Origin of the sequence: Allobosea sp. BE125 (genome assembly GCF_031456075.1) — a bacterium.
In the GTDB taxonomy this organism is placed as follows: Bacteria; Pseudomonadota; Alphaproteobacteria; order Rhizobiales; family Beijerinckiaceae; genus Allobosea.
The window spans coordinates 618196-673837 of the sequence record NZ_JAVDTY010000002.1 but is presented as its reverse complement, the minus strand read 5'-3'; the positions used below and the strand labels follow the sequence as shown (position 1 = coordinate 673837).

The following is a 55642-nucleotide window of genomic DNA, read 5'->3' as shown; positions in this document are numbered from 1 at the left end:
TCGGGCGGTACGGGCTTCCTGTCGGTGATCGCGACCTATCTGGCCCATGGCCGGCCGCTGTTCATGTTCCTCTATGCGGCGCTGATCATCTTCTTCTGCTTCTTCTACACCGCTATCGTGTTCAATCCGGTGGAGACGGCCGACAATCTCAAGAAGCATGGCGGCTTCATGCCCGGCATCCGCCCGGGCGAGCGCACCGCCGAGCATATCGACCGCGTGCTGACGCGCATCACCGTGCTCGGAGCCGGCTATTTGACTATCGTCTGCCTTATCCCCGAGTTCATGATCACCTATGCCCAGATACCGATCATTCTCCTGGGCGGCACGTCGCTGCTGATTGTGGTGACGACGACAATGGATACCGTGGCGCAGGTTCACGGACATTTGCTGGCCCATCAGTATGAGGGGCTGGTCAAGAAGGCCAAGCTGCGAGGGGCGAAGCGCTGATGCGATTGATTTTCTTGGGGCCGCCGGGGGCGGGTAAGGGCACTCAAGCGGCGCGTATCGTCGAAGCGCACGGCATTCCTCAGCTTTCCACAGGCGACATGCTGCGTGCGGCGGTCGCGGCCGGTACGCCGATCGGCATCAAGGCGAAGTCGGTGATGGATTCCGGCGCGCTGGTTTCGGACGATATCGTCATCGGCATCGTCGCCGAGCGAATCGAGCATGCGGACGCCAAGAAGGGCTTCATCCTCGACGGCTTCCCGCGCACGCTGGCGCAGGCCGAGGCGCTCGATGCGATGCTGGCGTCCAAGGGGCTCAAGCTCGACAAGGTACTGGAACTCAAGGTTGACCAGACCAAGCTCGTCGACCGCATCGTCAAGCGTGCCGAGGAGGCGAGGGCGGCCGGGCAGCCGGTGCGCAAGGATGACGATCCGGAGGTCTTCAAGACCCGGCTCGAGGCCTATAATCGCGATACCGCGGTCGTCGCGCCCTATTACGCCAAGCGCGGGCAACTGACCGATATCGACGGCATGCAGCCGATCGACGCCGTGACTGCGGCGATCGAGAAGGCCTTGGCGGGATACTGATTTTTGCTTTGGCACGATTCTTGGTCGCGGCGGGTTGACTCGTTGCGCCCAAGCGACTAACGACCCCACTTCCGGTTTCATGCAGCGATGCCGACACCTTCGTAAGAGGGGACGGCGTCGCGTTTACGCATGTGACCGTTTCAACGCCTCGCAGAGGCCGGCCTCCACCGGCGCGAGGTTATTTTTCACCGCCGGCGCGCCATCGGGCGCCTCGGCCGACATGGAGAAGAGACCATGGCTCGTATCGCGGGCGTTAACATTCCTACCGGCAAGCGCGTCGTCATCGGCTTGCAGTACATCCACGGCATCGGCGCCCAGAAGGCCAAGGAGATCTGCTCCAAGGTCGGCATCGCCGATGAGCGCCGGGTCAACCAGCTGACCGACGCCGAAGTCCTGCAGATCCGCGAGACGATCGACCGCGACTACCTCGTCGAGGGCGATCTGCGCCGTGAAGTCTCGATGAACATCAAGCGCCTGATGGATCTCGGCTGCTATCGCGGCCTGCGCCATCGCCGCTCGCTGCCGGTTCGCGGCCAGCGTACCCATACCAACGCCCGCACCCGCAAGGGCAAGGCGAAGCCGATCGCCGGCAAGAAGAAGTGACGATTGCCTGAGGCAATCGTCGTCCTCGGGCTTGTCCCGAGGATCTCGTGACGAGGGCGCCTCTGGCGCCTTCTCCTGCAAGAGATGTCCGGGGCAAAGCCCGGGCATGACGGCAGGGACCTCTCCCCAGCGCCTGGCATGACGGGCGCGCTCGAAGGATGAAAGACCTATGGCCAAGGAAGCCCAACGCGTTCGTCGCCGCGAACGTAAGAACATCGTCTCCGGCGTCGCCCATGTGAACGCCTCGTTCAACAACACCATGATCACCATCACCGACGCGCAGGGCAACACGATCTCGTGGTCGTCCGCCGGCACGATGGGCTTCAAGGGCTCGCGTAAGTCGACCCCCTATGCCGCCCAGGTTGCCGCCGAGGACGCCGCCCGCAAGGCTGCCGAGCACGGCATGCGCACGCTGGAAGTCGAAGTCACCGGTCCGGGTTCGGGCCGTGAGTCGGCGCTGCGCGCCCTGCAGGCTGCCGGCTTCACCGTGACCTCGATCCGCGACGTGACGCCGATCCCGCATAACGGTTGCCGTCCGCGCAAGCGCCGTCGCGTCTGATACCTGATCCTCGAGGCGCCCGCACCGGCGGGCGCCTGTCCGGGGCGGCCCGCCGCCGCCATTGAATTCAAGCACCAGGAGTGCGGTCGTGATCAGCAAGAACTGGCAGGATCTGTCAAAGCCCAACAAGCTCGAAATCAAGGTCGGCGACGACCCGAAGCGCCACGCCACCGTGATCGCGCGCCCGCTGGAGCGCGGCTTCGGTATGACGCTCGGCAATGCGCTGCGTCGCGTGCTGCTCTCCTCGCTCCAGGGCGCGGCCGTCACCGCCGTCCAGATCGACGGCGTGCTGCATGAATTCTCGTCGATCCCCGGCGTGCGCGAGGACGTCACCGACATCGTCCTCAACATCAAGGCCGTCGCGGTCAAGATGCAGGGCGAAGGCCCCAAGCGCATGACCCTGCGCAAGACGGGCCCAGGCACCGTCACCGCCGGCGACATCAACACCATCGGCGACGTCTCGATCCTGAACCCCGACCTCGTGCTCTGCACGCTGGACGAGGGCTCCGAGATCCGCATGGAGTTCACCGTCAACACCGGCAAGGGCTATGTTCCCTCCGAGCAGAACCGCCCGGAAGACGCGCCGATCGGCCTGATCCCGGTCGACAGCCTGTATTCGCCGGTCAAGAAGGTCTCCTACCGCGTCGAGAACACCCGCGAGGGCCAGAACCTCGACCGCGACATGCTGACCCTGCAGATCGAGACCAACGGTTCGGTCACCCCCGAGGACGCGCTGGCGCTCGCCGCCCGCATCCTGCAGGACCAGCTCGCCGTCTTCATCACCTTCGAGGAGCCGCGCAAGGAAGAGGCCGTCTCGACCGCACCGCAGCTGCCCTTCAACCCGGCGCTGCTCAAGAAGGTCGACGAGCTCGAGCTTTCCGTGCGTTCGGCGAACTGCCTGAAGAACGACAACATCGTCTATATCGGCGACCTGATCCAGAAGTCGGAGGGCGAGATGCTGCGCACCCCGAACTTCGGCCGCAAGTCGCTGAACGAGATCAAGGAAGTGCTCGCTACCATGGGCCTCCATCTCGGCATGGACGTCACCGGCTGGCCGCCGGAGAACATCGAAGAGCTCGCGAAGCGCTTCGAGGAGCATTACTGAGCAATACGGCGCAGGCAGTCGCCTGCGCCTTTCGCACGGCGCATAAGCGCCGGAGCATAAAGAACGGCCGTACCGTGGCACGGCGGCCGTAACTGATAGGAGAGCCAAATGCGTCACGGTTTCCGCGGTCGTCGTTTCAACCGCTCGGTCGAGCATCGCAAGGCGATGTTCGCCAACATGTCCCAGGCCCTGATCAAGCACGAGCAGATCACCACCACGCTGCCGAAGGCAAAGGATCTGCGTCCGGTCGTCGAAAAGCTGATCACGCTCGCCAAGCGCGGCGACCTGCATGCCCGCCGCCAGGCGATCGCGCAGATCAAGGACGTCGCTCTGGTCGGCAAGCTCTTCGCCGTGCTGGGCCCGCGCTACAAGGAGCGCAATGGTGGCTATCTGCGCATCATGAAGGCGGGCTTCCGCTTCGGCGACAATGCTCCGCTCGCCGTGATCGAGTTCGTCGATCGCGATGTCGAGGCCAAGGGCAAGGATTCCGGCCCGGTCTTCACGGCGGAAGACGAGGCGGCCTGAGCCGTCTCTCTATCGCAGGCAATTTTGAAAGGGCGGTCTTCGGGCCGCCCTTTTTCGTTTCCATAGGCTTCGTCCGATCCCGCAGCGCGGCGCAATGAGAAGGACAGCGAGCCCATGGAGCGAAGCGAGAAAGACAAGATGCTGGCCGGCGAGCTTTACGACGCCGGCGACGCCGAGCTGCAGGCCGCGCTTGCGGCCACCCGGGACTGGCTGGTGCGCTACAACGGGGCGCTCGCGATGCCGACGCGGGAGCGCCGTATGCTGCTGGCGGAGCGCCTGGCCGCCGTAGGCGAGGGCAGTACCATCCGCCCACCCTTTCATTGCGATTATGGCTTCAACATCAGTGTGGGCGCAGGCGTCTTCCTGAATTTCAACTGCGTGATTCTCGATGTCGTCGCCGTGATGATCGGCGACCGGACGCAGATCGGGCCTGGTGTCCAGATCCTGACCGCGGATCATCCGCGCGATCCTGCGCAGCGGGAGGCGGGGCTGGAGTTCGGGCGCCCCGTCACGATCGGCCGCAATGTCTGGATCGGAGGCGGCGCGCTGATTCTGCCCGGCGTCACGATCGGCGACGACGCGATCATCGGCGCGGGCAGCGTGGTCACGCGCGATGTCGCGACAGGCGCGACCGTGGTGGGCAATCCGGCGCGGCCGCTGCGTTGAGCGGTTGACTCGCCAAGGACCCGGCGGGGGAAACGGGAAACGCGTTTCGCTCCATCGAGGGGTGCGCTAGCCTGCATGAAGGCCTGCCTGACAAGGCTGCGCGCCGGGAGAGAAACATGCTGAAGTCGATTGCCTCCATCTCTGCCCTGGCTGCCGTGTTGTCGGTGTCGGCACCAACCTTGGCTCAGGACACTTACCCCTCCAAGCCGATCACCATGATCGTGCCCTTCGCGGCGGGCGGGTCTTCGGACGTCATCGCGCGCCTTGTCGGTGACGAGATGGGCCGCGCGCTCGGGCAGCGCATCGTGATGGAGAATATGGGCGGGGCAGGCGGGGCGACGGCCTTGACGCGTGCCTCTCGCGCCGAGCCGGACGGCTATACGATCGTGATCGGCAATAGCGGCACCAATGCCGCCTCCTATACGATCTATCCCGACCTCAAATACACCAATGCCGATTTCGCGCCGATCGGCCTCGTCGCCAAGACTTCGCCGATGATCGCGCTGAAGCTCGATTTCCCGGCCAAGGACCTGATGGAGTTCGTCGCCTATGCCAAGGCCAATCCGGGCAAGGTCAGCCTCGGCCATGCCGGCGTCGGCTCGTCGAATTATCTGATCTGCCGCAATTTCGTGAAGGCGGCCGGCGTCGATGTGGCACTGGTCAGCTATCGCGGCGCAGGGCCGGCGCTGAACGACCTGATGGGCGGGCAGATCGACGGTGTCTGCGATGCCGCGACATCGCTGTATGGCGCGGTCGAAAGCAAGAAGGTGAAGGCCCTGGCGGTGGCGACGCCGGGACGGCTTGCGAGCCTGCCCGATGTTCCGACCTCGAAGGAGGCCGGTCTGCCGGCCTTCGAGGCGCAGGGCTGGAATGCGCTGTTTGCCCCGAAGAACACGCCGCAGCCGATCATCGCCAAGCTGAATGAGGCTTTGAAAACAGCGCTCTCAAGCCAGACGCTGCAAGGTCGATTCAAGGAGCTCTCCTCGGTTCCGCCCTCGGCCGAGGAGGTGACGCCTGCCTTCGTCGCAGGCTTCGTACCCGGCGAGATCGAGCGCTACCGCTTGCTGCTGCAGGACAAGTGAGCAGGGCATCTGCGCCTCATTGCGTCGTGAGACGCTGGAAAAGCTGAGCCGGCCGGCCTATTTCTCGGCCAGCGCTGTCGAGGCGCTGCAGAGGAGGCGTTGATGCCAGGCCGTTCGAGACCCATCCACCTTGCCGTACCGCTCGCCTTGCTGATGGCGGTCGCGATGGAGAGCGCCGTCCAGGCCCAGCCGAAACAGGCCCCCGAGACCCGCCAGCAGATCACGCTCTCCTTCGCGCCGATCGTGCGCCAGAGCGTGGCGAGCGTCGTCAACGTCTATGGCGCGCGCGTCGAGAAGCAGCCGCGCAACCCCTTCATGGACGATCCGTTCTTCCGCCGCTTCTTCGGCGATCGCGGTTTCGGCGTGCCGCAGGAGCGCGTGCAGCGCTCGCTTGGCTCCGGCGTCGTCGTCGACGCCTCCGGCCTCGTCGTCACCAACAACCACGTCATCGAGGGCATGAGCGAGGTCAAGGTCGCCTTCGCCGACAAGCGCGAGGTCGAGGCGACGATCCTGCTGCGCGATCCGCGCACCGATCTCGCCGTGCTCAAGCTCAAGGGCGTCAAGGATCTCGCCGCGATCGAGTTGGCCGATTCCGACAAGGTCGAGATCGGCGATCTGGTGCTGGCGATCGGCAACCCCTTCGGCGTCGGCCAGACGGTGACGCAAGGCATCGTCTCGGCGCTGGCGCGCACGCAGATCGGCGTCGGCGACGCGCAGTCCTTCATCCAGACGGACGCCGCGATCAATCCCGGCAATTCCGGTGGCGCATTGGTCGACATGCAAGGCCGCGTCGTCGGCATCAACACCGCGATCTTCTCGCGCTCGGGCGGCAGTATCGGCATCGGGTTCGCCATTCCCTCCGCCATGGTGCGCGTCGTGGTCGAGAGCGCACGGTCGGGTGCGACGACGGTGCGCAGACCCTGGTTCGGAGCCCGGCTCCAGGCCTTGACGGCCGATGTCGCCGACGGGCTCGGTCTCGACCGGCCGGCAGGTTCCGTCGTCGCCAGCGTGGTCGAGAAGGGGCCTGCCGCTGAAGCAGGCCTGCGCCGCTCCGACGTGATCCTGGCGATCGACGGGGTCGGGGTCGATGATCCAGAAGCCTTCGGCTATCGCTTCGCCACCCGCCCGCTCAACGGCACGACCGGGCTGACCGTACTGCGCGGCGGCAAGCGATTGACGCTTCCGGTCAAGCTGATCCCGGCGCCGGAAACCCGACCCCGCGACGCCGTCGTGCTGGCGGGGCGCTCGCCTTTGACCGGGCTCACGGTGATGAACCTGTCGCCGGCCGTCTCCGAGGAGCTTTCGATCGATGCCGCGACCGAGGGCGTCGCCGTCAGCGAGATCGAGGAGGGCAGCGTGGCGGCGCGCGTCGGCTTCCAGAAGGGCGACATCATCCAGGCGCTCAACGGCGAGCGCATGGCGACGTCGCGGGATATCGAGAACGCCACCAAGGAGCGCAAGCGCGCCTGGGAGGTGACGATCTCGCGCGGCGGCCAGACCGTGACCTCGGTCTTCCCGGGGTGAGTGATCTCTTCGCCGCCTCCGGGCTGGACAAGTCCGGACCGCGCCCGCTCGCCGACCGCCTGCGCCCGACGACGCTGGCGGAGGTCGCAGGGCAGGAGCACCTGACCGGGCATGACGGGGCGCTGACGCGGCTCGTCGCCTCCGGCTCGCTCGGCAGCCTGATCTTCTGGGGGCCGCCCGGCACCGGCAAGACCACCGTCGCGCGCCTGCTCGCGGGGCAGGTCGATCTCGGCTTCGAGCAGATCAGCGCGATCTTCTCCGGCATCGCCGACCTGAAGAAGGTGTTCGAGCTGGCGCGCGGGCGCCGATTCGGCGGCAAGGGCACCTTGCTCTTCGTCGACGAGATCCATCGCTTCAACCGCGCCCAGCTCGACGCCTTCCTGCCGGTGATGGAGGACGGCACGATCACGCTGGTCGGGGCGACCACCGAGAACCCGTCCTTCGCGCTCAACGCCGCGCTTTTGTCGCGCGCCCGGGTGCTGACCTTCAAGTCGCTCGATGAAGGCTCGCTGCTCTTCCTGCTCGGCCGGGCCGAGCTTCTGGAAAACCGGTCCTTGCCGCTGACGCCGGAGGCGCGTCTTGCGCTTGCCCGCTTCGCCGATGGCGACGGGCGCGCCGTGCTGACGCTGGCCGAGGAGCTCTGGCGCGCCGCCAAGCCCGATGAGGTCTTCGACGAGGCGGGGCTGGCCGAGGTCATCCAGCGCCGCGCGCCGATCTATGACAAGGCGCAGGACGGTCACTACAATCTGATCTCGGCCCTGCACAAGACGATCCGCGGCTCCGATCCCGATGCGGCATTGTACTACTTCGCCCGCATGCTCGACGCCGGCGAGGATCCACGCTTTCTGGCGCGGCGGCTGGTGCGGATGGCGGTCGAGGATATCGGGATGGCCGATCCGCAGGCGCTGCTGCATGCGCGTGCCGCCGCCGAGACCTATGAGCAGCTCGGCTCGCCCGAGGGAGAGCTCGCGCTCGCCAATTCGGTGATCTATCTCGCCACCGCGCCAAAATCGAACGCGGCCTATATGGCCTACAAGGCTGCAGTCCGGGCGGCCAAGCAGGGCGGTTCCCTGATGCCGCCCAAGACGATCCTCAACGCGCCGACCAAGCTGATGAAGGAAGAAGGCTATGGCGCGGACTACGCTTACGACCACGATGCGCCCGATGCCTTCTCCGGCCAGAACTACTGGCCCGACGCACTCGGCCGGCAGCGCTTCTACGATCCGCCCGAGCGCGGCTTCGAGCGCGAGATCCGCAAGCGGCTGGAGTATTGGGAGAAGCTGCGGCGAGAGCGGGGGGAGTAGCGGGAGCGCGCTCTTTCCTTCTCCCCTCGAGGGAGAAGGTGCCGAACGCAGTGAGGCAGATGAGGGAAGGATCGCACAAGCCGCATTTTGAGTGGCTGAGGGTCTGCCCTCATCCGTCTCCGCTGCGCGGAGCCACCTTCTCCCCCGAGGGGAGAAGGAAAGAGAGCGATTTCGTTTGTGCGCTGCCGCCTCGCGCTCTATGCGAAACGGATGATCTCCACCTTCCTCGTCTTTCTCGGCGCCGGCATCGGCGGCGTGCTGCGGCACGGCGTCAACCTCGCTTCGCTCAAATGGGCCGGGCCCGGCTTTCCCTATGGCACGCTCGCGATCAACATCGTCGGCTCCGGCCTGATGGGCCTGGTCGCGGGCTGGTTCGCCTTCAAGGCCGGCGAGGGCGCGCCGCAGGATCTGCGGCTGTTCCTGACTACGGGCATCCTGGGCGGCTTCACCACCTTTTCTGCCTTCTCGCTCGACGCGATCCTGCTCTGGGAGCGGGGCGAGGCGATGCTGGCTGCGGCCTATGTCCTCGGCTCTGTCGTGGTGTCGCTTGCGGCGCTGGTCGGCGGCCTTGCGATCATGCGGGGACTGACATGAGAACCGGAAACAGGGGGCCCGGCGGTCCCAAGAGCGGCGGCCCCAGGGGCAGCGGACCGAAGCGCGGCGGCAGGCCGCCGGCCTCGGGTGCGCCCAGGGATCCTGCAACAAAGGGCAAGCGCCCGAGCCATGATGCGCGCCGCTCGGCGCGTGCTTCGGCCAGGCCTCGGCCGGAGCGGGAAGAGGACGTCGTGCGCACCGAGCCGACGCGCAATCCGGCTCCGCACCATCCCGTGCCGCGCGCGGCTGGCCCACGCAAGCCTGCGGCGCCACGCAAAGCGCCGGTGACGGATGCGCCGACGCGCGCCGAGGTCAAGGCCGAGACCGCGCAGGTGCTCGCCACCGGCGTGCAGCAACTTGTGGTGACGGCGGACGAGAACGAGATGCGGATCGACCGTTTTCTGGAAAACCGGTTTCCGCAGCTCTCCTTCAGCCATATCCAGCGTATCGTCCGGAAGGGCGAATTGCGCGTCAACGGCAAGCGCGCCGACAGCAAGGACCGGCTCGAAGAGGGCCAGACCGTGCGCATTCCGCCGCTCAAGCTCGAACCGCAGGAGCAGCGGCCGCGCTCGCTCAAGGCCGATGACGACACGCTCGGCTTCCTGCGCTCGATCACGCTCTACGAGGATGACGACGTCATCGTCTTGAACAAGCCGGCGGGGCTTGCCGTGCAGGGCGGCTCAGGCACCACGCGCCATGTCGACCAGATGCTCGACGCGATGATGGGCAAGGACGGCCAGAAGCCGCGCCTGGTGCACCGGCTCGACAAGGACACCGCCGGCTGCCTCGTCATCGCGAAATCGCGCTTTGCGGCGGCGACCTTGGCCAAGACCTTCCGTTCGCGTTCGGCGCGCAAAGTCTATTGGGCGCTGGTCGCCGGCGTGCCGCGCGTACGCCAGGGCCGGATCTCGACCTATCTCGCCCGCGAGGAGGCCTATGACGGCGATCAGCGCATGGCGGTCGCCAAGCATGGCGACGACGGCGCGATGCATGCCGTGACCTACTACGCCGTGGTCGAGACCGCGGCGCAGAAGCTCGGCTGGCTCTCGCTCAAGCCGGTAACTGGCCGCACCCACCAATTGCGTGCGCACGCCGCCCATATCGGCCACCCGATCGTCGGCGACCCGAAATACTTCAACATCAAGAACTGGGAACTGCCCGGCGGCATCCAGAACAAGCTGCATCTGCTGGCACGCCGCATCGTGCTGCCGCATCCGCGCGGCAAGGGTACGATCGATGTCAGTGCGCCGCTGCCGCCGCATATGCGCCAGTCCTGGAACCTGCTCGGCTTCGAGGATGAGCGCTACGATCCGATCGTCGACGCGCCCGACGAGTAGAGCCGGCAGGTCTCGTTTCGTTCGAGATGCTGACGAAGCGTAAGAGAACAGTTGCAGAACAAACTGGATTATGTTCTAGTTCTGTTCCCATCGCTCTTACGCAGGTGCTCCGATGATGCGTTTCGCCGTTCTCTTCACTGGCCTGTCTCTGTCCCTTTGCGTTGCGGCTCCGGCTGTCGCGCAGGCGCCCGCGCCGCGCCAGGCGGCTTCGGCCGCAGCCACCCCTGATGACCCCGTGCCGCGCGAGGCCCGGGCCAAGGCGCGCCAGGAATGCCTTGCCGACAATGTCGCGCTCTCGGGCGATGATTTGCGTGCGGCGATGCGCGACTGTCTCCAGGCCAAGTTTCCCGGCGTGCAGCTTTACGCTCGCGACGGGGTGACGCGTGACGGCAAGCCGACCGCGGCTGCGGCCCGAGCCTCCTGCAAGGAGGAGATCGACGGCCGCAAGCTCGAAGGCTCCACCCGCACGGCTGCGCTCGTCGCCTGCTTCAACGAAAAGCGTCCCGATCTCGCCCAGCGTGCTGTCTGCCGCAAGGAGGCGCGCGGAAAGGGATTAGACGGCGATGATCTGCGCAAGGCGGTCGACAGCTGCGCCCGCGAGGCCAAGTCCGGCGCGCCGCAGACCCCGGCTGCGACGAGATCCTGAAGCGGCGGCGTTGTCCGCGTAGGACAAGGGCATGACGCCGATTGAAACTGGTTGCCAGTTTTCGGCGTCATGTTCTTAGAGGTCGTTATGGACTCTGGGGATGATTTGACGTTGGCGATTTTGCGCGAATGCCGGGAGTTCGAGAACACTAAAGCGTTCGAGGGCGCAAACCTTCCGGTTTGCCAGGAAGAACAACGCCGCAGTCGCGCAAAAGCGCCGCGCCCGGCGGGTGAGGTGAAAACGGCGGAGCTGCTGCGTCGCATCGCTTGCCGATACTGACGTATCGGCGGCGCAATGCTCCTCCTATCTCCGCCGTTTTGACCTCATCAAATCCTTCCCATAGTCCATAACAACCTCTAAAGCCGCGCCATGGATCTCGTCATCTTCGACCTCGACGGCACGCTGATCGATTCGGAAGCGATCATTCTCGGCGCCCAATACGAAACCTTTGCCAAGCATGGGCTCGCCCATCCCGGTCGCGAAGCCGGGCTCGGGATCGTTGGATTGACGCTCGATATCGCGCTGATGCGATTGGCGAGCCTCGACAGGCCCGATGATGCGCTGACCCAGACCTATCGAGAGGTGTTCGGCGCGATGCGCCATCAGGCCGAGACCGATCCGGCGCTGGCCGAGCCGCTTTATCCCGGCGTCGCCGGGATGCTCTCGGTTCTCTCGGCCCGGCCCGGCTTGAAGCTCGGCATCGCCACCGGCAAATCGCGCCGGGGCGCGGAGTACATCATCGAGCGCTATGGCTGGAACGCGTTGTTCACAACGATCCAGACCGCCGACGACGCGCCGTCCAAGCCGCATCCCGGCATGATCCTGCGGGCGCTGGCCGAGACCGGTGCGACGCCAGAGCGTTGCGCGATGGTCGGGGATAGTTCCTTCGACATCGAAATGGCGGTTGCCGCCGGCGTCACCCCGATCGCGGTGTCCTGGGGTTTCCAGCCGGCCACGAGCCTCGTCGCGTTGGGCGCCCGGCATGTGCTGGGCGAGATGTCCGAGCTGCCGGGGCTGCTCGACGCCTTGGCAACGGAGCCTGCCTGAGCTCGCCCCTCCTGTCTTGCCCGCTCCTGTCTTGCCAGCGCATGCGATAACGCTACGTTAGGTTGAGGGCGGGGGCGGCGATGACGAGGGTGGCGGTCCGGGGCGGGAAGCTGGCGACGGTGTTTGTCGTGGCGTGTATCCTGGCGCTCGCCCTTGCTGCGTGCGGCACGATCGAGATCGTCCAGGACAAGAACTATGCGCGCGTGCGTGTCGGCGCCGAGGATGCGAAGGCGCTGCCGGCCAGAGATGTCGCCCCTTATGTTGTCGGCTATGCGCTGCTCTCGCTGGCTGCTTATGACGACGTGCGCTACGGCATCGCCAAGCCGTTGGCGGCCGGGTCGAGAGAGGCGGAGGCACAGCGCGACGACGATCAGGCCTTCGGGACATTGGCGCGGCCCTGGCTTGCTCCCTGGGCCCTGGCGGAGACGCTGATCAATGACTGCCGTGGCGCGCCGCGCCCGCGCCGTGATTTCGGCTTCGGCGGGCGCAAGGGCGATTGCGCCTCGGACGAGTCGCCGAGGGGCCGCGTTCTCGACGGGCTGGGCTTGCAGGTCTGGACGCATGGCCACCAGGGATCGCGGTTCTGCCGCGAAGTGATCCTCGCCTTTCGCGGCACCGACCGGAGCCAGCGCGACGACTGGCTCTCGAATTTCCGGTCTCTGACACGGGTTTTGCCGCTCTACGATCAATACGAGCAGGTGCAGGACCATGTCGGCCCGATCCTCGACCGTGTCGAACGCTATCCCTGTTATCGCCGGGGCCGCACCGAAATCGTCGCCATCGGTCACTCGCTCGGTGGCGGGCTGGCGCAGCAGGCGGCCTATCGCGACGGCCGCGTCCGGCGCGTCTTCGCCTTCGATCCGAGTTTCGTCACCGGCTATTACGATCTCGATCCAAAGAAGCGTGTCGACAATTCCAGGGGGCTCAAGATCGAGCGCGTCTACGAGCATGGCGAGATCCTGGCCTATCCGCGCCTGCTGTTGCGCAATGTCTATCCTCCCTCGGCCTGCGATCCGCAGATCAGGCATATCCGCTTCAACCTGATCGATGGCGGCTCGATCTTTGCGCAGCACTCGCTGGCCACGCTGACGGCAGGGCTCCTGGAACTGGCGAAGGGCAAGGCCGGCCCGCCTGACAATGACGGCTTTCTGCCGGTCTCGCCCTATGCGTTCGAGCGGACGGGCAAATGCCTGCCGGCCGATGCCATCGCCCGTGCGGGTCCGTGAGCCGGCGCTGATCGTAACATCTGCGCAACCACGTCGGATCAGCTCTGTTTAACCTGAATAACCGTTCAGATTTGGGTGTTAACCACCTGCTGGGGGGTGGAGATCCATGGTGTTCCTGCAACAGGAACATACCGGCATAAAACAAAGCCGGACGAGGATTGAACAATGATTGGTCATGAGCTTCGTGAATTCGTCGATCGCGTGATGGATAATCACGTGATCGACGATGAAGACGTCAAGATGCTTCAGCGTGAGATCTTGGCTGATGTCGTGATGACACGCGATATCATCGATGTGCTGGTCGCGCTCGATCGGGCGGTGCCTGAGGCTTGTGCGGCTTTCGCCGATTACCTGGTCACGCTCACCGTCGACTACGCCGTCTGGGAAAGCCGCCCGACGGGGATCATCGACCGCGACAAGGCGCATTGGCTGGTGACGACGCTGAGCGCCGGAGACGGGCCGAGCGCCACGGCCCAGCGCATCGCTTTCGAGATCGTGCGCGAGGCAGAACGCTGCGACGAGGCCCTGATCGGCTTTGCGCTGCGCAAGGGCTCGGAGAAGCTTCGCGGCCTCGGCGCCGAGCGTATGCTGCTGGCGAGCTGAGCCCATCTGCGCACAACCGCTTGCCAGCGGCTGAACTTTTGCATCAATGGACGCCGGCTGCGGCGTTCACTAAACCCCGGCGGCCAATGATTTGGTGAGACGGCCGGGAGACGCCATCGATGTTCACGAAGATCCTGATCGCGAACCGTGGCGAGATCGCCTGCCGTGTCATCAAGACGGCCCGCCGCATGGGCATCAAGACGGTCGCGGTCTATTCCGATGCCGATCGTGATGCGCTCCATGTCGAGATGGCCGACGAGGCCGTGCATATCGGCCCGGCCGCTGCCGCCCAATCCTATCTTCTGATCGACAAGATCGTCGCCGCCTGCAAGGCGACCGGCGCGCAGGCCGTCCATCCCGGCTACGGTTTCCTCTCCGAGCGCGAGGCTTTCGCCCAGGCGCTGAAGGATAACGGCATCGTCTTCATCGGCCCCAATCCCGGCGCCATCGCCGCGATGGGCGACAAGATCGAATCGAAGAAGGCCGCGGCCGCCGCCAAGGTCTCGACCGTCCCGGGCCATCTCGGCATCATCGAGGATCCGGCGCACGCGGTGACGATCGCTGACGAGATCGGCTATCCCGTCATGATCAAGGCCTCGGCTGGCGGCGGCGGCAAGGGCATGCGCATCGCCTATTCCGCCGGTGAGGTGGCGGAAGGCTTCGCCCGCGCCAAATCCGAGGCTGCATCCTCCTTCGGCGACGACCGCGTCTTCGTCGAGAAATTCATCGTCGATCCCCGCCATATCGAAATCCAGGTGCTTGGCGACAAGCACGGCAACGTCATCTACCTCGGCGAGCGCGAATGCTCGATCCAGCGCCGCAACCAGAAGGTCGTCGAGGAGGCGCCGTCGCCGCTGCTCGACGAGGCGACGCGCCGCAAGATGGGCGAGCAGGCGGTCGCGCTGGCCAAGGCGGTGAACTACGATTCCGCCGGCACGGTCGAGTTCGTCGCAGGCCAGGACAAATCGTTCTACTTCCTCGAAATGAATACGCGCCTCCAGGTCGAGCATCCCGTCACCGAGATGATCACCGGCGTCGATCTCGTCGAGGAGATGATCCGCGTCGCCTTCGGCGAGAAGCTGCGCCTGACTCAAGACCAGGTGAAGCTGAACGGCTGGGCAGTGGAATCCAGGGTCTATGCCGAGGATCCGACCCGCAACTTCCTGCCTTCGACCGGCCGGCTCGTGACCTATCGCCCGCCGGCGGAAGGGCAGGATGGCGATGCCATAGTGCGCAACGATACCGGCGTCTTCGAGGGCGGCGAGATCTCGATCTATTACGACCCGATGATCGCCAAGCTCGTCACCCATGCGCCGACGCGGCTGGCTGCGATCGAGGCGCAAGGCCGCGCGCTCGACGCCTTCGCCATCGACGGCATCCGCCACAACATCCCCTTCGTCTCGGCCTTGATGCACCACCCGCGCTGGATCGCGGGCAATCTCTCGACCGGCTTCATCGCAGAGGAGTTCCCGGACGGTTTCGCGCTGCCGCAGCCCAAGGGCGAGGTTGCGCTGCGGATGGCGGCGATCGCGATCGCCTGCGACCATCGCCTGAACCAGCGCAAGCGCAATGTCTCGGCGCAGATGGAAGGCTGGCGCAAAGTCTCCTTCGACCGCACGCGCATCGTCCAGCTCGGAGCCGAGCGCTTCGAGGGCGAGGTCTCGGAGCAGGCCGGCGCGGTCGTCATCGCCTTCGGCGGGCGCAGCATCACGGTCGTCAGCGATTGGCGACCGGGCGAGCCGGTCTGGCGCGGCACGCTCGACGGGGTGAGCGTGGCGGCGCAGGTGAGGGCGATCCTCAACGGCGTCGCGCTCGGCCATGCCGGCGCTTATGCGAACGCCCATGTCTATACGGTGCGCGAGGCCGAGCTCGCGGCGCTTATGCCGGAGAAGGTCGCGGCCGACACCGGCAAGTTCCTGCTCTGCCCGATGCCGGGGCTGGTCAAGGCGGTCTCCGTCACGGTCGGCCAGGAGGTCAAGGCGGGCGAGGCGCTCTGCATGGTCGAAGCCATGAAGATGGAGAACGTGCTGCGCGCGGAGAAGGACGTCACCATCGCCAAGATCCTGGCGAAGGAGGGCGATTCACTCGCGGTCGATGCGGTCATCATGGAATTCGCCTGAGGGCAGGGGCGGGCTTTCGCCTCTTCCTTGCCAATTGCGGACGCTGGCCCGAAAGTCGGCCGGCAAGACGAGAGAACAGGGCTGGTAGTCATGCTGACGATCTGGGGGCGCATCAGCTCCATCAATGTGCAGAAGGTGGTCTGGGCTGCAGGCGAGGTTGGTCAAACCTTCGAGCGCATCGACCTCGGCGGCGCATTCGGCGGTACGCGCGAGCCGAGTTTTCTCGCCAAGAACCCCAACGCCCAGATTCCCGTGCTGGAAGACGGCGATGTCTGCATCTGGGAATCCAACAGCATCGTGCGCTATCTGGCGGCGCGCTATGGCGCCGGCTGGATCTGGGAGGAGGATCCGGCGCTGCGCACGGAGGCCGATCGCTGGATGGATTGGATGATCTCCGAATTGCAGCCCTCGATGACGCCGGCCTTCTGGGGGGTGGTGCGGAAAATGCCTGGGCATACCGGCCCCGACGTGATCGCAGCCTCCATCGCCAAGACCGAGGCCAAGATGGATATCCTGGAGGCGCATCTGGCGACGCGGAGCTTTCTCGCGGGCGAGCGTTTCGGCATGGCCGACATCACGGTCGGTTGCGGCGCGCATCGCTGGCTGAACATGCCGGTCGAGCGTGCGGCGCGGCCGCATCTGCAGCGCTGGTACGAGACCCTCTTCGCGCGCCCGGCCGCCAAGCCGGCCTTGCCGTTGCCGATTTCGTGAGATGACGCCTGGAGCCGGATGATTTCAGATGGAATCACGAAGTGATCCCATCTGAAATCTGAAACCGTCTCTCTTCAAGGAGTTAGAGCAGGATCAATGCGAAAACCGTTTCCCACTTTTTCGCATCCTGCTCCAGCTCCTTGTTTTATCGCATTGTCTTCACGCGAACCGGTGTCCACTTCGCTCGAAAATGCTCTAGCGGCCTTGATCTGGCCGCCTCGGCGCGGATGATGAACCGATGATCCCGTTGAAGGCGCTCCCTCTCCTGCTGTTGATGGCCAGCGCCACGCCGCTCTGGGCGCAGGCTCCATCGCCGCCGCCGGGCAGCGCGGTGCTCCCGAGCGACCGGGCGCAATTGGCGACCTGTCTGCGCGAGGGCCGCATCGCCGCGCCGTCCTGCATCGGCATGATCGCGGTCGCTTGCGTGCGTGCCGTCGGCGTCGATCAGCGCGCGGCCGAACCCGGCTGCGCACGCCGGGAGGAGGCGGTCTGGCGCGAGCGGCTGCTGCTGGCGCTGCGCTTGAAGGGGCGTTCGCTCGACGCAGGACAGCGCAACCGGGTCGTCGCCCTGCAGGTCGCCTGGGAGAGTTTCGTCGCGCAGAAATGTGCCTTCTACGGAACGACGCAGCGGGAAGGCTGGCAGCTCGGCCGGCAGGCGGGCTGCGAATTGCGCGAGGTCGCCAACCGCGCGATCGAACTCGAATGGTCGCTACCACAGGCCCCGCCGCGACAGCCGCAAGCGCCGCCGCGTATCATCCGCTAAGGCGGCGGACGCTCCGCGTTAGCAAGCCGTCAGCATGAAGGCTCTATATTCGGCTGAGTTGCGCCGGGGGCCGTCGATGTTCTTCACTCTCTCCAAGCTCGTCTGGTTCGTCTTCTCGCCGGTGAATCTGGCGATCCTGCTGGCCGGGCTTGCCGCGCTGCTGGCCTTCACGCGCTTTGCCCGGTTCGGGCGCGGGCTCGGCGTTCTCGCCTTGCTCGCCCTGTCCTTGATGGCATTCAGCCCGCTGCCGCGCATCGTCATCCGGCCGCTCGAGAACCGCTTTCCACAGCAGGACGCCGCGAAAGGGCCGGTTGCCGGCATCGTCGTGCTGGGCGGTGCCATCGGGGTTGCGCGCGGCGATGTGGTGCTGACCTCCGCTGCCGCACGCATGACCAAGGCGGTCGAGCTCGCGCGGCTTCATCCCGAGGCGAAGATCGTCTTCACCGGTGGCGCCGCCAATCTGGTCACGCCGGTCACCGAGACCGAAGCCGATGGCGCGCGCTTGCTGTTCGAGGGGCTCGGCCTGCCACCGGAGCGGCTCGTGCTGGAGGACAGGTCGCGCAATACGCGCGAGAACGCCGTCTTCACCCGCCGGCTGGTCGAGCCGAAGCCTGGCGAGCGCTGGCTGCTGGTGACCTCGGCCTGGCACATGCCGCGCGCCATGGGCGTGTTCCGCAAGGCGGGCTTTACGGTCGAGGCCTTCCCGGTCGACTACTGGTCGGAGAACGAGCCGGCCGATTTCATCAGGCCCTATGGCCGGGCGCCGCGCGGCCTGAGCATCGCCGATGACGGCTTCAAGGAATGGGTCGGGCTGCTGGCCTACTGGCTGGCGGGGTATACCGAGGCGCTGTTTCCGGGGCCGTGACAGGCGAATGGGGCGTAGCGAATGGCGAGTGGATAAGAAATCCGCCTCCTGTTCGCCATTCGCTACTCGCCTTTCGGTAGCGAAAGCCTGTAGACGCCGCGAAAATCGTCGGGATCCACCGGCTTGCCCTTCCGCGTGATGACGAGGCGGCCTTCCTTCATCAACCTGACCGCGATCTTGCGCGCCGGCTGCATCAATGGCCCCCAGCCATCGGGGTGATCGCCGCCGACGGCGCGGGCAGCGTCGGTCGGGCTGATCGTGCCGCCAGGACCACGCTCAGTGACGAGGCGCAGCATTGCTGCTTCGAGGGCGTCCAGCGGGTCAGTCATCATTAGCCTTGCGCGCTGCGGCCTGGTCGATCAGGGCGTTGGCATAGCTGAAGACGCGGGCGGCGTCCGAGGCGAATTGGCGGCGATACATTGCGATCAGGACCGCGGCGGTGAAGACCATGAAGGTCAAGGGTCCGAGGAACCAGCCCATATAGGCGAGCGCGAAGAAGAAGGCGCGCTGGCCGCGGTTGAAGTGCCGGCCCGCAGCGATATTCATCTCGGTCATCTCATGAACGGCGCGGGCGGCGTCGCGCTCGTCATGACTCTTAGCCGGGGGCAGGGCGCCGATCAGAATGACGCAGTAGTTGAACAGCCGGTAGGCCCAGGCGAATTTGAAGAAGGCGTAGCCGAAGATCACCGCGAGCCCGATCACCTTCATTTCCCAGGCCGCGCGGGTGGTCGGCGTGCCGAAGGGCAGGTCGGCGAAGAGGGCAACGACGCGGTCGGTCGATTGCAGCAGGGAGAGCGAGCCGCCGATCGCGATCAGCGAAGTCGAGGCGAAGAAGGCGGTGCCGTTCTGCAGCCCGTTCATCACTTGCGTGTCGACGATGCGGTTGTCGCGGCCCATGGCTTCGCGCACCCAGCGCGCGCGGCGCAGGTTCATCCGCATGTTCAGGCTCTTCGCCGCGTGCGGGCCGAGCTCCACCGCGAAGTGATAGCCGATCCACGATGCCACGAAGAAGGCGAAGCCGACGATGTCGAAGGTGCCGAATCCGATCATTCCATCTCCTGGAGCATCTCCGCGTTTCTCCGAATCGCCGAAACGCTCTAGCTCCTTGTTTTATCGCATTTTCTTCACGCGAACCGATGTCCACTTCGCTCGAAAATACTCAAGACTCCCACACTGCTCGGTGCGGGCCGGCTTGCCAAGATCGCGCTCGCAGGGCAGGGCGCAAGGCAGGACGATTGACCGCGACGTCCCGAGCCGACACGGTGCCGCGACAACGGAGGCCTGCCATGCCGCAGATCATCACCAAGGGCTACAAGGCGTTGCTGGCTGAGGCCGAGGCAGCTGTGGAAACGCTCTCGGTCGAGCAGGCCAGGGCGCTGCATGGCCGCGACGACGTCGTCTTCGTCGATCTGCGCGATCCGCGTGAACTGGAGCGGGAAGGCCGCATGCCCGAGGCCTTCCATTGCCCGCGCGGCATGCTGGAATTCTGGATCGATCCCGAGAGCCCCTACGCCAAGCCGGTCTTCAGCCAGGACAAGCGCTTCGTCTTCTTCTGCGCCGGCGGCTGGCGTTCGGCGCTGGCGGCGCTTGCCGCGCAGGAGATGGGGCTGAAGCCGGTCGCCCATATCGCCGGCGGTTTCGGCGCCTGGAAGAAGGCCGGCGCGCCCTTCGACGCTGCTGAGCCGAAAGAGCCCGGTGGCAAGAACTGAGCTGCTGACTTGTCCCATATCCTGATCGTCTTCCTCGTCGTCGCCTTCCTGTTCCGCAAGCCGTTGGGGCGCATCCTGGCGCGGCAATTCCCCGACCGCGAGAATCGCCATCGCGTGGTGGGAACGATCATCCTGGCCTTCGTGCTGGTGATCGCGGTGCGATTGCTGGCATTATTCTGGAAGTGAGGTGCGCTCTACCGCGCCTGCGCCGCATGAACCGAGAGTGAGATGTTTCGTCGGACCAAGTTGATCCTAGCCCTGCTGGCCGCTTCGATCGGGAGCGGGGCCACGCTTGCCTTCGCGCAGGACAGCCAGCCACAAAGCTGGTCCGAGGTGAAATGCGCCCGTTACAAGAAGGCCTGGTCGGAGGCCTTGGCGCGCCGGGGCACGCAGGGCCTGGGGCCGGAGTTCCTCGACAACCACGACGCTTTCCTCGCATCGGGCTGCATGGCGCAAGCCAATGTCTGCCCGAAATCCGCTGAGGAGCTCGAGCTCGCGAACATCATGGTCATCCTGGCGATGAATGCGGGAACGGCGAGCACCTTCCTGCCCTTCTCCTGTCGCAAGTGAGGCTTGGCGAGTGAGGCTTGGCGAGTGAGGGACGAGTGAGGCTTGGGGCGGGCAAAGCCCGAGGCCAGCTTGTCCGGCGCTTTCCGCAAGCGCCCCATGCGAAAATTGCGACTTGCGCGATTCGCGCCTGCCCGTTTATCGTGCATATCCTGGCTCCAACTTCAGAAAGGGAGGGCTGAATGAGTTTCATCGTCATCGCCGCTCCCCGAATGCCGTCGTCCCGTTAAGTCGGACGACCGCGCGGCCCGCCTGATCCAGGGCGGCCTGAGCCAGCAATCCCATCGCGTTTTCAGAAGACCGAGGCAGCGCCCGGGCTTCGCTTGAATTGGAGTCGGCTGCCGTAGCGGCGCCGAATGAATCGATGTCCCGTCAAACTCAAACCGGACGGCCCGAGCCGTTCCGGGCCGTTCTCGGCTTCACTTTTCGCCATTGGGCGCGCGCGCCGAGCCGCGTCGCCTTCGTCGTCGCGACCGTCATGGTCGCCACCGCAGCCGATCTGTTCATGCCGCTCTATGCCGGCCGCCTCGTCGATGCGGTGGCGGGCGAGCGTACGGCCGGGCTCGGCATTGCCTTGCACGCGCTTGTCATGATGATTGCGCTCGGCGCGGTGACGGTGCTTGCCCGCCATTTCAGCTTCATCGGCATCACCGGCATGACGCTGCGGACGATGAGCGACGTCGCGCAGGAGGCTTTCGCGCGGCTGCAGCGCTTCTCGACCGACTGGCACGCCAACAACTTCGCCGGCTCGACCGTGCGCAAGATCACGCGCGGCATGTGGGCGCTCGACCTCTTGACCGATACGGTCCTGATCGCGCTCCTGCCTTCGCTGATCGTGCTCGTCGGCACGACGATGCTGCTGGGCTGGCACTGGCCGGTGATGGGCCTCGTCGTCCTGGCCGGCGCGTTGGTCTATGTCGGCGTCACGGTGGCGCTGTCGCTGAACTATGTCGCGCCGGCGGCCAGGCTCGCCAATAGCTGGGACACGCGCATCGGTGGCGCGCTGGCCGACGCGATCTCGTGCAATCCCGTGGTCAAGGCCTATGGCGCGGAATTGCGCGAGGATTCGCGCCTTACCGGCGTGCTGGCGAAGTGGTCGCTGCGCACGCGGCGGAACTGGGTGCGCGGCACGATCTCGGGCACGACGCAGCAACTCGTGCTGCTGGTCATGCGCGGCTCGGTGGTGGGGCTGGCGATCTGGCTCTGGGCGAGCGGGCAGGCGAGCCCGGGCGACATCGCTTTCGTGCTGACCTCCTATTCGGTCGTGCACGGCTATCTGCGCGATGTCGGCCAGCACGTCCACAACCTGCAGCGTTCGGTGAACGACATGGAGGAGCTCGTCGCCATGCATGACCAGCCCTATGGCGTGCCCGACGCCAAGGGCGCGGCCGAGATGGCGGTGACGGCGGGCGAGATCGCCTTCGAGAACGTGACCTTCCACTATGGGGGGCATGCCGAGCCGCTCTATCGCGATTTCTCGCTCACGATCCGTGCGGGCGAGAAGGTCGGCCTCGTCGGGCGCTCCGGCTCCGGCAAGACGACCTTCGTCAAGCTGGTGCAGCGGCTCTACGACGTCACGCAGGGCCGCATCGCGATCGACGGCGTCGACATCGCCTCGGCGACGCAAGCATCCCTGCGCGGGCAGATCGCGATCGTGCAGCAGGAGCCGGTGCTGTTCCACCGCTCGCTGGCCGAGAACATCGCCTATGGCCGGCCCGGCGCCTCGCTGGCGCAGATCGAGCAGGCAGCGGAGCTCGCCAACGCGCATGAGTTCATCATGCGCCTGCCCAAGGGCTACGCCACGCTGGTCGGCGAGCGCGGCGTCAAGCTTTCGGGCGGCGAGCGCCAGCGTGTCGCGCTGGCGCGCGCCTTCCTGGCGGATGCGCCGATCCTGATCCTGGACGAGGCGACCTCGAGCCTCGATTCGGAATCGGAGGCGCTGATCCAGCAGGCGATGGAGCGGCTGATGGAAGGCCGCACCACCATCGTCATCGCGCACCGGCTCTCGACCGTGCGCGCGATGGACCGCATCCTGGTCTTCGATCGCGGCCGCGTGGTCGAGGAAGGCCCGCATGAGGCGCTGCTCCTGCGCGAGAATGGCGCTTATCGCGCGCTGTTCGAGAAGCAGGTCAGCGAGATGGCCAAGGGTCTGGCGGTGTGATGCCGCCGGCTCCATCCCCGGACGGGGACATGCTCCAGAGCGATTTCCGATCCGGCTGGATCGTTCAATTGCTCTGGAGCGTTGTTTCAGCGCGTTTTCTCCGCGCAACCTCAGCTTCCTCGCTCGGGACCGGATGGACAACCTATTGAGAGCTCACATCTAGCTGTCCGGCTGGCAACAGCCGGACAGCAGGTCGCCCTTGTACCAGACCGAGATGGACAGCGGCTTGTCCTCGTCGCTGGCGGTCGCGGAGCAGGTCTCGCGGCCGATGACGGCGTGGATGTCGGCTTTCGGTCCGAAGTTCACGCCCGCGATCAGTGTCGTGTTGCGGCTCGGCTGCATGGTGAAGGCGGAGATGAAGGTCTCACCATCTCCATCGGAGAACCGGGCTTTGCCATCGATCCCGAGTTTCAGGTGCCAATAGGGTTCGTCGCCGCCACAGGTGAGGGGCGGAGCCGGCGTTTCCGGCGAGCCTGCGAGGGCCGCTTCGCCCGACGCGACGGCCAGGAAGAGCGAGATAGCTCCGGCATGGATGGGCTTCATCGGCGCTCCCCCCAAAAAGCGTTCAACCCGCCATGAACGATGCTGTGTACCGCTGTTTTGCAGGACAGCGGCACGACAGCAGGCGAGAGACCAGCTCAGGCCACCTGCTCGTCCTTGCGGCGGCGGCCTGACAGGAAGAACAGGGCGGAGCCGATGATGCCGACGACGCCGGCCCCGGCGCCGACATAGATCAGCTCCTGATCGGTATTGGCCTGGGCCTCGGCGTCATCGCGCAGGATGACGGCATCCTTGCCAGGCTCGTCCGGCAGGTACTTGATCCAGACGGTATCGGCCACGATCTTCTCGGCCCGGATGATTTGGTTGGCGAAGCCGAGCGAGACTGCGACCTTCTCGGCCTTGCGCTCCTCGCCCTTGGCATCCTTCCAGGCGAGATCGACGGCATAGCTCGTACCGCCACGGCGACGCTTGGTGCGGGTCGCGGATTCAATCGAGGCCTGGGTCTCGATGCCCTGGGCTGCGACGTGTTTGACGCGTTCGCCATCGGCCCAGCTCATATAAGCGATTACGGGGCCGCCGACGGCTGCGATCAACAGCAGCCATTTGATCTTGCCGATGGCCCAACCAATGATTCCACTCATTGTCGCCTCCTTGAAATTATTCTGAATAATGTCGTGATGAAGAGGGATGATCGATGGAGAGTTCCGTGCTCATCCATCGATTCACGATCAGGCGATCTGCCTGATCGTTAAATTTTCCGACAATCTCATCTGCGTCAAGGGTTGGCGGTGCCCTGAAAAGCTTGGCTAGTATTCTCAAATTCGATGACGTAGCGGCATATATATCGATCATGTGACGACTAATACGATGCCGACCCGGCTGGCAGCTTCAGGCAGGCATTCTGCTCGGGGTTCGTCCCGAAACGCCGGCCCGTGACGTCTGCGTCATTCTCGGGCTGCGCATCGCGCTGATCCGAGAATCGCATGACGAGAGGGGTCGTTTCGCTGGGAGCCACCTTGTCGGGAGATGCTCGGGTCAAGCCCGAGCATGACAGGGCTATCCTATTTCGGCGCGAACGCCCGCGGCCGCACGCCGGCGACCGGCCCGGGTGGCAGGGTTTCCTTCAGATCCTGATTCAAGGTCTTCACATCCAGATTCGGCCTGCTCAGGAAACGATTCATCGCGGCGAGGTAAGCCTCTGGCAACGCCCAATGTTTCGCGCTGGCGATGACGTCTTCGAGATAGCCTGGCTTGGGCCGCCCGACCTCACCGGAGCGCCCGATATAGACCAGCGCGCGCTTGGCTCCACCCGGCACGATCACCGGCTGGTTGATCTTCACATAGAGCCCGCTGGCGATGTCCTCGAACTTGTCGAGGGTGCGGATATCGCTGAGCGCACAATCCCAGAGCACGCCATGGACCTCCTCGCGCGGGTCGCGGATGACCGAGGCGTAGCCGTCGCGGGTGACGATGAAGCGATGGCGCGGCAGGCGGGCTAAGCCCAGCGGCTTCGAGCGCGGGCAGCGCGTCGCCATCGCGGCAACGTCCATATTGGCGCCATAGGCGAAGTAGAGGGGCATGGAGGGTTCCGGAACCGCGACATAGAACCCTCTCCTGTAAGGAGAGGGCAGGGTGAGGTGTAGGCCGTTTGACGCTTGGACTCAGGGTCGGTTCCAGCCTCCCGGCTCACCGCGAAGGGGCCGACCCCTCACCCTGCCCTCTCCCACCAATCTCGGGCTTGCCCGAGATTGGCATCCATTGTGATCCAAGTCGGAAACATCCGACTTGGATTGGAGAGGGTTCCCCGCGCCATGCTTCGCCGCATCGCGGCGGTTTCGTCATTTCGTCTTCTGGAACAATTCCCGCCCGATCAGCATGCGCCGGATCTCGCTCGTTCCCGCGCCGATCTCGTAGAGCTTGGCGTCGCGCAGCAGTCGCCCGGTCGGGTAGTCGTTGATGTAGCCGTTGCCGCCCAGAAGCTGGATCGCGTCGAGCGCGATCTGCGTCGCCTTCTCGGCCGAGATCAGGATCGCGCCGGCGGCGTCCTCGCGGGTGGTCTCGCCGCGGTCGCAGGCTTTTGCGACGGCATACACATAGGCCTTGCAGGCGTTCATCATCACATACATGTCGGCGAGCTTGCCCTGGACGAGCTGGAACTCGCCGATCGCCTGGCCGAACTGCTTGCGCTCATGGACATAGGGCATGACCACGTCGAGCGCCGCCTGCATGATGCCGAGCGGCCCGGCCGAGAGCACGACGCGCTCATAATCGAGGCCCGACATCAGCACGTTGACGCCGCGTCCGACTGAGCCGAGCACGTTCTCTTCGGGAACCTCGCACTCCTCGAAGACGAGCTCGCAGGTGTCGGAGCCGCGCATGCCGAGCTTGTCGAGCTTCTGGGCGGTCGAGAAACCCTTCATGCCCTTCTCAATCAGGAAGGCCGAGATGCCGCGCGAGCCGGCTTCCGGATCGGTCTTCGCGTAGACCACCAGTGTCTCGGCGATCGGGCCGTTGGTGATCCACATCTTGTTGCCGGTGAGCACATAGCGGTCGCCTTTCTTCACCGCCTTCGTCTTCATCGAGACGACGTCGGAGCCTGCTCCCGGCTCGGACATGGCGAGCGCGCCGACATGCTCGCCGGAGATCAGTTTTGGCAGGTATTTCGCCTTTTGCGCCGCGTTGCCGTTGCGGGCGATCTGGTTGATGCAGAGATTGGAATGAGCGCCGTAGCTCAGGCCGACGGACGCCGAGGCGCGCGAAACCTCCTCGATCGCCACGACATGCTCGAGATAGCCGAGCCCCGCGCCGCCATCCTCCTCCTTCACCGTGATGCCGTGCAGGCCGAGCGCGCCCATCTGCGGCCAGAGATCGCGCGGGAAGGTGTTGGTCTTGTCGATCTCCTCGGCGCGCGGCGCGATCTTCTCCTGCGCGAAGGCATGGACCGTGTCGCGGATCGCGTCGGCGGTCTCGCCGAGGTCGAAATTAAAGGGGCGCGGTGCGTTGGCGAGCATGGTCTGATCTCCCGGATTGGCTGGCGCGCTGTGATCGCTCTTAGCCTGCGTTATAGCCCGGAAACGGAGCCTGTCAGCGCGTAGAACCGTGCGGAACCGCCCAGGAGCGGAGTGCTTCGATGCCGCATCGGCCCTGTCATGAAAACCTGGTCCCGGTTTTCGACCCGATGCCTTACTCCCACACGGGCGCGCGCTTCTCCATGAAGGCGCCAATGCCTTCCTCGGCGTCGCGCGCGAGCATGTTCTCGACCATCACCGCCGAGGCATGGTCATAGGCAGCGCTCAAGCCCATCTCGCGCTGCTCGTAGAAGGCGCGCTTGCCGATCTTGATGGTGGCCGGGGATTTCGAGGCGATCACGCCGGCAAGGCGCTGCGCCTCCGCCAGGGCCTCGCCCGCCGGGACGACGCGGTTCACCAGCCCCATCCGCGCGGCTTCGGATGCGGGCACCATCTCGCCGAGCAGCAGCATCTCCAGCGCGTGCTTGGCCGCGAGATTGCGCGAGAGCGCCACCATCGGCGTCGAGCAGAACAGGCCGATATGGACGCCCGGGGTGCAGAACCTCGCCTGCGCACCCGCGACCGCGAGATCGCAGCTCGCCACGAGCTGGCAGCCGGCGGCGGTCGCGGTGCCTTCGATTGCGGCGATCACCGGCTGGGGCAGGCCGGTGATCTGCTGCATCATCGCCGAGCAGCGCCCGAGGATATCGGTGAAATAGGCGCGGCCGCGATCCGGGTCGGTGCGATGCGCGCTCATCTCCTTCAGATCATGGCCGGCGCAGAACACCGGTCCCGCGGCGTTGAGCACGACGGCGCGCACGCTGCGGTCGCCTGCGATCGTGGCGAAGGCCTGGCTCAGCGCCGCCAGCATCGCCTCGCTCAGCGGATTGCGCGATTGCGGGCGGTTCAGCGTCAGCGTCGCGACGCCGTCCGCATCGCTGCGTAGCAGCACCAGTGCGGCTTCGGGGCCGGTATGGGCATTCATGGCTTAGCCTTTCGCGATCGCGCCTATTGTCGGAGCGGGACCGCCATGCTGCAAGGGGAGGGATGTCCGATCCGCTTCCGGTTTCCCGCACCATGACGACGCGCATGACCGTCTCCGAACTGGAGGCTTTTCTCGACCAGGTGTTCCCGCAGCTCCATTATGGCGGGCGCACCTATTTCATCGAGGATGTCGGGCCGATGAGCGCGCGGATGCGCTGCGACTATCATGAGCGCCATTTGCGCCCTGGCGGTACGATCTCGGGGCCGACCATGATGGCATTGGCGGATCTGGCGCTCTATGCCGCGATCCTGGCCCAGATCGGCCCGGTCGCGCTCGCGGTGACGACGAGCCTCAACTACAATTTCCTGCGCAAGCCGGGGCAGGCGGCGCTGATCGCGGAGGCCAGGCTGCTCAAGCTCGGCAGGCGGCTGGCGGTCGGCGAAGTCTCGCTGTTCTCGCAAGGCGAGAGCGAGATGGTCTGCCATGCGACGGGGACCTATTCCATTCCGGCGCGGGCCTAGCTAAGAGCCGCGGCATGGCTGCGGATGTCACCCTGCTGCAATACGCGTTCGTCGCGCTGACCGCCTTCCTCGCCTCCGTGCTCGGCGGCGTCGCCGGTTACGGCACCGGGCTCCTGCTGCCGCCGGTGCTGATCCCGATCATCGGCGCCGAGGCCGTCGTGCCGGTGATCGGCCTGTCGGCGCTCGCCACCAATGGCAGCCGCCTCATCGCCTTTCGCCAGCATCTCGATTTCAGGCGCGCGGCGCTGGTCGGCGTCGCCGCGCTGCCGACGACGGCGCTCGGCGCCTATGGCTACACCTTGCTTTCGGGCGCGGGCGCGATGCTGCTGATCGGGGCGGTGCTGGTCGTGCTCGTGCCGGCCCGGCGGCTGCTCGCGCGCCGGCGCGGCCATCTCAGCGATGCCGGGCTCGCTCTCGCCAGCGGCGGCTATGGTCTGCTCGTCGGGGGCACCTCGGGCTCGGGCGTCTTCCTGATCTCGCTGCTGCTGTCGGCCGGGCTTTCCGGCATGGCGGTGATCGCGACCGATGCCGCGATCTCGCTGCCCGTCGGTGTCGTCAAATCGGCCGTCTTCCTCTGGCAGGGCGCGTTGCCGCTGTCCTCCTGGATCATGGCAGGGCTGATCGGGCTCTGCGCCATCCCCGGCGCCTTTCTCGCCAGGCGCTTGACCGCAGGTCTCTCGCTCGCCGCCCATGCCTGGATCCTCGACGCCGTCGTGCTGTTCGGCGGCGCGCTCCTGGTCGTGCAAGGGCTCTACGGCCTGATCTGATCGGCCGGCTGTTTCACCGGCCGCGGCTCCAGCCCGGTCTTCCCCGTCACTATTCTGGCAGCGCGAGAGTGAGATGGTCTGCCATGCGAGGGGGACTTATTCGATCCCGGCGTCGCCTCTGGCCGCAAAGACCTCCTTCGCGGCGAAGAGCCCGTTCACCGCGGCGGGAAAGCCAGCATAGACGGCCATCTGCATCAGGACCTCGACGATCTCCTCTCGGCTGACCCCGACATTCAGGCACGCCTCGATGTGCACCTTCAGTTGCGGCGCGGCATTCCCGAGTGCGGTCAGTGCCGCAATGGTTGCAATCTCGCGGCTCCGGAGATCGAGACCCGGGCGGGAATAGATGTCGCCGAAGGGGAACTCGATCACGTGGCGCGCGAAATCCGGAGCGATATCGGCGAGCTGATTGACAACGTTCTCGCCGGCATGGCCGTCAATCTCGGAGAGGGCGCGCAAGCCCCTATCGAACCGCTCGTTTGCGCCGTTCTGTTGCAGCATCATCATTCTTCTCCACCATGTCGGAGCCGGCATAGCCGGCGATTTTGGTGTCGAGGACGGCAAGGCAGGCCTGAAGCTCGGCGATATGGGTCCGGACCTTGGTCCGGTGCTCCTCCAGCAGGATCCGGCGATCCTGCTCGGTCTCCGGGCCGCGCTCGCGCAAACGCGCATAACGCAGCTTGTCGCGGATCGGCATGCCGGTCGTCTTGAGACGGCCGAGAAACTCGATCCAGACCAGGATGGAGGCATCGTATTCGCGCTGCTGCGAGGAGGCGCGCGATGCGTAGGGCAGCAACCCGATCCGCTCGTAATAGCGGATCGTGTGCGTCGATAATCCCGTGCGCCTCGCGAGGTCCCCGATCTTCATGGTTTGCCTTGTTCGTCGTGACGCTGATCTGGATACAAGTTCGAGCGCACTCTAAGTCAAGGGCCCGTTGCGCAGGCGGATTCGGCGCTCGATACGGCTTTCGTAACCCGCCGGGCGCTGATCTTGGCCGTCATGGTCGGGTTTGTCCCGACCATCCGCGTCTTCTTGCGGGCGGGCGTTCAAGACGTAGATGCTGGCCACAAGGGCGCGCATGACGGAGAGGGATCGCCATGGCCGCTCACTTCTGCGGCAGCGGCTCCAGCCCGGTCTTCTTGATCACCGGGGCGGCCTCCGGCGAACCCAGGCAGGCGATCAGCTGCTTTGCCGCTTCCGGCTCCTTCGATCCGGCCGCCAGCCCCGCCGAGAAGATCGTCACGCGCTGGACCTCCTCGGGCAGCGTGCCGACGAAATCCAGCCCGTCGATCGTGACCAGCTCGCTGACCTGCTGGAAGCCGAGCTCGGCCTCGCCGCGCACCACCACCGTGCCGACGCGTTCGCTGAAGATCTTCTTCGACTTGGCCATGACCTGGCCGCTGGGATCGAGCTTGGGGAACAGCTCCTCGGAGAGATAGGTTCCGCTGGCGCTGGCGGAATAGGCGATCGACTTCGCCTCCAGCAGCGTTTTCTTCAGCGCTTCGACCGTCGAGATATCGGGCTTGGGCGCGCCGGCCTTGACGGAGAGGCCGATCGCCGAGCGCACCAGATCGACCCTACTGCCGGGCATGCCCTTGCCGTCCTTGACCAGCTTGTCGAAGGCGTCGCTGGCCAGGATGACGATGTCGGCGGGTTCGCCGCGCGCCAGCCGGTTGGGAATGGCGTCGGGCGCGGCCCCCATCGATGCGCCATAGGCGCTGATGACTTTCTTGCCGATCTTCACCTCGCAGCCGGCGACGAGTTCCTTGTAGGCCGCGGTGAAACCGCCGGAACTAATGACGTGGACGTCTGCCGAGGCCGGCGAGGCGAGAACGAAGGGCGAGGCTGTGAGGCCGAGTGCGAGCAGGGTACAGGCAAGCGGTTTCTTGTTCATGGATGTTCCTCCTGCCGCATGATTGCGAAAGCTCGGCGCGATGCAACAGGGCCCGATTGCGATCTTTTGCGGTATCTGGATACCTTTTCCTGCATGTCGTTTGAAAATATGGGTTTTCTTGGCCAGTCGTGTCGATGGATTGCCTTGACATCGCCGTTGCGGCCCCTTAACCACCGCCTCACATCGCCGCCGGGTTCCCGGCGGCTTGTCCTTTTTTCAAGCTAACCGAAGGGGTGCTGCGATGAAGACCATGTCGCTGAAGCCCGCCGACGTCGAAAAAAAGTGGGTTGTGATCGATGCCTCCGGGCTGGTCGTCGGCCGTCTCGCCACCATCGTGGCGATGCGCCTGCGCGGCAAGCACAAGGCCAATTACACCCCGCATGTCGACTGCGGCGACAATATCGTGATCGTCAATGCCGATAAGGTGGTTCTGACCGGGCGCAAGCTCGACCAGAAGGTCTATTACCACCACACCGGCTTTGCCGGCGGCATCAAGGAGCGTTCGGCCAAGTTCATTCTTGAGGGCCGCTTCCCTGAGCGTATCGTCGAGAAGGCCGTGGAGCGCATGCTCCCGCGCGGCCCGCTCTTCCGCCAGATCCTCGGCAACCTGCGCGTCTACAAGGGCGCTGAGCATCCGCACGCCGCCCAGTCGCCGGAGACGCTCGACGTCGCTGCGCTCAACCGCAAGAATGCGAGGGTCTGATCATGGCCGAGGTTCTTCAGTCTCTCGAGCAGCTTGGCCAGGTCGCGAAGTCGACCCAGCCCGACGCCCCCGTCCACGTCAAGAAGATCGACGCCCAGGGCCGCGCCTATGCCACCGGCAAGCGCAAGAACGCCATCGCCCGCGTCTGGATCAAGCCCGGCTCGGGCAAGATCACGGTCAACACGCGTGACCAGGAGGTCTACTTCGCCCGCCCGGTGCTGCGCATGGTCCTGCAGCAGCCGCTGCAGCATGTCGATCGCCTGACCCAGTACGACGTCGTCGTCACGGTCAAGGGCGGCGGCCTCTCCGGCCAGGCCGGCGCGGTGCGCCACGGCATCTCCAAGGCCCTGACCTTCTATGAGCCCGAGCTTCGCGGCCCGCTCAAGAAGGAAGGCTTCCTGACCCGCGATTCGCGTGTCGTCGAGCGTAAGAAGTTCGGTAAGGCCAAGGCCCGCCGCAGCTTCCAGTTCTCGAAGCGCTGATCGTTTTACGACGGTCCGGTATGTGGAAGGGCGGCTCGCAAGAGCCGCCCTTTTCGTTTCTATTGCCCCTCCCGCAGCCCTCATCCTGAGGAGCGCCGTCAGGCGCACGTCTCGAAGGATGTTCCAGTGCGCTCTGAAGCATCCTTCGAGACGCGAGCCCCTGGCTCGCTCCTCAGGATGAGGGCTGAGGACGTTTCATTGAAAAGGAGCTGCCCATGACCCGCCCCGTCCTTCTCGTCACTGGCGGCAGCCGTGGCATCGGCGCTGCGACCGCGATCATGGCGGCCAAGCGCGGCTATGATGTCGCGGTGAACTATCAAAGCAACGCCGATGCCGCCGCCGGGGTCGTCGCGGCCTGCCAGGCCGCCGGGGCCAAGGCCGTGGCGCTCCAGGGCGACATGGCAAGCGCGACCGACATCATCCGCGTCTTTGCCGAGGCCAAGGCGGCGCTGGGGCCGCTCAGCCATGTCGTCAACAATGCCGGTATCACCGGCAAAGCGAGCTCGCTTGCCGAGGCCGACACCGCCGTGATCCGCTCCTGCATCGACATCAACGTCACCGGTGCGATCCTGGTCGCGCGCGAGGCGGCCCGCGCGCTCAGTGCCAACGCCGAGGCGAAGGGCAGGGCGATCGTCAACATCTCCTCGGCGGCGGTGACGCTCGGCTCGCCCGGCGAATTCGTCTGGTACGCCGCCTCCAAGGGCGCGATCGACTCCCTCACCATCGGGCTCGCCAAGGAACTGGCTCCGGCCGGCATCCGGGTCAACGCGGTCGCGCCGGGCATGACGGAGACCGATATCCACGCGATGTCCTCCGGCGAGCCCGGCCGCGTCGCGCGCATCGCGCCGACGATCCCGCTCAAGCGCGTCGCGACGCCCGACGAGATCGCCGAATCGATCCTGTTCCTGCTCTCGGAGGCCTCGGCCTATACGACGGGCGTGATCCTGCGCGTGGCGGGCGGGCGCTGAGGCGAACGGGCCTCAGCCGATCATGCCGCGGCGCTTCAGGAACAGCATCACCGCCCAGGCTGCCGCCAAGCACATCAGCGTGACATAGGTGAAGCCCGCGGCATCATCGGCCCAGGGCACGCCCTTGGCGTTGACGCCGAAGAGCCCGGTGATGAAGGTCGCGGGCAGGAAGACAGCGGTCAGGATCGAGAGCACATAGAGCTGCTGGTTCGTCCGGTTGGCCGAGCGGGCGGCGATCTCGTCCTGCAGCAAGCGGGCGCGCTCCTGCACGGAATGGACGTCGTGATGCAAGGTGTCGACCCGCTGCAGCAGGCGCCCGGCGCAGGCCTTCACGGTTTCCGGTGCGGCGCGGCCCGAGCCGGTCTCGGCGAAGCGGCGGAACAGCAGATGCAGGCCGTTGAGCTGCCGGTGCAATCGCACGGAGGTGCGCCGCACCGCGCCGACCCGCTGCGGGCCGTCGCGAAGGCGGTCGCTCAGGACATGGTCCTCGACGCTGTCGATCTCGTCGGTGAGGCGGATCACAGCGTCGGTCACGTCGTCGATGATGTATTCGATGATGTGCTCGAACAGGGAGACGGGCGAGGTGATGGTCTCGCCCTGGTCCATGGCCTCGACCGTCATGCGGATCGACTGCAGGGCGCCGCGCCGGCCGGTCAGCAGGAAGCGCTCACCGACGATCCAATGCAGCGCGCCGACGCTCTCGGATTTGTCGGCGATGTCGCGGATCAGATCATGCGAGATGCCCCAGGCGAGCTCGGGCGAATGGTCGAGGCGCTGATGGTTGTCATGCGACAGGAGCATCGCCTGCGCCGGCAGTGGCAAGGCGGGCTGCTCGGCGAGCCAGGCCGCTATGCGGGTGTGGACGAGATCGAGATGGATCCAGACGAAGCCGGCCGCTTGCGGGGCGAGGCCGGGGAGTTCGTCGCGCGGGATCAGGCTGGGCTTTCCCGCTTCGTCGAAGCGATAGGCCCAGACGATGCCGGAGCCGGATTGAAGGTCGGCATGGGTGGCCAGTGCAATGTTCATGCGGGGCTTACCCCATCCGTCTCAGCTTGAAATGCAAACCGGCGCCGCGGCGGCTATGCCTCGGCGCCGGCCTTACGCTTGGCCTCAGAACACCTGACGCAACACCAAGAACAGCGTGCCGGAGATCAGGATGGCGCAGGGCAGGGTCAGCACCCAGGCCATCAGCATGTTGCGCACGGTCGACATCTGCAGGCCCGACTTGTTGGCCGCCATCGTGCCGGCGACACCCGAGGACAGGATGTGCGTGGTCGAGACCGGCAGGCCGTAGACGTCGGCGGCCGCGATCGTGGCGGCGGCGACGAGTTCGGCGGAGGCTCCCTGGGCATAGGTCAGGTGCGACTTGCCGATCTTCTCGCCGACGGTGACGACGATGCGCTTCCAGCCGACCATGGTGCCGAGCCCGAGAGCCAGCGCCACCACGACCTTGACCCAGAACGGGATGAACCGGGTCGCGTCGTCGAGCGAGGCCTTGTAGGCGGTCATGACCTTGAGGTCCTCGGCCGTGAAGATCTTCTCTTCCTTCTTGTCGGCCTTGAAGATGTGCTTCATCGCCTCGGAGGCGAGATACATGTCGTTGCGGGCGTTGCCGACGATCGCGGCCGGGTATTTGGAGGGGTGGCCGAAGGTCTCGATCTGCTTGACGATCTCCTTGTTCAGCGCCGAGAGCGCCGGGAAGGTCGAGTCGTCGATCGTCCGGTCGGAGACATAGCGCGTCACGTTCTGGCGCGGATCGCCGATGATCGAATAGCCCAGCGCCTTCTGGTCGATCACGGCGCTGGCGGCGATGGCGGTCTTGCGGAAGGTGTCGATATCGCCGGCCGGGATGGCGCGGTTCAGCGCATAGGCCGTGGGCGCGCAGCCGATCAGGATCAGCATGATCAGGCCCATGCCCTTCTGGCCGTCATTCGAGCCATGGGCGAAGGAGACGCCGGTGCAGGTCGCGATCAGAACGGCGCGGATCCACAGCGGCGGCGGCTTGTTGCCCTTCGGCTCGGCATAGAGCTCGGGGCTTTTGACCAGGATCTTCAGCGTCAGGAAGACGAGCGCGGCGGCGATGAAGCCAAATACCGGCGAGATCAGCAGCGACTGGCCGATCTCGATGGCCTTGGACCAGTCGACGCCCGAGGTGCCGCTGTTCGAATTGTAGAGCTGGTTGGCGAGGCCGACGCCGATGATCGAGCCGATCAGCGTATGCGAGGACGAAGCCGGCAGGCCGAGCGCCCAGGTGCCGAGATTCCAGATGATCGCCGCGATGAGCAGCGCGAAGACCATGGCGAAGCCCGCCCCGGAGCCGACATTGAGAATGAGCTCGACCGGCAGCAGCGAGATGATGCCGAAGGCGACCGCGCCGCTCGCCATCATCACGCCGAGGAAGTTGAAGAAGCCGGACCAGACGACGGCGACATTGGCCGGCATCGCATGGGTGTAGATCACGGTCGCGACCGCGTTGGCGGTGTCGTGGAAGCCGTTGACGAACTCGAAGCCGAGCGCGATCAGCATGGCCACGCCGAGCAGGATGAAGGGCAGCCAGGTCGTGGCCGGCGTGCCGGCCGACGAGATGTCCTGATAGAGCGAATACGCCATATAGGCGAGGCCGGCGGTCATGATGCCGGCGAAAAAGGCGAGGGCACTGAGGCTCTTGGGAGCGTCCAGTTTCGGTTTGCCGGCATCGGGGGCGTGGCCCGTGCCGTTGTCCAACGTCATACTCGTCATCGTACTGCTCCCCGGAGCCCTGTTAAGGTTCGGGTAACCTGTTCGATTTCGCTGACGGTCTGATGACGGCCTCTCGCGGTTGCGAGAGGCTCAATCGCGCATGGTCGCGCCCGCGTCGCGGGTCGCGGCCGTCCGTTGCGGCACCCGCCCGGGCGGGAGGAGCCTGGTCGGGGCTGCGCCTGCCGCCCTGGGCGCATTCGCGCCGGCAGGGTGCGCGGGCTGCTTGGGGCTGGCGACCTTCGGCTCGCCGCCATGCCATTTGCGCGCGCCGATGTCGTAGCGCCCCTGGCGCCAGGCGGCGAACTCCTGCTCACTGCCGAAGAAGGCGTTGCGATCGACGTCGCCGGAGATGCCGGGGACCTGGCCTGTGGTGGTGAACTGCCAGAACTCCCATTTCTCGCGGTTGTAGCGATGCTTCAGCGGCGCGGCGGTCGAGCGCAGCCAATAGGGATAGTCGTTGAACTCGCCCTCGAGCACGTCCTCATGGAAGTTGATGTCGGTGTAGATGATCGGCTTCTTGCCGGTATGGGCCTGCAGCGCCGCCAGCATCTCGCGGATCTTGGCGAGGGCCTGGTCGCGCGAGATCTTGCGGGTGCATTGCGAGCCGTTCTGCCATTCGACATCGAGCACGGGCGGCAGCGCGTCGGCATCGCGCGGGATGTGCTTCTTCAACCAGCGCACCTGGTCCTTCGCCGAGCGGCACCACCAGACGAAATGATAGGCGCCGCGCGGGATGCCGTGCTTCTTCGCCTCGGCCCAGTTGCGCTTGAAGCTGGGGTCGAGATGGTCACCACCCTCGGTCGCCTTGATGAAGGCGAAGCGGGTGTCGGCGTCCTTGACCTTGGCCCAGTCGATCTCGCCCTGCCAGCGCGAGATGTCGATGCCCTGGATCGCCTTGCGCCTTGCGTCGCGCACGCCATGATGCGGTTCGCTGTCGCCCTTCTTCGGATAGAGCGCGGCGGCGGGCACGGTTTCGCAAGCGAGCAGGCCCAGCGTGGCGAGCACACCGAAGAGGGTTCGTCCGAAAATCGTCGCTCGCGCAGGCATCCACTTCTCCACTAGAGCCTTGCGCGAAAAAGTGGGTACCGGTTTTTCGCAAGAGCAATGCTCTCAACTTTTAGAAGCGATCACGTCTCATTCGGACGGTTCCGTCCGAATGAGACGTGATCTAGCCTTTCCAGATGAGAGCGACGTGGTTAAGGCCCGGTTAGAACTTGCTCGCATCCGAACGGCTTGTTTCAGCTTTGGTTAACCGGGGAGGAGCGGCGGTGGAGCCGGAGCCAGGCAAGCAGGAGGCCGCTTCGGGATTGCGCAGGGTGTTGGCCTATGGCGTCCATGTCTTCACGGCGCTGGGCGCAGCGCTCGGGCTGCTCTCACTGCAGGCGGTGATCGCGGGCGATCTGGCCCAGGCCTTCAGCTGGCTGGCTGTGGCGCTGCTGGTCGATGCGCTCGACGGGCCGCTGGCGCGCAGGCTCGAGGTCAAGGAGCTGGCCAGGCGCTATGACGGCGCGCAGCTCGACCTCGTCGTCGATTTCATCACCTATGTCTTCGTGCCCGCTGCGATGCTGCTGCGCGCCGATGTGATGACGCAGCCCTGGGGGCTGCTTTGTGGCGTCGTCGTCACGCTGACGAGCGCGCTCTATTTCGCCGATACCGGCATGAAGACCGACGATTGGTGGTTCCGCGGCTTTCCGGCGGTGTGGAACATCGTGGTGTTCTACATCGTCGCCTTCGCGCCGCCGGCCTGGCTGGCCCTCGTCGTAGTTCTGGTAGCGACGGCGCTGATGTTTGCGCCGGTCGTCTTCGTCCATCCGGTCAGGGTGCGGCGCTGGCGCGGGCTGACGCTCTCGATCCTGGCTCTCTGGGCGGGAGCTGCCTTGTGGACGCTCTGGCGCGAGATGCGCCCGGACTGGTTGACGAAAGGCGTCCTGCTGGTCGCGGTCGCCTATTTCGTCCTGCTCGGTCTGGGACGCGCCTGGGAAAGACGCCGTCGCATCCGAGCCTGACGGCGCGGCGAAAACGCCCCGTCAGTTGCGCTTGCCGGTACTCCGGCCGATGTGAAGCGAGGAGGGCACTGGCTCGATCGCGCCAGGCACGGTCGCGACAGGCGCGTCCTCGGGCTCAACCGGTTCTGGCGCTGATGGCTGGAGCGAGCGCGCAGGTGCCGGGGGCTCGTTGACGATGCTTGGGCTCGGCTGCGCCGGCGACTGGCGGCGCCGGGCCCAGCTGCGCGTGCCTATATCGAACTCGCCATTGATCCAGCCGATGAACTGCTCTTCGCTGCCGAAGAAGGCGTTGCGGTCGACATCGCCCCGGATGCCCGGCACGCGGCCCGTGGTGGTGAACTGCCAGAACGCCCAGGGCCGGTTGGCATAGCGCGCCTCGGGCAGGGCGGCCGTCGAACGGATCCAGTAGGGATAGTCGTTGAACTGGCCTTCCAGGACATCCTTGTGGAAGGTGATGTCGGTGTAGATCACGGGCTTCTTGCCGGTGAGCTGTTCGAGCTCGGTCAGCATGAGCTGGATCTTTTCAAGTGCCAGCGCCCGGTCGATCTTCTGCGGGCAGGTCTTGGAATGGCCGTTCCATTCGACATCGAGCACCGGCGGCAGCGCGTCGGGGTCGTTGGGAATCTGCTGCTTGAACCAGATCGCCTGCTCATGTGCCGGGCGGCACCAATAGACGAAATGATAGGCGCCGCGGCGCACGCCGGCCCGGCGTGCCGCCTCCCAATTGCGCTGGAAGGCCGGATCGACATGGTCGCCGCCCTCGGTCGCCTTCATATAGACAAAGCGCGTCCCGGCGCCCTTGACCGCGGCCCAGTCGATCTCGCCCTGCCAGCGCGAGATGTCGATGCCTTGCACGGCATAGCGATGCGCGGCGGCGACGCCCGGATGAGGCCGGTTGTCGCCCTTGAGCGGATAGTTGCCCTCCATCGCGACGCAGCCGCCCAGCACCGCGAGCGCGGCGGCGACCAGGAAGGAGACGGGCTTCGGGCTGAACATGCGGAGCGGGATCATCTCTCTGAAAATTGAGGAGAAAGCTTGACGCCCGGTTTACGTTACCGGTTTTTCTCGGGCCTTAGCCTAACCCAGGCCGAGCCATAATGTCGCGATCCCGAGAAAAGCGAAGAAGCCGACGACGTCCGTCACGGTGGTTACGAAGGTTCCCGATGCGATTGCCGGGTCGATATCGAAGCGGTCTAGCAGGACGGGAATCGCGACGCCGGCTCCGGCCGCGGCAATCAGGTTGACGATCATCGCGACGCCGATGACGAGGCCCAGCCCCGTGCTCGAGAACCAGACCGCGGCGGTGACGCCGGTGATCAGCGCGAAGCCGACACCGTTCAGCAGACCCACGATCATCTCGCGGGTGAAGAAGCGGCGCAAGTTCCAGGCGCCGAGTTCCTGCGTCGCCAGCGCGCGCACCGCCACCGTCATCGTCTGGGTTGCAGCGTTGCCGCCCTGGCTTGCGACGATCGGGGCCAGGATCGCCAGCGCCACGAGCTTGGTCATCTGCGCCTCGAACAGGCTCATCACGGCCGCTGCGAGGAAGGAGGTCAGCAGGTTGATGAAGAGCCAGCGGAAGCGGCTCTTGGCGATCTGCCGGACAGGGTCCGACAACTCCTCGTCGGCGTCGACGCCGCCGAGCTGCTTGACGTCGTCATCGGCCGCTTCCTCGATGACGTCGACGATGTCGTCGATCGTCATCACGCCGACGAGGCGGCCGGCATCGTCAATCACCGGCGCGGCGACGAGGTTGTAGCGCTGGAACATGCGCGCGACGTCCTCGACGTCGTCGGTCGCCTTGACGACGCGGTTCTCCTCCCCGACCAGCTCGGCGACCGGCACCGGCCGCTTGGTCCGCAGCAGGCGGTCGAGCTGGACGGTTCCAACGAAATGATGCGCCGGGTCGGCGATGAAGATCTCGAAGAAGCGCTCCGGCACATCCTCCGTCTCGCGCAGATAGTCGATGGTCTGGCCGACGGTCCAGAAGGGCGGCACCGCCACCACCTCGCTCTGCATGCGCCGGCCGGCGCTGCCCTCGGGATAGTCGAGGCCCTGCTGCAGCGCGATGCGCTCGGAGGGCGTCAGCTTGTCGAGGACCTCCTGCTTGTCGGCCTCGTTGAGGTCCTCGAGGATGTAGACCGCGTCGTCGGTGTCGAGATCGCGGACGCCCTCGGCGACGGTCTGCGCCGACAGCTCCTCGAGAATCTCCTCGCGGACGGCGTCGTCGACCTCGGTCAGGGCGGTGAAGTCGAAATCGGCGCCGAGCAGCGAGATCAGGCGCGGGCGCTCCTCGGGATCGAGCGCTTCCAGCACGGCGCCGAGATCGGCTTCGTGCATGTCGGCGACGACGGCGCGCAGCGTCGTCAGGTCCGAGAGCAGGACAGCTTGCGAGATCTGCTCGATCAGCCCTGCGTCGATTGCGCCGTCCTCGTCGCGAATCGGGCGCTCCAGCACCGCGTCCTGAGCCGTTTGCGTATCCGCCATCGGTCCGGCTCCATGGTCTGAGGGACGGTTTGGATTCGAGGGAAGGGCGGCTGCTCTTGTGTCAGTGTGCTTGCGCTCTTGCAACGCAGCATGACCGCTTCACAGCACATTCCCAAAACGGGCCGGAAACACAAACGGCGACCCTCGCGGGTCGCCGTTTATGGGGCTTAGCCCAAATCTGGTGCGGTCAAGAGGACTCGAACCTCCACGGGTCTCCCCGCTACCACCTCAAGGTAGTGCGTCTACCAATTCCGCCATGACCGCAGCGGCTCGAAAACTGCCGTGTGAACGCGGCAACTCAGGAACGGCGCGGGTCTAGCAAATCGAATCCGCCGCCACAAGGGTGTTTCGTCAAGAATGCGTCATGGTTCGGTTTATCCCCTACAGCCCTCATCCTGAGGAGCTCTCCGCGGAGGCCAAATCGACACGAATCGAGCGGTATCAAGGACCTCCGATCGCTTGCCTCCACCAGCGCCGTCATTCCGGACAAGTCGCGTCAGCGGCGCAGATCTGGAATCCATCGGAGGCCACCGAACTCTACGATGGATTCCGGATCTCCGCTTCGCTGCGTCCGGAAAGACGGCGCGTAGATGATCAAGGCTGAGCCATTGAAATCATTGAATTCATTTCGCGCCAGGCTCCTCAGGATGAGGGCTGTGGAGGCGAGGAGAATAGTGCGGCCGCTCAGGCCGCCTCGGCCACGCTCTGGAGCGAGTAGACCGTCGGGCGCTTCAGCATCTGGGTGATCTCGACCGAGATCTTGGAGCCGCTGACCACGACATTGCCCTTGGCGAAGGGGTGATTGTTGGCAAGAATCTGGACTTCCTCGGTCTCGGTCGCGTTGAGCTCGATGATGGCGCCGCGGCCCATGCGCAGCAATTTGTAGATCGGCATCTGGGTCTGGCCCAGCACGACGGTGAGAACGACAGGAACGAGATCGAGATCAGCCTTCAAGTCCTGCCTCCGAAACCCTACTTCAGAATTCTACCAACGAAACTTGCCAGCAGAGCTTGCCTGAGGGCTATTTTCGAGCGCAAGAGGCGCCTGCCGCTTCCGATGAATGAACGTTGAACAAACAGGGTTAAGGCGAAGTGAAGACGCGCGAGGCGCTGGCGGTTTTGTTTGGGACAGAGGGCGATGCCGGCCCGGTCGAATGGGTCGTGACTGAGGGCCTGACCGGCTATGAGGCTGCCGTCGCCGAGATGGAGGCGCGTGTCGCGCTGATCGCCGACGGGCTTGCGCCCGAGCGCGTCTGGCTGGTCGAGCACCCGCCGCTCTACACCGCCGGCACCTCGGCCAAGGATGAGGATCTGATCGCGCCCGAGCGCTTTCCGGTGCATCGCAGCGGCCGGGGCGGGCAGTTCACCTATCACGGCCCGGGCCAGCGCGTGGCCTATGTGATGCTCGATCTGAAGCGCCGCGACCCCGATCTCAGGCGCTTCGTGGCGGCACTGGAGGCCTGGCTGATCGGCACGCTCGACGCCTTCAATGTCAGGGGCGAGCGGCGCGAGGACCGCGTCGGCGTCTGGGTGCGCCGGCCCGAGAAGCGGGCAAAGACCGGAGCGGAGAGCGCCGAGGACAAGATTGCCGCGATCGGTATCCGGGTCCGGCGCTGGGTCTCGTTCCACGGCATCTCGCTCAACGTCGAGCCCGAACTCACGCATTTCGACGGCATCGTGCCCTGCGGCGTCAGCGATCATGGCGTGACCTCGCTGGTCGATCTCGGCCTGCCCGTGACGATGCCGGAGGTCGATTCGACCTTGCGCGCACAATTCGAGCGCATCTTTGGGCCGACCATCTTGGCGTGACGCCCCGTTGGCAGCACCCGCATAGCCGTTCATAAGGCTGATCCCAAGAACTGACGAGGGAGCGCGACGTGCCGGTCATCGAGAGCAAGGTCGATCTGGATTCGGCCGAGACGCGCGCCAATGCCGAGAACTGGGCCGCCTTGCGCAGCGAATTGCAGGAGCGCCGCATGACGGCCGCGCTCGGCGGCAACGCCAAATCGCGCGAGCGCCATACGGCGCGGGGAAAACTTCTTCCGCGAGAACGCGTGCTGCGCCTGCTCGATCCCGGTTCCGCCTTCCTCGAGATCGGGGCGCTCGCCGCCTTCGAGATGTACGACAAGGAGATTCATGGCGCCGGCATGATCGCCGGCATCGGTCGCGTCTCCGGCCGCGAATGCATGATCGTCTGCAACGACGCGACGATCAAAGGCGGCACCTATTATCCGATGACGGTGAAGAAGCATCTGCGCGCTCAGGAGATTGCGCGCGAGAACCGGCTTCCTTGCATCTATCTGGTCGATTCCGGCGGCGCCAACCTGCCGCACCAGACCGAGGTCTTCCCCGACCGCGAGCATTTCGGCCGGATCTTCTACAATCAGGCGACGCTCTCGGCCGAAGGCATTCCGCAGGTCGCGGTGGTGATGGGCTCCTGCACCGCCGGCGGCGCCTATGTGCCGGCGATGTCGGACGAGACGATCATGGTGAAGAACCAGGGCACGATCTTCCTCGGCGGCCCGCCCTTGGTGAAGGCCGCGACCGGCGAGGTCGTCTCGGCCGAGGATCTCGGCGGGGCCGATGTCCATGCCCGCCTCTCCGGCGTCGCCGACCACTACGCTGGCGACGACACCCATGCGCTCGCCATCGCGCGCCGCATCGCCAGCAATCTCAACAGCGTCAAGCGGCCCGACATCGACATCGCCGAGTCGGTGGAGCCGCTCTATCCTGTCGAGGAGCTGGAAGCCGTCGTCCCGACCGATCTCAAGAAGCAATACGACATCCGCGAGGTCATCGCCCGGCTCGTCGATGCTTCAGAGTTCGACGAGTTCAAGAAGCTCTACGGCACGACGCTGATCACCGGCTTTGCCCGCATCCACGGTATCCCGGTCGGCATCATCGCCAATAACGGCATCCTGTTCTCCGAGAGCGCGTTGAAGGGCGCGCATTTCATCGAACTCTGCTGCCAGCGCCGGATTCCACTGCTCTTCCTGCAAAACATCACCGGCTTCATGGTCGGCCGCGATTTCGAGACGCGGGGCATCGCCAAGGACGGGGCCAAGCTCGTGACGGCGGTGGCCTCGGCGAAGGTGCCGAAGATCACCGTGCTGGTCGGCGGCTCCTTTGGGGCCGGCAATTACGGCATGTGCGGGCGCGCCTATTCCCCGCGCTTCCTCTTCACCTGGCCGAATTCGCGCATCTCGGTGATGGGTGGCGAGCAGGCTGCGAGCGTGCTCGCCACCGTCCGCCGCGACAATATCGAGGCCGAGGGCAAGCGCTGGACGGCGGAAGAGGAAGAGGCCTTCAAGGCGCCGATCCGCTCGAAATATGAGGAGGAGGGCTCGCCCTATCACGCGACCGCCCGGCTCTGGGACGACGGCATCATCCTGCCCTCCGAGACGCGGCGCGTGCTGGCGCTGGCCTTCTCCGCCTGCCTCAATGCCGACGTGCCGGAGACCAGGTTCGGCGTGTTCAGGATGTGAGGCGCCGTTCGGAGTGTGCTTGAGCCCTCATCCCGAGAGCTTGGCTTGAGATGAAGCCCGTGATTTCAAAAGCCCGCCACGACATTCGTGGCGGGCTCGTATTTTTGTTAGGGCAACGCTTCCTGTCCCGGCTCAGCGCTCAATGGCGGCGGCGCTTGTACCAGCCGCGATGTCGCCCACGATTCCACCCGCGATGGAGACCGCGATTTCTGCCCCGCCCGTAGCCGTGGCCTCGATTTCGCGCAGGCTCGACCAACGAATCCTCGGCCTTTGCCGATAGCTCAGCGGCAGCGGCAACGGGCAACGCCTCAGCTGCACTGTGAAGCGTCACGGGTAATAGCCCCGCTCCGAACATCATCATCAGAAAAGCTCGTCTTTGCATTGCTTCTCTCCCGATGCCCTCTTTTCGTGCTGGCCACGCCATGAGGAGCATCTGGGTAAACCTGAAGCTTGACCAATTTGTTCCTGATGGAACGCCTTCTTGGTCGCCGAGCCAATGTGCAACCTTCGGACACGCGGCAGCGAGCATGACCGTTGAAGACGATCTGCACGCTGGAGAGTCTATTCGTGATGGCGGCACTATCTCATCCAGTCGCTTTCACGGCGACATTGCGCTGAGGCTTAAGGCTCACGCCATCCAGTGGCGCCACCTACGCCACGAGCCGTGTCTCCTTGCGCAGGAACTTCGCCTCGAATTCCTTGGCCGGGATCGGCTTGCTGATCAGATAGCCCTGTCCCTCATTACAGCCCATCTCGCGCAGCAGGCCGGCGGTTGCCTGCGTCTCGATGCCCTCTGCAATGACCGAAAGACCGAGCGCCTGGCCGAGATCGATCGTCGCGGCAACGATGGCCGCATCCTGTGAGCCGGGCTCCAGCCGCTTCACGAAGGACTGGTCGATCTTGATCTTGTCGAGCGGAAAGCTTTTCAGATAGGTCAGGCTGCCATAGCCGGTGCCGAAATCGTCGAATGCGATCTTGACGCCGAGTGCCCGCAGCGCCGCGAGCACGCGCAAGGTCTTGGCGCCATCGTCGAGGATGATGTCCTCCGTCACCTCGAGTTCGAGCAGCTCGGGGCGAAAGCCATTCTCAGTGAGCCGTCTTTCGACCTCTGCGGCCAGATCGCCGGTCGCGAACTGGGACTGTGCCAGATTCACGCCGATGCGTATGGCGTAGCCGCGGCGCTGCCAATCGGCTGCCCGCCGGCAGGCGGTTTCGAGAACCCAGGCGGCGACATCCTCCGACAGCGAGGTGGTGTTCACCACCGGCATGAACTCGGCGGGCGAGACATAGCCACGTTCGCGATGGCGCCAGCGGATCAGCGCCTCCGCGCCGACGACAGTGCCTGTGCGCAGGTCAATCTGCGGCTGATAGAATAACTCGAACTCGTTATCGGCCAGCGCCGTGCGCAGCTCGGCCTCCAGTGCCTCGCGCCGTTCGATAGCGCCGCGCATGAGTGGATCGAACGGAACCGGAGCCGCGCTCGTTTGCGCCTTGGCGCCGGCCAGCGCGAAATGAGCGTTGCCGATCAGCATCTCGGCATGCTGCGCAGTACTGGTCGAAGCCAGTCCGATCGCGACCGTGATGCGATGGGGGCGTTCTCCGACCGTCACGGGCTGATACTGGAAATCGGCGACGATGCGCTCGCCCAGTGCCGTGGCCTCACCGGCCTCTCCTGCGAGCAGGATCGCGAATTCGTCGCTGCCGAGACGAGCGATCAGGCTCGCCTGCGCGGCGACCACCCGCAGGCGCTCGACCAGGGCGACGACCAGTGCGTCCCCGAAGGAATGGCCGTAGAGATTATTGATCTGCTGGAAGCGGTTCACGCCGACGAGCAGCAGCGTGGCGGTGCCAGGTTCCCCGCGCGAGATGGCATCTTCGAGATGCGCCATCAGACTGTTGCGGTTAGGCAGGCCGGTCACGGTGTCGCATTCGGCGAGATAGCGGATATGCTCCTGCTGGCGCTTGCGCAGCGAGATATCGCGCAGCACCACGCCATATTGCACGCCGGTGGCGGTATCCCAGCAGGACAGGCTGCATTCCAGATCGAACTGCTCGCCCGAGCGGCGCAAGCCGATGAGTTCGACGACCGTCCCGCCGCGCTGCAGCAGCCGGGCCAGCGGCACCGCAGTCAGCCTGAACGGCGCCTCGCTCACACTGCCATCGCCCTGAGCCAGCAGGAACTCGAAGGGCTGGCCGATCGCGGCCTGTTCGGGATGGCCGAAGATCGCGCTCGCGCCGGGGTTCCAGAGCGTGATCCGGCCGGCTTGATCGACGCAGACCAGCCCGTCGCTCAAGGACATGGCGATGCGCTCGAAGCGCCGTTCGGCGGCGAGTCTGAGGAGGCCGCGCAGATCGATCTCATCGATGGCGGTAGCGAGTGCGTAGGCAGCGACGGCGGCCAGCAGGAGCGAGCTGTCGAAGGCGATCGGGTGGAAGGCCTGGACACAGATCGCCGCGCCTTCGATCGCCAGTGCGAGCAGACCCAGCACAAGGATCCGCCGTCCCGCCCGGACCCGGCTCCAGATGGCGGCCATCGCGATGATCAGCACGGCGACGCCGCCCAGCGAGACCGCAGGCGAGGTCGTAGTGAGTGTCCGCCCCTGGATGATCGATTCAGCTGCGAGAGCCTGCACCAGCGAGCCTGGGATGATGCGGCCATTGGGCACTGTGAACCGGTCGCCCAGTTCGGCTGCGGTGCCCGCGATGATGGCTTTCTTGCCGCGCAGCGCGGCAAGCGCCGCCGGCGTCTCGCGCAGGATGTCGATGGCGGAGAGGCTCGGCACGGAGGCTGGCTGGATGCCGAAATCGATGCGGAAGGGCGGGGCGTTCTGGTCGTGCCGGCCGGCGAGCATGTCGCCGACGGAGGCAATGAACTCGCCTTCGATCGCGGCACCGTGGCTGTAGCGGCGAATGACGCCGTCCGGCTCAGGCAGGACGTTGACGAGGGCGAGCCAAGCCTGCTGCGCGAAGAGCGGGATCGGGCGATTGATGTGCAGCGTTTGACCGTCGCCGCGATCGGCGACGCGCTGGCGGAAAGCCGGCAAGACCACCGAACCACCGGCTGCCTGCAGGGCCGCTGCGAAGGCAGCGTCCTGATCGGGGGTGGATGGCGTGCTGAAATCGACGTCGAACACGATATCGGTCGCACCGGCACGTTCGAGCCGCTGCACCAGCTCCGCGTGGACGCTTCGCGGCCAGGGCCAGCGCCCCAGTGCCGCGATCGAGCGCGGATCGATCTCGACTAGGACGATGTCGCCTGTCGCCTGCCGCGTCAGCAGCCTGAAGCGCGCATCGAGCAGGGTTTCGCGCAACCACGGATGCAGCCCTGACAGGACCAGGAGCGAGAGCAGCAATCCGACGAGCAGGTGGGGGCGCAGGCGCTTCACGGGCGGGGCACCGCTCCGTCTGCAATCCGGCGGTCAGTCCTTCTTGCCATTGCCATTGCCATTGCCGTTCTTGGCGAGCCCGAAGGCATTGCCGTTGCCGTTTCCGCCAGCGTTGCTGCCGGTGGATTTGCCGTTGCCGTTGCCGTTTCCGTTTCCGTTACCGTTTCCGCCGGCGTTGCTGCTGGAGGATTTGCCGTTGCCGTTCCCGCCGGCATTGCTGCTGGAGGAATTGCCGCTGCTCGCGCTGCCCGCCACGCTGCTATTGCTTCGGTTTCCCGCCGATTGCGCGATGCCCTGGCCATTTGCGGCGTTTGCATTCGCAGAACCCGTGCTCGTCGTTCCGGAAGCCGTGCTCGCCACGCCGGCGCCGGCTGCTTCCGTCCCTCCGACCGCGCTGCCGCTATTGCCAAGATTGTTCCTGTTGCCGCCATTGCCCGGATTGAGCTCGCCGGTGTTCCAAACCGTTGCGCGGCGAGGGGCCTGGCCGTTCGCCTGCGCCTCGCTGCGCGCCATGCCGCGCGTGACCTTATGGATATCGAGCTTAACCTCGCCCAATGGTGCGGAAATGCGCAGCGCGCCGTTGGGGCCGCGCGCGATGCCTGAGGGAGCGGGCCGGCGGCGGTCGGAAACCTCGTTGAGCACGGGCGTGGTGCCGCGCAGCAGCGGCGTGGCGCCGGGCGCGGGCCTGAGGCCTCCACCTGGAACCGCAAGGGGTGCGACACGCGCCGCCTGCGGAGCGCCCTGTTCGACACGAGCGAGCGTGCCCTGGCCTGAGAGCTGCAATCCGGAAACGTGGCCGAAGGAAGCCCGCGCGCTCTGGCCCGGCAGGACGAGTGCGAACTGCCCGGAACGGAAATCCGAGACCTGGACCTGGCCGCGCTGGACATCGACCTTGGCCTGGCCGCGCTGGAGCGAGACGCTGAAGCGCGTGCCCTTCACCACCGCAGCGAGATAGGGGGTCTCAACCTCGAAATGCTGGACATTGCGCTTTTCAACGTCGAGCAGGATCGACCCCGCCTGCTGGATCACCGTCGACATGCCGGGGCGCCCGGATTCCGGAAGGCTGATCGCCGAATTGGCCGAGATCAGGATGCTTTCCGCGCCACGAACGAGCAGCACGCGTCCATTGCGCCCGGTCCGGATCGAATCGCCTGGCCGCAATTCCGCCTGCTGGGCTGCGGAAGCCTGCTGGACACCGCTGCCGGATACCCAGGCCTCGCCCGAGACCTTGGCGATCCGCCAGAGATTGTCCTCCGCCTGTGCAGCCGGGGCTGCTCCGATCGCGACGATGACAGCCAAGACGAGGCCGCTGGCAAATCGTGCCGCTTTCCGAAGCATGGTTCTCAATCCTTGAGTCGCAGGCGGACTTTGCGCAGGCGCAAACCGCTGACCCAGGAGCATAAAAGCGAGGCGTGAAAAGAGACTTAGCGTCCTAGACTGTAAATCCTCAAATCTGGAGCGTTTCGTTAACCATGTTTTTTTACGGTCGGGAGAGGCCGGGGGGCTGGCTCGAACTCTGACAGGCGACAGGACATGCGGCGTCGTGCCGAACGACAAGAAGCGAAAATCCGCTCGTCAAGAACCGTCTTTGCTGCTGCGATCATCTCTCTGCTTCATGCGGCCGTGCCCGGATCGGCTGGGGCGCAGTCGCCGGCAAGGCCGATTCAGCCTGTCGAGGCGGCGGCACAGACGCAAACGCAGCGCCGTGAGGCCGAGCAGCGCCTGAAACCGCTGCCGCCGCTGCCCTCCGTCGCTGCCGCGAACCAGCAAACGGGTGCCGACACCAGGAGGCTGTTTCGGCTTCAGGCTGTCGACCTCGACGGAATCTCCGCGCTTTCCGTGGGAGAGCTGGCCACGGCCTATGCCGGCTATCTCGGACGCGAGATATCCCAGTCCGATATCGTCACTATTGCTGCAGCGATCAGCGAGATCTATCGCAAGGCGGGCTTCCATCTCAGCCGCGCGATCGCGCCGCCGCAGGATCTCAAGCGCGGACGACTGCGCATCCAGGTCATCGAGGGCGCGGTCGAGGAGATCGTCGTCAATGGCGAGCAGGCCGAGACTTTCGGGGTGAAGCCGCTGTTTTCGCCGATCGCAGCCGAGCGCCCGGCGCGGCTGGCCACGCTAGAACGGCAGCTCCTGCTGGCCAATGACCGGCCCGGGCTGCGCGTTACCGATACGGCGCTCGACGAGATCACGCCGGCAAGCGGCCGCTTCCGCCTGACCGTCTCGGTCCAGTCCTGGCGCGTCTATACCGCGGTCGGCGTCGACAATATGGGCTCTGCCGCCGTGGGACCCTGGCAGTCCTCGGCCAGCGCCGCTCTGAACTCGCTCGTCGTGCCCGGCGACAGCCTCGCCGTCTCCGGCTCCTTCGCTCCAGGGGCTTCGCGCGAGCTGCGCTATGGCCGGGCGAGCTATGATCTGCCGCTGGGCGTCGAGAGCCTGCGCGCCGGAATTTCGGCCTCGCGCAGCGAGGTCTGGCCGGGCGACGAGCGGCGCTGGCTGCGCACGGTCTCCCAGGCCGAGACCTATGAAGCCCGCATCGCCTTCGCGCCCCTGCTGAACCAGGTCCATGCGCTCTGGTTGACCGGCTCGCTTGGCCTGAGCGATGTCAGCGAGCAGAACAGCTATGGCCGCCTTTACAGCGACCGCATCCGCCTCGCCAGCCTCTCGGCCGACTACAAGCTGCATGCGACTGAGGGTAGCTGGAGCTATCTCTCCGCGACCTACCGGCATGGCCTCGGCCTCGTCGACGCGAAGGCGGACAGCACGGACTGGCTCTCGCGCTCGGGTGCGTCGAGCCGCTTCTCGCTGCTCAACGCCTCGTTCACGCATTACCAGAACCTTTTCGAGAACTGGTCGCTGAAGCTCGCGGCCGCGGGGCAGGTCGCGTCCGGGCCGCTCCTGTCCTCCCAGCAATATTATCTCGGCGGCCTGTCCTTCGGGCGCGGCTTCGAGGGGGGCTGGCTGGCGGGCGACAATGCCGTCGCGGGCTCGGCCGAACTGCGCTTCGACCAGCCGCTGAACCTCGGCTTCGCCAAGGGTTACCAGCTCTATGGCTTCACCGAGGGCGGCGTCACGCGAAGCTACAGCCAGCCGAAGGATCTGGTGCAGGGCCTGGCCTCGATTGGCGTCGGTGTCAGGCTGTTCGTCAGCGACGATCTGCAGCTCGGGGTCGCCGTTGCCAGGCCACTGACCTATAGCTCCCCGCTGCGCTGGGACCGCGGCGCGACCGTGCTGTTCTCGCTCTCGAACGCGCTTCGCTTCTGCCCGGGAACGCAGGATCTGCGCTGCCGATCGTGAGGGCATTCGGCTCCGCGAACTGACCTTGCAGGAGGCTCGCGCGACACAGACCGGTCAGCATCGGCCAACAGGGCGGCCCTGAGCGCAGTCCGTTCGCTGCCATGCGCGACGACGAGATCTGCGATGTTCCATTCGATGCCATCTGGGGGCAGGGTCGGGGCATGCTCGATTGCTGGCCTGGCAGGGATGACAGGCTCGGCGCCTTCGCGTACCAGAACAAAATAGGAACATAACGAATCGAGCATTAAGCCATGGCAAACGTCGACAGTTTCTTCCTCCAGCCGTTCAGGACGCATCGCAAGCGCCTCGTTCCGGGCCAGCGCGTACTAGCGAGGACGAAGCATCACGCCTTGTCGGACGGCGAACGCCTTGGCCGGACCGCCGAGGGCGTTGCTGTGGTACATGTCGTCGCCGATGACGAAACCGGGGAGGTCAGCGTGATCGACGTGCTCGCTCGGCACGGAGCGATTCCCGAAGAGTTCGAGGAGCAGATCCGTGCGGTCTGATGCCCCACGCGGGGGCCGGAGTACCCGCACACCCTCGCCCCCTCTCCCATCCGGGAGAGGGGGCGAGCATGGCAGGGAGCGCAGGCCACATTCGCTGGACGGTTGCGCGCTGTTACGTGCGAATATGGGTTATCGAGAGCGGTGGTCTTCGTAGAAAGGTGTCGACAAGATCAGTTTTCGGCCGCCCAGAATCGCCTCTGAGACAATGATCTTGCCGTATAGGCGAAGTCGAATGATGCCGGGCCGGCCATCCGAGCATTGAAGAACCGCTTCGCTGAGCACTCCCGCCTTTTGGTAGAGTGGTCCGATGCAGTTCGCGCCACGGTTCGTGCGAAACCGGAATGTGTCGGTTTGCCCAGCCTCTTGTCGAAATTCGAGGTATCCTGACAGCGTTTCGAGGGTTCCCTCGACCTGCCCATTAACATGGATTGCACCATCTGCAACGACTGTTTGCGCTGTAGCAGTACAAGCAAGCAAGACGCACAGCCACGGTGTAATTTGTTTCATGAGGGATGCCGAAAGCTTCGATCTCTCGGGAAGGCTACGGTTTACGTCCAATATCAGCAAGCCACTCGTAGGGCCGAATGCCCTTAACTTCCCCGTACTCAAACCCGACCATCCGCGTCTTTGGTGATTATACGCGCTGGTCAAGCCGTGGCTGTTCAGGACTGAGCCCGAGCATGATGGTGGTTGTTGCGGCGGTGATCAGCCGGGCGCTGCCCTTAGATGCGGCTGGCCGCCGAGCCCATCACGCCCAGGATCGTCAACGCCGCCGCGATGTAGTTGAGCTTCGTCTCCGCATAGGAGGCGAGCTTGGGCTTGCCTCTCACGGCGCGGACCAGGCCATAGATGATCGTGTGAGCGAGGAAGAAGAAGACGACCGGGCCGAAGAGCAGCCGGCCCAAGGCTTCGCCCCAATTTCCGACGGAGGACGCGACCGCTACGGCTTTCAGGTTGAAGAGAATAGCGGCGGCGAAGCTCAGGCCGAGCGAAATGATCTGATGCATCATGCTGCCCTCACTGTGACCGGGTGGGCCTTTGCTGCATATCGCGGATATTCATACCCTGGCCAGTGTCTGGGCGCGGGTGACATCCGCGCCGTCATTCCGGGCGCAGACCTCGGGGACGATCCTCGGTCGGGTCAAGGATAAACTCCACGGAGACCGGGCATCCATCGCCCCTTAGTGGCAGCTTCCCCCGAGGCGATATCAACCGGGGCCTGGTCGACCAGCGACATGCGCCCCACGATCGTTCCAGGCGTGAGAATTGCGCCTGGTGCGATCACGGCATTGGCTCCGATTTTCACCCTGTCGCCGACCACACCGCCAAATTTGCCGACGCCGGTATCGATCCGCCCTTCCTTGTACACGAACGATATCGCGCGATTGGGCCACTCGTTTCGGTGATTTGCGATGACGGCGCCTGCCTCCAGATTCACATCGCTGCCAAGCAGGCTGTCGCCGACGAAGTTGAAATGGGCGAGCCTTGAGCCTGCGAACACAAAGGACGACTTCAGCTCGCTACCCGGCCCGAGGATGCAATCCGCTTCGAGCCAGCAGCCACCACGCAGCAAGGCTCCCGCTCCCACAAAGCAGCCCGGTCCAATGATGGCGGGTCCTTTGATCGCCGCAGCCGGGTCGACGACCGCAGAGGCGTTAATGGCGATGCCTGCCGTCACCGAATAATCGTCGCCGAGCTGACCGAGCAGTCGCTCGACAAGCTGGGCCGAGCCTGCCGTCAGCTCCCACGGCTTGAGGTCACGGAACTGCCCAAGCGGAGACGCGCTGAACTGGCCAATCTGGTCGATGATGAGCGGCATGTGGATTCCCGACGAGGCTTTGCATCGTGGTCCAGGGCGGAAGTGTCGGCAATCCGCCCATGGCGGTCCGTCATTCCGATTGCCCTCAACCTCCCCGTATTCAAGCTGCGCCGCCGTTCCGGGCGGAGCTCTGCCGAATGACGAGCTGGAGCGGAGAAGGGAAAGGCGTGGTGGTTTGCTGGTCCGCCATGGTCGGCTTTGTGCCAACCATCCACGTCTTCTCTTGTCGAGGGCGTGGTCAAGGCGTGGATGCTCGGGACGAGCCCGAGCATGACGGTGGGAGCGCGAGGGCGATGACAGCCGCCACTCCAAGCCAGCCACCTCAGGCTCCACGCTCCAAGCCCGGCCGCCCATGAGCGGGCCGCCGCCGGCCAGCAACGGAATGCGCGGTTGCCCTGCATTGCCGCCTCTTCCGTATGCTGCATGCGCTGCTATGGTCGCGGCCGCCTTCAAACGGTTGAACTGAGAAAAAACGCGAGGATACGCATGTCTGGGCATAACAAGGTCGCCATCATCACCGGAGCGGGTTCGGGCGTCGGTCGCGCCGTCGCGCTCGCCTTCCTGAAGGACGGCTATCGCACGGTCCTGGCCGGGCGCCGGGCAGACGCGCTGGGGGAGACGATCAAGCTCTCGGGCGCTCCGGCCGAGCAGGCGCTTGCCGTGCCCACCGACGTCACCGACCAGGCTTCGGTGCAGAACCTCTTCGCCAAGACCAAGGCCGCGTTCGGGCGGCTCGACGTGCTGTTCAACAATGCCGGCGTCAATGCGCCTGGCGGCATCCTGCTGGAGGACCTCTCGCTCGAGCAGTGGCAGGCGGTGGTCGACACCAATCTGACCGGGCCGTTCCTGTGCACGCAGGAGGCCTTCAAGCTGATGAAGGCGCAGGAGCCCAAGGGCGGACGCATCATCAATAACGGCTCGATCTCGGCCTATGCGCCGCGGCCGAACTCGATCGCCTATACCGCGACCAAGCACGCCATCACCGGCCTGACCAAGACCTCCTCGCTCGACGGGCGCAAATACGACATCGCCGTCGGCCAGGTCGATATCGGCAACGCGCTGACCGAGATGGCGCAGCGCATGACGCAAGGCGTGCCGCAGGCGGATGGCTCGATCAAGATCGAGCAGGTCATGGACGTGAACCATGTCGCGACCTCGGTGCTGCACATGGCGAGCCTGCCGATCGAAGCGAATGTGCAGTTCATGACGGTGATGGCATCGAAGATGCCGTTCGTCGGGCGCGGGTGAGGCGTTCGGAATTTGCTGTTCGAACCACGCCGTCATTCCGGGCGTAGCCCCCGGGTCCGATCTTCGATCGTCCCAAGGACAAATTCCGCGGAGACCCGGAATCCATCGTAGAGCGTTGGGCTCTATGATGGATCCCGGATCGGCGCCGCTTCGCGGCTTGTCCGGGATGACGGCGAGGGACGGATATGCTGGAGCGAACTGAAGCCACCACCATCGCCCGCGCCTATACCCGCACCATCTGGGGCATCGCGCTCGGCATTCTGGTTTTCGCTGCCGGCGTCGTCGCCTGGGCGCTTGCCGTCGGCAATGCGCAATTGTTCAAGGACGGCGTCGACTGGGTCTATGACGTCGCGCTCTACGGCATCGCGGCGCTGGTCTTCGGTCGCGATGGGCGGGCGGAAAAGCTCGCCGCGCTCGCGATCGGCGCGGTGATGGCGGTGGCTGGATTTCACACGCTCTACGACCTCTGGGACAAGATCGCGCGCCCGCGCCCGATCGATCTCTGGGCGCTGGAATTCTCCGCCGCGAGCGCGGTCATCGTCGCCGTCGCGATCGTCGGCCTGCTCTGGCGCTTTCGGCGGCAGGACAATCCGGTGATCAAGGCGACCTGGCTGTCCTCCCGCAATGACGTGATCTCGACCACGGGTTTTGCCCTGATGGGGTTGTTTGCGCGATTGGCGCCCGTGCGCTGGCCGGAATATCTGTTCGATCTCTTCGTCGCCGGCCTGTGCTTCCAGGCGACATGGGCGATCTGGCGCTCGGTGCGCCGGCTCGAAGCCGCGAAGCCGGATTTGCAGAACAAGGCGGCGACAGGGGCGATCTCCCGGCTATAAAGGCGGCACCTGTTCGAGGATGTCGCTCATGTCGATCGCCGCCAGACTGCCTTCCATCCTGATCGCCAATCGCGGCGAAATCGCCTGCCGCGTCATCCGCACCGCCCGGCGGCTGGGCCTGCGCACCATCGCGGTCTATTCCGATGCGGATGCCGAGGCGCTGTTCGTTGGGATGGCCGACGAGGCCTGGCATATCGGGCCTTCGTCGGCGCGCGAAAGCTATCTCGATGCCGAGAAGATCCTGGCTGTGGCGAAACAGGCGAATGCGGCCTGCATCCATCCGGGCTACGGCTTCCTCTCCGAGAACGCCGATTTCGCCGAGGCTTGCGCCAAGGCCGGCATCGTCTTCGTGGGCCCGCCGGCCTCGGCGATCCGGGCGATGGGCCTGAAGGACGCCGCCAAGGCGCTGGTCGAGAAGGCCAATGTGCCGGTGGTGCCGGGCTATCACGGCGCCGAGCAGGGCGCCGATTTCCTTCGCGCGGAAGCGCGGCGCATCGGCTATCCCGTGCTGATCAAGGCGGTCGCGGGCGGCGGCGGCAAGGGCATGAAGAAGGTCGACCGCCCCGAGGACTTCGACGATGCGCTCGCCAGCGCCCAGCGCGAAGGCAAGAGCGCTTTCGGCGATGCGCGCGTGCTGGTCGAGAAATATGTGCTTTCGCCGCGCCATGTCGAAATCCAGGTCTTTGGCGACAGCCATGGCAATGTCGTCCACCTCTATGAGCGCGACTGCTCGCTGCAGCGCCGCCACCAGAAGGTGATCGAGGAGGCGCCGGCGCCCGGCATGAGCGCGGAGGTGCGCGCCGCCATGGGCAAGGCCGCGACCGATGCCGCGAAAGCCGTCGGCTATGTCGGGGCCGGCACGGTCGAGTTCATTGCCGACGGACGCGAGGGCCTGCGCGCAGACCGCTTCTACTTCATGGAGATGAATACGCGTCTCCAGGTCGAGCATCCCGTGACCGAGGCGATCACCGGGCTCGATCTGGTCGAGCTCCAGCTCAAGGTCGCAGCCGGCGAGCCGCTCGGTTTCAGCCAGGCGGATGTCACCGCCACCGGCCATGCCGTCGAGGCCAGGCTTTATGCCGAGGATCCCGAGAAGGGCTTCTTGCCCTCGACCGGCAAGCTCTGGGCGCTGCGGTTCCCGGAAGGCGAGAGCATCCGCATCGATACCGGCGTCGAGGCCGGCGACACGGTGACGCCGTTCTACGATCCGATGATCGCCAAGGTGATCGCCCATGGCGCGACGCGCGATGAGGCGC

At 65.5% G+C, this 55642-nt stretch carries 55 protein-coding genes, 1 tRNA gene and 2 pseudogenes (2 of these 58 running past the window's edge); 37 read left to right on the top strand and 21 right to left on the bottom strand.

Going from position 1 to position 55642, the window contains the following annotated elements; translation table 11 throughout:
- The 20 genes from secY to J2Y55_RS08395 form a co-directional block, all read left to right on the top strand.
- A protein-coding gene (gene secY / locus J2Y55_RS08490; RefSeq protein ID WP_310150571.1) for a preprotein translocase subunit SecY crosses the window boundary here: on the top strand, nt 1-447 show its 3' portion. 891 nt of this gene lie to the left of the window's left edge; the window shows 447 of its 1338 coding nt (coding positions 892-1338); its start codon lies beyond the left edge, outside the window; the stop codon is at nt 445-447.
- Nucleotides 447-1031: an adenylate kinase gene (locus J2Y55_RS08485; protein WP_310150567.1), complete on the top strand. Its 585-nt coding sequence runs from the start codon at nt 447-449 to the stop codon at nt 1029-1031. Before secY ends, J2Y55_RS08485 begins: the two co-directional genes overlap by 1 nt.
- A gap of 234 nt (nt 1032-1265) precedes the next feature.
- Nucleotides 1266-1634 carry a 30S ribosomal protein S13 gene (gene rpsM, locus J2Y55_RS08480; RefSeq protein ID WP_069692134.1) on the top strand — a complete coding sequence of 123 codons (369 nt, stop codon included), beginning with the start codon at nt 1266-1268 and terminating at the stop codon, nt 1632-1634.
- Nucleotides 1635-1803: 169 nt separating this feature from the next.
- Nucleotides 1804-2193 carry a 30S ribosomal protein S11 gene (gene rpsK, locus J2Y55_RS08475; RefSeq protein WP_043237079.1) on the top strand — a complete coding sequence of 130 codons (390 nt, stop codon included), beginning with the start codon at nt 1804-1806 and terminating at the stop codon, nt 2191-2193.
- An 88-nt stretch (nt 2194-2281) separates the two neighbouring features.
- Entirely contained in the window at nt 2282-3298 is a 1017-nt protein-coding gene (locus tag J2Y55_RS08470; protein ID WP_069692133.1) for a DNA-directed RNA polymerase subunit alpha, read from the top strand.
- 108 nt (nt 3299-3406) lie between these two features.
- Nucleotides 3407-3823 carry a 50S ribosomal protein L17 gene (rplQ, locus tag J2Y55_RS08465; protein WP_069692132.1) on the top strand — a complete coding sequence of 139 codons (417 nt, stop codon included), beginning with the start codon at nt 3407-3409 and terminating at the stop codon, nt 3821-3823.
- Between the two features lie 114 nt (nt 3824-3937).
- Nucleotides 3938-4489 carry a sugar O-acetyltransferase gene (locus J2Y55_RS08460; protein WP_310150561.1) on the top strand — a complete coding sequence of 184 codons (552 nt, stop codon included), beginning with the start codon at nt 3938-3940 and terminating at the stop codon, nt 4487-4489.
- Nucleotides 4490-4605: 116 nt separating this feature from the next.
- Nucleotides 4606-5571: a tripartite tricarboxylate transporter substrate-binding protein gene (locus J2Y55_RS08455; RefSeq protein ID WP_310150558.1), complete on the top strand. Its 966-nt coding sequence runs from the start codon at nt 4606-4608 to the stop codon at nt 5569-5571.
- Between the two features lie 102 nt (nt 5572-5673).
- Nucleotides 5674-7095: a Do family serine endopeptidase gene (locus J2Y55_RS08450; RefSeq protein WP_310150555.1), complete on the top strand. Its 1422-nt coding sequence runs from the start codon at nt 5674-5676 to the stop codon at nt 7093-7095.
- Nucleotides 7092-8399, top strand: coding sequence for a replication-associated recombination protein A (locus J2Y55_RS08445; protein WP_310150551.1), 1308 nt, complete (start codon nt 7092-7094; stop codon nt 8397-8399). The genes J2Y55_RS08450 and J2Y55_RS08445 overlap by 4 nt, the downstream gene beginning before the upstream one ends.
- A 210-nt stretch (nt 8400-8609) precedes the next feature.
- Nucleotides 8610-8993 (top strand): fluoride efflux transporter CrcB, encoded by a 384-nt coding sequence (gene crcB / locus J2Y55_RS08440; RefSeq protein WP_310150548.1) that lies wholly within the window; start codon nt 8610-8612, stop codon nt 8991-8993.
- Complete coding sequence (locus J2Y55_RS08435) at nt 8990-10330, top strand: RluA family pseudouridine synthase (RefSeq protein ID WP_310150545.1); 1341 nt, start codon at nt 8990-8992, stop codon at nt 10328-10330. Before crcB ends, J2Y55_RS08435 begins: the two co-directional genes overlap by 4 nt.
- Before the next feature lie 115 nt (nt 10331-10445).
- Nucleotides 10446-10976 carry a hypothetical protein gene (locus tag J2Y55_RS08430; protein WP_310150542.1) on the top strand — a complete coding sequence of 177 codons (531 nt, stop codon included), beginning with the start codon at nt 10446-10448 and terminating at the stop codon, nt 10974-10976.
- Nucleotides 10977-11345: 369 nt separating this feature from the next.
- Nucleotides 11346-12023: an HAD family hydrolase gene (locus tag J2Y55_RS08425; RefSeq protein WP_310150539.1), complete on the top strand. Its 678-nt coding sequence runs from the start codon at nt 11346-11348 to the stop codon at nt 12021-12023.
- An 80-nt stretch (nt 12024-12103) separates the two neighbouring features.
- Complete coding sequence (locus J2Y55_RS08420) at nt 12104-13249, top strand: Tle-like phospholipase domain-containing protein (protein ID WP_310150536.1); 1146 nt, start codon at nt 12104-12106, stop codon at nt 13247-13249.
- Between the two features lie 216 nt (nt 13250-13465).
- Entirely contained in the window at nt 13466-13852 is a 387-nt protein-coding gene (locus J2Y55_RS08415; protein WP_139221373.1) for a hypothetical protein, read from the top strand.
- A gap of 119 nt (nt 13853-13971) precedes the next feature.
- Complete coding sequence (locus J2Y55_RS08410) at nt 13972-15972, top strand: acetyl-CoA carboxylase biotin carboxylase subunit (protein WP_310150531.1); 2001 nt, start codon at nt 13972-13974, stop codon at nt 15970-15972.
- 90 nt (nt 15973-16062) lie between these two features.
- Nucleotides 16063-16683: a glutathione S-transferase family protein gene (locus J2Y55_RS08405; RefSeq protein WP_310150528.1), complete on the top strand. Its 621-nt coding sequence runs from the start codon at nt 16063-16065 to the stop codon at nt 16681-16683.
- A gap of 238 nt (nt 16684-16921) precedes the next feature.
- Nucleotides 16922-17446, top strand: coding sequence for a hypothetical protein (locus J2Y55_RS08400; protein ID WP_310150525.1), 525 nt, complete (start codon nt 16922-16924; stop codon nt 17444-17446).
- A gap of 76 nt (nt 17447-17522) precedes the next feature.
- The gene (locus J2Y55_RS08395) at nt 17523-18311 is read left to right on the top strand and encodes a YdcF family protein (RefSeq protein ID WP_310150521.1); all 789 of its coding nucleotides are present in this window, start codon (nt 17523-17525) and stop codon (nt 18309-18311) included.
- 62 nt (nt 18312-18373) lie between these two features.
- On the opposite strand, the gene J2Y55_RS08390 is transcribed toward J2Y55_RS08395, so the two are convergent.
- Together J2Y55_RS08390 and J2Y55_RS08385 are read right to left on the bottom strand one after the other, a co-directional pair.
- Nucleotides 18374-18640 (bottom strand): DUF3253 domain-containing protein, encoded by a 267-nt coding sequence (locus tag J2Y55_RS08390; RefSeq protein WP_310150517.1) that lies wholly within the window; start codon nt 18638-18640, stop codon nt 18374-18376.
- The gene (locus tag J2Y55_RS08385; protein WP_310150515.1) at nt 18633-19361 is read right to left on the bottom strand and encodes a DUF599 domain-containing protein; all 729 of its coding nucleotides are present in this window, start codon (nt 19359-19361) and stop codon (nt 18633-18635) included. The genes J2Y55_RS08390 and J2Y55_RS08385 overlap by 8 nt, the downstream gene beginning before the upstream one ends.
- Before the next feature lie 236 nt (nt 19362-19597).
- Between J2Y55_RS08385 and J2Y55_RS08380 the strand changes: the two genes are divergently transcribed.
- The 4 genes from J2Y55_RS08380 (at nt 19598) to J2Y55_RS08365 (ending at nt 22748) form a co-directional block, all read left to right on the top strand.
- Nucleotides 19598-20020 (top strand): rhodanese-like domain-containing protein, encoded by a 423-nt coding sequence (locus J2Y55_RS08380; RefSeq protein WP_310150512.1) that lies wholly within the window; start codon nt 19598-19600, stop codon nt 20018-20020.
- Between the two features lie 9 nt (nt 20021-20029).
- Entirely contained in the window at nt 20030-20206 is a 177-nt protein-coding gene (locus J2Y55_RS08375) for a hypothetical protein (protein WP_310150508.1), read from the top strand.
- A 42-nt stretch (nt 20207-20248) separates the two neighbouring features.
- Nucleotides 20249-20590, top strand: a complete 342-nt coding sequence (locus J2Y55_RS08370; RefSeq protein ID WP_310150506.1) for a hypothetical protein — start codon at nt 20249-20251, stop codon at nt 20588-20590.
- 361 nt (nt 20591-20951) lie between these two features.
- On the top strand, nt 20952-22748 hold the full coding sequence (locus tag J2Y55_RS08365) for an ABC transporter ATP-binding protein (protein ID WP_310150503.1): 1797 nt from the start codon (nt 20952-20954) through the stop codon (nt 22746-22748).
- 159 nt (nt 22749-22907) lie between these two features.
- On the opposite strand, the gene J2Y55_RS08360 is transcribed toward J2Y55_RS08365, so the two are convergent.
- The 5 genes and pseudogenes from J2Y55_RS08360 to J2Y55_RS08340 all read right to left on the bottom strand — a co-directional run bounded on the left by J2Y55_RS08360 (nt 22908) and on the right by J2Y55_RS08340 (nt 27242).
- Nucleotides 22908-23291, bottom strand: coding sequence for a hypothetical protein (locus J2Y55_RS08360; RefSeq protein ID WP_310150500.1), 384 nt, complete (start codon nt 23289-23291; stop codon nt 22908-22910).
- A 95-nt stretch (nt 23292-23386) separates the two neighbouring features.
- Nucleotides 23387-23890, bottom strand: coding sequence for a DUF3592 domain-containing protein (locus J2Y55_RS08355; protein WP_310150497.1), 504 nt, complete (start codon nt 23888-23890; stop codon nt 23387-23389).
- A gap of 546 nt (nt 23891-24436) precedes the next feature.
- Nucleotides 24437-24829 (bottom strand): annotated as a pseudogene (locus J2Y55_RS08350) (gamma-glutamylcyclotransferase family protein); the annotation flags it as partial.
- A gap of 258 nt (nt 24830-25087) precedes the next feature.
- Complete coding sequence (locus J2Y55_RS08345; RefSeq protein ID WP_092177752.1) at nt 25088-26260, bottom strand: isovaleryl-CoA dehydrogenase; 1173 nt, start codon at nt 26258-26260, stop codon at nt 25088-25090.
- 172 nt (nt 26261-26432) lie between these two features.
- Nucleotides 26433-27242, bottom strand: a complete 810-nt coding sequence (locus J2Y55_RS08340; protein ID WP_310150492.1) for an enoyl-CoA hydratase — start codon at nt 27240-27242, stop codon at nt 26433-26435.
- 62 nt (nt 27243-27304) lie between these two features.
- On the opposite strand from J2Y55_RS08340, the gene J2Y55_RS08335 reads away from it, so the two are divergent.
- On the top strand, nt 27305-27763 hold the full coding sequence (locus J2Y55_RS08335; protein ID WP_404978854.1) for a PaaI family thioesterase: 459 nt from the start codon (nt 27305-27307) through the stop codon (nt 27761-27763).
- 14 nt (nt 27764-27777) lie between these two features.
- On the top strand, nt 27778-28530 hold the full coding sequence (locus tag J2Y55_RS08330) for a sulfite exporter TauE/SafE family protein (RefSeq protein ID WP_310150489.1): 753 nt from the start codon (nt 27778-27780) through the stop codon (nt 28528-28530).
- Between the two features lie 96 nt (nt 28531-28626).
- Here the strand turns inward: J2Y55_RS08330 and J2Y55_RS08325 are convergent, their stop codons facing one another.
- The 3 genes from J2Y55_RS08325 to J2Y55_RS08315 all read right to left on the bottom strand — a co-directional run bounded on the left by J2Y55_RS08325 (nt 28627) and on the right by J2Y55_RS08315 (nt 30425).
- Entirely contained in the window at nt 28627-29034 is a 408-nt protein-coding gene (locus J2Y55_RS08325; RefSeq protein WP_310150486.1) for a carboxymuconolactone decarboxylase family protein, read from the bottom strand.
- On the bottom strand, nt 28994-29398 hold the full coding sequence (locus J2Y55_RS08320; RefSeq protein WP_310150483.1) for a MerR family transcriptional regulator: 405 nt from the start codon (nt 29396-29398) through the stop codon (nt 28994-28996). Before J2Y55_RS08320 ends, J2Y55_RS08325 begins: the two co-directional genes overlap by 41 nt.
- A gap of 238 nt (nt 29399-29636) precedes the next feature.
- Nucleotides 29637-30425 carry a substrate-binding domain-containing protein gene (locus tag J2Y55_RS08315; RefSeq protein ID WP_310150481.1) on the bottom strand — a complete coding sequence of 263 codons (789 nt, stop codon included), beginning with the start codon at nt 30423-30425 and terminating at the stop codon, nt 29637-29639.
- A gap of 241 nt (nt 30426-30666) precedes the next feature.
- Between J2Y55_RS08315 and rplM the strand changes: the two genes are divergently transcribed.
- The 3 genes from rplM (at nt 30667) to J2Y55_RS08300 (ending at nt 32578) form a co-directional block, all read left to right on the top strand.
- Nucleotides 30667-31128 (top strand): 50S ribosomal protein L13, encoded by a 462-nt coding sequence (gene rplM, locus J2Y55_RS08310; RefSeq protein WP_092177746.1) that lies wholly within the window; start codon nt 30667-30669, stop codon nt 31126-31128.
- A gap of 2 nt (nt 31129-31130) precedes the next feature.
- A complete protein-coding gene (gene rpsI, locus J2Y55_RS08305; protein WP_069692103.1) occupies nt 31131-31610 on the top strand; it encodes a 30S ribosomal protein S9 in 480 nt (159 codons plus the stop codon).
- A 215-nt stretch (nt 31611-31825) separates the two neighbouring features.
- Nucleotides 31826-32578 (top strand): SDR family oxidoreductase, encoded by a 753-nt coding sequence (locus J2Y55_RS08300; RefSeq protein WP_310150475.1) that lies wholly within the window; start codon nt 31826-31828, stop codon nt 32576-32578.
- A gap of 12 nt (nt 32579-32590) precedes the next feature.
- Here the strand turns inward: J2Y55_RS08300 and J2Y55_RS08295 are convergent, their stop codons facing one another.
- The 3 genes from J2Y55_RS08295 to J2Y55_RS08285 all read right to left on the bottom strand — a co-directional run bounded on the left by J2Y55_RS08295 (nt 32591) and on the right by J2Y55_RS08285 (nt 36364).
- Complete coding sequence (locus J2Y55_RS08295; protein WP_310150473.1) at nt 32591-33604, bottom strand: CorA family divalent cation transporter; 1014 nt, start codon at nt 33602-33604, stop codon at nt 32591-32593.
- An 84-nt stretch (nt 33605-33688) separates the two neighbouring features.
- Nucleotides 33689-35317, bottom strand: coding sequence for an inorganic phosphate transporter (locus tag J2Y55_RS08290; RefSeq protein ID WP_404978853.1), 1629 nt, complete (start codon nt 35315-35317; stop codon nt 33689-33691).
- A gap of 90 nt (nt 35318-35407) precedes the next feature.
- The gene (locus J2Y55_RS08285) at nt 35408-36364 is read right to left on the bottom strand and encodes a glycoside hydrolase family 25 protein (RefSeq protein ID WP_310150469.1); all 957 of its coding nucleotides are present in this window, start codon (nt 36362-36364) and stop codon (nt 35408-35410) included.
- 221 nt (nt 36365-36585) lie between these two features.
- On the opposite strand from J2Y55_RS08285, the gene J2Y55_RS08280 reads away from it, so the two are divergent.
- Nucleotides 36586-37323, top strand: a complete 738-nt coding sequence (locus J2Y55_RS08280; protein WP_310150467.1) for a CDP-alcohol phosphatidyltransferase family protein — start codon at nt 36586-36588, stop codon at nt 37321-37323.
- Between the two features lie 234 nt (nt 37324-37557).
- Here J2Y55_RS08280 and J2Y55_RS08275 read toward each other — a convergent pair.
- The 4 genes and pseudogenes from J2Y55_RS08275 to J2Y55_RS08260 form a co-directional block, all read right to left on the bottom strand.
- Nucleotides 37558-38334, bottom strand: a pseudogene (locus J2Y55_RS08275) (glycoside hydrolase family 25 protein); the annotation flags it as partial.
- A gap of 66 nt (nt 38335-38400) precedes the next feature.
- Entirely contained in the window at nt 38401-39807 is a 1407-nt protein-coding gene (mgtE, locus tag J2Y55_RS08270) for a magnesium transporter (RefSeq protein ID WP_310150463.1), read from the bottom strand.
- Nucleotides 39808-39986: 179 nt separating this feature from the next.
- Nucleotides 39987-40071, bottom strand: a tRNA-Leu gene (locus J2Y55_RS08265).
- A gap of 420 nt (nt 40072-40491) precedes the next feature.
- Nucleotides 40492-40761, bottom strand: coding sequence for a FliM/FliN family flagellar motor switch protein (locus J2Y55_RS08260; RefSeq protein WP_083269630.1), 270 nt, complete (start codon nt 40759-40761; stop codon nt 40492-40494).
- Between the two features lie 137 nt (nt 40762-40898).
- Between J2Y55_RS08260 and lipB the strand changes: the two genes are divergently transcribed.
- On the top strand, nt 40899-41615 hold the full coding sequence (gene lipB / locus J2Y55_RS08255; RefSeq protein ID WP_310150457.1) for a lipoyl(octanoyl) transferase LipB: 717 nt from the start codon (nt 40899-40901) through the stop codon (nt 41613-41615).
- A 68-nt stretch (nt 41616-41683) separates the two neighbouring features.
- On the top strand, nt 41684-43291 hold the full coding sequence (locus J2Y55_RS08250; protein WP_310150454.1) for a carboxyl transferase domain-containing protein: 1608 nt from the start codon (nt 41684-41686) through the stop codon (nt 43289-43291).
- Nucleotides 43292-43941: 650 nt separating this feature from the next.
- Here the strand turns inward: J2Y55_RS08250 and J2Y55_RS08245 are convergent.
- Both J2Y55_RS08245 and J2Y55_RS08240 read right to left on the bottom strand, forming a co-directional pair.
- On the bottom strand, nt 43942-46677 hold the full coding sequence (locus J2Y55_RS08245) for an EAL domain-containing protein (RefSeq protein WP_310150451.1): 2736 nt from the start codon (nt 46675-46677) through the stop codon (nt 43942-43944).
- A 33-nt stretch (nt 46678-46710) separates the two neighbouring features.
- Nucleotides 46711-48015, bottom strand: coding sequence for a FecR domain-containing protein (locus J2Y55_RS08240; protein ID WP_310150448.1), 1305 nt, complete (start codon nt 48013-48015; stop codon nt 46711-46713).
- Between the two features lie 285 nt (nt 48016-48300).
- Here J2Y55_RS08240 and J2Y55_RS08235 point away from each other — a divergent pair, with 285 nt between their 5' ends.
- Both J2Y55_RS08235 and J2Y55_RS08230 read left to right on the top strand, forming a co-directional pair.
- Nucleotides 48301-49980 (top strand): ShlB/FhaC/HecB family hemolysin secretion/activation protein, encoded by a 1680-nt coding sequence (locus J2Y55_RS08235; protein ID WP_310150445.1) that lies wholly within the window; start codon nt 48301-48303, stop codon nt 49978-49980.
- A gap of 251 nt (nt 49981-50231) precedes the next feature.
- Nucleotides 50232-50486, top strand: a complete 255-nt coding sequence (locus J2Y55_RS08230) for a hypothetical protein (RefSeq protein ID WP_310150440.1) — start codon at nt 50232-50234, stop codon at nt 50484-50486.
- Between the two features lie 722 nt (nt 50487-51208).
- Here the strand turns inward: J2Y55_RS08230 and J2Y55_RS08225 are convergent.
- Both J2Y55_RS08225 and J2Y55_RS08220 read right to left on the bottom strand, forming a co-directional pair.
- A complete protein-coding gene (locus J2Y55_RS08225) occupies nt 51209-51496 on the bottom strand; it encodes a hypothetical protein (protein ID WP_310150436.1) in 288 nt (95 codons plus the stop codon).
- A gap of 131 nt (nt 51497-51627) precedes the next feature.
- Nucleotides 51628-52305 carry an LbetaH domain-containing protein gene (locus tag J2Y55_RS08220; protein ID WP_310150433.1) on the bottom strand — a complete coding sequence of 226 codons (678 nt, stop codon included), beginning with the start codon at nt 52303-52305 and terminating at the stop codon, nt 51628-51630.
- A 486-nt stretch (nt 52306-52791) separates the two neighbouring features.
- Between J2Y55_RS08220 and J2Y55_RS08215 the strand changes: the two genes are divergently transcribed.
- The 3 genes from J2Y55_RS08215 to J2Y55_RS08205 all read left to right on the top strand — a co-directional run.
- A complete protein-coding gene (locus J2Y55_RS08215; protein WP_310150430.1) occupies nt 52792-53553 on the top strand; it encodes an SDR family oxidoreductase in 762 nt (253 codons plus the stop codon).
- Nucleotides 53554-53738: 185 nt separating this feature from the next.
- Nucleotides 53739-54386, top strand: coding sequence for a cation efflux transmembrane domain-containing protein (locus J2Y55_RS08210; RefSeq protein ID WP_310150427.1), 648 nt, complete (start codon nt 53739-53741; stop codon nt 54384-54386).
- Between the two features lie 28 nt (nt 54387-54414).
- Nucleotides 54415-55642 carry the 5' portion of an acetyl/propionyl/methylcrotonyl-CoA carboxylase subunit alpha gene (locus tag J2Y55_RS08205; RefSeq protein WP_310150424.1) on the top strand. 758 nt of this gene lie beyond the right edge of the window, so 1228 of the gene's 1986 nt are visible here — the first part of the coding sequence; it begins with the start codon at nt 54415-54417; its stop codon lies beyond the right edge, outside the window.

Bases quoted from the DNA above. Each gene is read 5' to 3' on its own strand.
- J2Y55_RS08460 (WP_310150561.1), top strand. From the start codon at position 3,938: ATGGAGCGAAGCGAGAAAGACAAGATGCTGGCCGGCGAGCTTTACGAC.
- J2Y55_RS08315 (WP_310150481.1), bottom strand. From the start codon at position 30,425: ATGAACAAGAAACCGCTTGCCTGTACCCTGCTCGCACTCGGCCTCACA.
- J2Y55_RS08435 (WP_310150545.1), top strand. From the start codon at position 8,990: ATGAGAACCGGAAACAGGGGGCCCGGCGGTCCCAAGAGCGGCGGCCCC.
- J2Y55_RS08345 (WP_092177752.1), bottom strand. From the start codon at position 26,260: ATGCTCGCCAACGCACCGCGCCCCTTTAATTTCGACCTCGGCGAGACC.
- J2Y55_RS08240 (WP_310150448.1), bottom strand. From the start codon at position 48,015: ATGCTTCGGAAAGCGGCACGATTTGCCAGCGGCCTCGTCTTGGCTGTC.
- J2Y55_RS08340 (WP_310150492.1), bottom strand. From the start codon at position 27,242: ATGAATGCCCATACCGGCCCCGAAGCCGCACTGGTGCTGCTACGCAGC.
- J2Y55_RS08225 (WP_310150436.1), bottom strand. From the start codon at position 51,496: ATGATGCATCAGATCATTTCGCTCGGCCTGAGCTTCGCCGCCGCTATT.
- J2Y55_RS08425 (WP_310150539.1), top strand. From the start codon at position 11,346: ATGGATCTCGTCATCTTCGACCTCGACGGCACGCTGATCGATTCGGAA.
- mgtE (WP_310150463.1), bottom strand. From the start codon at position 39,807: ATGGCGGATACGCAAACGGCTCAGGACGCGGTGCTGGAGCGCCCGATT.
- J2Y55_RS08335 (WP_404978854.1), top strand. From the start codon at position 27,305: ATGTCCGATCCGCTTCCGGTTTCCCGCACCATGACGACGCGCATGACC.
- J2Y55_RS08410 (WP_310150531.1), top strand. From the start codon at position 13,972: ATGTTCACGAAGATCCTGATCGCGAACCGTGGCGAGATCGCCTGCCGT.
- J2Y55_RS08295 (WP_310150473.1), bottom strand. From the start codon at position 33,604: ATGAACATTGCACTGGCCACCCATGCCGACCTTCAATCCGGCTCCGGC.
- J2Y55_RS08230 (WP_310150440.1), top strand. From the start codon at position 50,232: ATGGCAAACGTCGACAGTTTCTTCCTCCAGCCGTTCAGGACGCATCGC.
- J2Y55_RS08400 (WP_310150525.1), top strand. From the start codon at position 16,922: ATGATCCCGTTGAAGGCGCTCCCTCTCCTGCTGTTGATGGCCAGCGCC.
- J2Y55_RS08420 (WP_310150536.1), top strand. From the start codon at position 12,104: ATGACGAGGGTGGCGGTCCGGGGCGGGAAGCTGGCGACGGTGTTTGTC.
- J2Y55_RS08385 (WP_310150515.1), bottom strand. From the start codon at position 19,361: ATGATCGGATTCGGCACCTTCGACATCGTCGGCTTCGCCTTCTTCGTG.
- J2Y55_RS08330 (WP_310150489.1), top strand. From the start codon at position 27,778: ATGGCTGCGGATGTCACCCTGCTGCAATACGCGTTCGTCGCGCTGACC.
- J2Y55_RS08355 (WP_310150497.1), bottom strand. From the start codon at position 23,890: ATGAGTGGAATCATTGGTTGGGCCATCGGCAAGATCAAATGGCTGCTG.
- J2Y55_RS08430 (WP_310150542.1), top strand. From the start codon at position 10,446: ATGCGTTTCGCCGTTCTCTTCACTGGCCTGTCTCTGTCCCTTTGCGTT.
- J2Y55_RS08405 (WP_310150528.1), top strand. From the start codon at position 16,063: ATGCTGACGATCTGGGGGCGCATCAGCTCCATCAATGTGCAGAAGGTG.
- J2Y55_RS08300 (WP_310150475.1), top strand. From the start codon at position 31,826: ATGACCCGCCCCGTCCTTCTCGTCACTGGCGGCAGCCGTGGCATCGGC.
- J2Y55_RS08285 (WP_310150469.1), bottom strand. From the start codon at position 36,364: ATGCCTGCGCGAGCGACGATTTTCGGACGAACCCTCTTCGGTGTGCTC.
- J2Y55_RS08485 (WP_310150567.1), top strand. From the start codon at position 447: ATGCGATTGATTTTCTTGGGGCCGCCGGGGGCGGGTAAGGGCACTCAA.
- crcB (WP_310150548.1), top strand. From the start codon at position 8,610: ATGATCTCCACCTTCCTCGTCTTTCTCGGCGCCGGCATCGGCGGCGTG.
- J2Y55_RS08215 (WP_310150430.1), top strand. From the start codon at position 52,792: ATGTCTGGGCATAACAAGGTCGCCATCATCACCGGAGCGGGTTCGGGC.
- J2Y55_RS08290 (WP_404978853.1), bottom strand. From the start codon at position 35,317: ATGACGAGTATGACGTTGGACAACGGCACGGGCCACGCCCCCGATGCC.
- J2Y55_RS08380 (WP_310150512.1), top strand. From the start codon at position 19,598: ATGCCGCAGATCATCACCAAGGGCTACAAGGCGTTGCTGGCTGAGGCC.
- J2Y55_RS08210 (WP_310150427.1), top strand. From the start codon at position 53,739: ATGCTGGAGCGAACTGAAGCCACCACCATCGCCCGCGCCTATACCCGC.
- J2Y55_RS08365 (WP_310150503.1), top strand. From the start codon at position 20,952: ATGTCCCGTCAAACTCAAACCGGACGGCCCGAGCCGTTCCGGGCCGTT.
- J2Y55_RS08360 (WP_310150500.1), bottom strand. From the start codon at position 23,291: ATGAAGCCCATCCATGCCGGAGCTATCTCGCTCTTCCTGGCCGTCGCG.
- J2Y55_RS08220 (WP_310150433.1), bottom strand. From the start codon at position 52,305: ATGCCGCTCATCATCGACCAGATTGGCCAGTTCAGCGCGTCTCCGCTT.
- J2Y55_RS08320 (WP_310150483.1), bottom strand. From the start codon at position 29,398: ATGAAGATCGGGGACCTCGCGAGGCGCACGGGATTATCGACGCACACG.
- rplQ (WP_069692132.1), top strand. From the start codon at position 3,407: ATGCGTCACGGTTTCCGCGGTCGTCGTTTCAACCGCTCGGTCGAGCAT.
- rpsK (WP_043237079.1), top strand. From the start codon at position 1,804: ATGGCCAAGGAAGCCCAACGCGTTCGTCGCCGCGAACGTAAGAACATC.
- J2Y55_RS08370 (WP_310150506.1), top strand. From the start codon at position 20,249: ATGTTTCGTCGGACCAAGTTGATCCTAGCCCTGCTGGCCGCTTCGATC.
- J2Y55_RS08395 (WP_310150521.1), top strand. From the start codon at position 17,523: ATGTTCTTCACTCTCTCCAAGCTCGTCTGGTTCGTCTTCTCGCCGGTG.
- J2Y55_RS08390 (WP_310150517.1), bottom strand. From the start codon at position 18,640: ATGACTGACCCGCTGGACGCCCTCGAAGCAGCAATGCTGCGCCTCGTC.
- rplM (WP_092177746.1), top strand. From the start codon at position 30,667: ATGAAGACCATGTCGCTGAAGCCCGCCGACGTCGAAAAAAAGTGGGTT.
- J2Y55_RS08455 (WP_310150558.1), top strand. From the start codon at position 4,606: ATGCTGAAGTCGATTGCCTCCATCTCTGCCCTGGCTGCCGTGTTGTCG.
- rpsI (WP_069692103.1), top strand. From the start codon at position 31,131: ATGGCCGAGGTTCTTCAGTCTCTCGAGCAGCTTGGCCAGGTCGCGAAG.
- J2Y55_RS08450 (WP_310150555.1), top strand. From the start codon at position 5,674: ATGCCAGGCCGTTCGAGACCCATCCACCTTGCCGTACCGCTCGCCTTG.
- J2Y55_RS08325 (WP_310150486.1), bottom strand. From the start codon at position 29,034: ATGATGCTGCAACAGAACGGCGCAAACGAGCGGTTCGATAGGGGCTTG.
- rpsM (WP_069692134.1), top strand. From the start codon at position 1,266: ATGGCTCGTATCGCGGGCGTTAACATTCCTACCGGCAAGCGCGTCGTC.